The 57,671-nt window shown below is 61.1% G+C and carries 49 protein-coding genes; 24 read left to right on the top strand and 25 right to left on the bottom strand.

Annotation, left to right across the window (positions count from 1 at the left end; all coding sequences use genetic code 11):
• The first annotated feature begins 1 nt into the window (after position 1).
• From rnt to bfr, 3 genes are all read left to right on the top strand, one after another.
• Positions 2-613: a ribonuclease T gene (rnt, locus tag ABQX22_RS22940; RefSeq protein ID WP_349802191.1), complete on the top strand. Its 612-nt coding sequence runs from the start codon at positions 2-4 to the stop codon at positions 611-613.
• Between the two features lie 183 nt (positions 614-796).
• Positions 797-1,015 carry a bacterioferritin-associated ferredoxin gene (locus tag ABQX22_RS22935; RefSeq protein ID WP_349802164.1) on the top strand — a complete coding sequence of 73 codons (219 nt, stop codon included), beginning with the start codon at positions 797-799 and terminating at the stop codon, positions 1,013-1,015.
• Positions 1,016-1,215: 200 nt separating this feature from the next.
• A complete protein-coding gene (bfr, locus tag ABQX22_RS22930) occupies positions 1,216-1,689 on the top strand; it encodes a bacterioferritin (protein ID WP_349802163.1) in 474 nt (157 codons plus the stop codon).
• A 150-nt stretch (positions 1,690-1,839) separates the two neighbouring features.
• On the opposite strand, the gene grxD is transcribed toward bfr, so the two are convergent.
• From grxD to ABQX22_RS22915, 3 genes are all read right to left on the bottom strand, one after another.
• The gene (gene grxD / locus ABQX22_RS22925) at positions 1,840-2,169 is read right to left on the bottom strand and encodes a Grx4 family monothiol glutaredoxin (RefSeq protein WP_349802162.1); all 330 of its coding nucleotides are present in this window, start codon (positions 2,167-2,169) and stop codon (positions 1,840-1,842) included.
• Positions 2,170-2,278: 109 nt separating this feature from the next.
• Positions 2,279-4,387 carry a molybdopterin oxidoreductase family protein gene (locus ABQX22_RS22920; protein WP_349802161.1) on the bottom strand — a complete coding sequence of 703 codons (2,109 nt, stop codon included), beginning with the start codon at positions 4,385-4,387 and terminating at the stop codon, positions 2,279-2,281.
• A 158-nt stretch (positions 4,388-4,545) separates the two neighbouring features.
• Positions 4,546-4,848, bottom strand: coding sequence for a hypothetical protein (locus ABQX22_RS22915; protein WP_349802160.1), 303 nt, complete (start codon positions 4,846-4,848; stop codon positions 4,546-4,548).
• A 451-nt stretch (positions 4,849-5,299) separates the two neighbouring features.
• On the opposite strand from ABQX22_RS22915, the gene argF reads away from it, so the two are divergent.
• Together argF and ABQX22_RS22905 are read left to right on the top strand one after the other, a co-directional pair.
• Positions 5,300-6,220: an ornithine carbamoyltransferase gene (gene argF, locus ABQX22_RS22910; protein WP_349802159.1), complete on the top strand. Its 921-nt coding sequence runs from the start codon at positions 5,300-5,302 to the stop codon at positions 6,218-6,220.
• Positions 6,217-7,296 carry an ABC transporter ATP-binding protein gene (locus tag ABQX22_RS22905; protein ID WP_349802158.1) on the top strand — a complete coding sequence of 360 codons (1,080 nt, stop codon included), beginning with the start codon at positions 6,217-6,219 and terminating at the stop codon, positions 7,294-7,296. The genes argF and ABQX22_RS22905 overlap by 4 nt, the downstream gene beginning before the upstream one ends.
• 95 nt (positions 7,297-7,391) lie before the next feature.
• On the opposite strand, the gene ABQX22_RS22900 is transcribed toward ABQX22_RS22905, so the two are convergent.
• Positions 7,392-8,195 carry a PhzF family phenazine biosynthesis protein gene (locus tag ABQX22_RS22900; protein WP_349802157.1) on the bottom strand — a complete coding sequence of 268 codons (804 nt, stop codon included), beginning with the start codon at positions 8,193-8,195 and terminating at the stop codon, positions 7,392-7,394.
• Between the two features lie 98 nt (positions 8,196-8,293).
• Entirely contained in the window at positions 8,294-8,764 is a 471-nt protein-coding gene (gene ybaK, locus ABQX22_RS22895) for a Cys-tRNA(Pro) deacylase (RefSeq protein WP_349802156.1), read from the bottom strand.
• Positions 8,765-9,000: 236 nt separating this feature from the next.
• Between ybaK and glpK the strand changes: the two genes are divergently transcribed.
• The 9 genes from glpK (at position 9,001) to ABQX22_RS22850 (ending at position 20,272) form a co-directional block, all read left to right on the top strand.
• On the top strand, positions 9,001-10,506 hold the full coding sequence (glpK, locus tag ABQX22_RS22890; protein WP_349802155.1) for a glycerol kinase GlpK: 1,506 nt from the start codon (positions 9,001-9,003) through the stop codon (positions 10,504-10,506).
• 180 nt (positions 10,507-10,686) lie between these two features.
• Positions 10,687-11,442 carry a DeoR/GlpR family transcriptional regulator gene (locus ABQX22_RS22885; protein WP_349802154.1) on the top strand — a complete coding sequence of 252 codons (756 nt, stop codon included), beginning with the start codon at positions 10,687-10,689 and terminating at the stop codon, positions 11,440-11,442.
• A 301-nt stretch (positions 11,443-11,743) separates the two neighbouring features.
• Positions 11,744-13,282, top strand: coding sequence for a glycerol-3-phosphate dehydrogenase (gene glpD / locus ABQX22_RS22880; RefSeq protein WP_349802153.1), 1,539 nt, complete (start codon positions 11,744-11,746; stop codon positions 13,280-13,282).
• A gap of 381 nt (positions 13,283-13,663) precedes the next feature.
• Positions 13,664-14,578, top strand: coding sequence for a glutamate/aspartate ABC transporter substrate-binding protein (locus ABQX22_RS22875; protein ID WP_349802152.1), 915 nt, complete (start codon positions 13,664-13,666; stop codon positions 14,576-14,578).
• Between the two features lie 113 nt (positions 14,579-14,691).
• Positions 14,692-15,438: an amino acid ABC transporter permease gene (locus ABQX22_RS22870; RefSeq protein ID WP_349802151.1), complete on the top strand. Its 747-nt coding sequence runs from the start codon at positions 14,692-14,694 to the stop codon at positions 15,436-15,438.
• The gene (locus tag ABQX22_RS22865; protein WP_349802150.1) at positions 15,438-16,103 is read left to right on the top strand and encodes an amino acid ABC transporter permease; all 666 of its coding nucleotides are present in this window, start codon (positions 15,438-15,440) and stop codon (positions 16,101-16,103) included. Before ABQX22_RS22870 ends, ABQX22_RS22865 begins: the two co-directional genes overlap by 1 nt.
• A complete protein-coding gene (locus ABQX22_RS22860) occupies positions 16,100-16,834 on the top strand; it encodes an amino acid ABC transporter ATP-binding protein (protein WP_349802149.1) in 735 nt (244 codons plus the stop codon). The genes ABQX22_RS22865 and ABQX22_RS22860 overlap by 4 nt, the downstream gene beginning before the upstream one ends.
• Positions 16,835-16,990: 156 nt before the next feature.
• The gene (locus ABQX22_RS22855; RefSeq protein ID WP_349802148.1) at positions 16,991-18,808 is read left to right on the top strand and encodes a sensor histidine kinase; all 1,818 of its coding nucleotides are present in this window, start codon (positions 16,991-16,993) and stop codon (positions 18,806-18,808) included.
• Positions 18,809-18,946: 138 nt separating this feature from the next.
• Positions 18,947-20,272 carry a sigma-54-dependent transcriptional regulator gene (locus ABQX22_RS22850; RefSeq protein ID WP_349802147.1) on the top strand — a complete coding sequence of 442 codons (1,326 nt, stop codon included), beginning with the start codon at positions 18,947-18,949 and terminating at the stop codon, positions 20,270-20,272.
• A 202-nt stretch (positions 20,273-20,474) separates the two neighbouring features.
• Here ABQX22_RS22850 and ABQX22_RS22845 read toward each other — a convergent pair whose 3' ends face one another.
• The 7 genes from ABQX22_RS22845 to metE all read right to left on the bottom strand — a co-directional run bounded on the left by ABQX22_RS22845 (position 20,475) and on the right by metE (position 29,204).
• Positions 20,475-21,407, bottom strand: a complete 933-nt coding sequence (locus ABQX22_RS22845; protein ID WP_349802146.1) for a PfkB family carbohydrate kinase — start codon at positions 21,405-21,407, stop codon at positions 20,475-20,477.
• A complete protein-coding gene (locus ABQX22_RS22840) occupies positions 21,397-22,866 on the bottom strand; it encodes a purine-cytosine permease family protein (RefSeq protein WP_349802145.1) in 1,470 nt (489 codons plus the stop codon). The genes ABQX22_RS22845 and ABQX22_RS22840 overlap by 11 nt, the downstream gene beginning before the upstream one ends.
• Before the next feature lie 165 nt (positions 22,867-23,031).
• Positions 23,032-24,048: an ADP-ribosylglycohydrolase family protein gene (locus tag ABQX22_RS22835; RefSeq protein ID WP_349802144.1), complete on the bottom strand. Its 1,017-nt coding sequence runs from the start codon at positions 24,046-24,048 to the stop codon at positions 23,032-23,034.
• Complete coding sequence (locus ABQX22_RS22830; protein WP_349802143.1) at positions 24,045-24,722, bottom strand: GntR family transcriptional regulator; 678 nt, start codon at positions 24,720-24,722, stop codon at positions 24,045-24,047. The genes ABQX22_RS22835 and ABQX22_RS22830 overlap by 4 nt, the downstream gene beginning before the upstream one ends.
• A 216-nt stretch (positions 24,723-24,938) precedes the next feature.
• Entirely contained in the window at positions 24,939-25,595 is a 657-nt protein-coding gene (locus ABQX22_RS22825) for a DsbA family oxidoreductase (RefSeq protein WP_349802142.1), read from the bottom strand.
• Positions 25,596-25,760: 165 nt separating this feature from the next.
• Positions 25,761-26,735, bottom strand: a complete 975-nt coding sequence (locus tag ABQX22_RS22820) for an alpha/beta fold hydrolase (protein ID WP_349802141.1) — start codon at positions 26,733-26,735, stop codon at positions 25,761-25,763.
• Between the two features lie 147 nt (positions 26,736-26,882).
• Positions 26,883-29,204, bottom strand: coding sequence for a 5-methyltetrahydropteroyltriglutamate--homocysteine S-methyltransferase (gene metE / locus ABQX22_RS22815; protein ID WP_349802140.1), 2,322 nt, complete (start codon positions 29,202-29,204; stop codon positions 26,883-26,885).
• Between the two features lie 107 nt (positions 29,205-29,311).
• Here metE and metR point away from each other — a divergent pair, with 107 nt between their 5' ends.
• A complete protein-coding gene (gene metR / locus ABQX22_RS22810) occupies positions 29,312-30,229 on the top strand; it encodes a transcriptional regulator MetR (RefSeq protein WP_349802139.1) in 918 nt (305 codons plus the stop codon).
• A gap of 128 nt (positions 30,230-30,357) precedes the next feature.
• Here the strand turns inward: metR and ddlA are convergent, their stop codons facing one another.
• Entirely contained in the window at positions 30,358-31,449 is a 1,092-nt protein-coding gene (gene ddlA / locus ABQX22_RS22805; protein WP_349802138.1) for a D-alanine--D-alanine ligase, read from the bottom strand.
• Between the two features lie 167 nt (positions 31,450-31,616).
• Positions 31,617-31,898, bottom strand: coding sequence for a type B 50S ribosomal protein L31 (locus ABQX22_RS22800; RefSeq protein WP_349802137.1), 282 nt, complete (start codon positions 31,896-31,898; stop codon positions 31,617-31,619).
• Between the two features lie 281 nt (positions 31,899-32,179).
• Between ABQX22_RS22800 and ABQX22_RS22795 the strand changes: the two genes are divergently transcribed.
• Complete coding sequence (locus ABQX22_RS22795; RefSeq protein WP_349802136.1) at positions 32,180-33,313, top strand: OpgC domain-containing protein; 1,134 nt, start codon at positions 32,180-32,182, stop codon at positions 33,311-33,313.
• Positions 33,314-33,425: 112 nt separating this feature from the next.
• Entirely contained in the window at positions 33,426-34,124 is a 699-nt protein-coding gene (locus tag ABQX22_RS22790; RefSeq protein ID WP_349802135.1) for a hypothetical protein, read from the top strand.
• 50 nt (positions 34,125-34,174) lie between these two features.
• Here ABQX22_RS22790 and ABQX22_RS22785 read toward each other — a convergent pair whose 3' ends face one another.
• A complete protein-coding gene (locus tag ABQX22_RS22785; protein ID WP_349802134.1) occupies positions 34,175-35,128 on the bottom strand; it encodes a hypothetical protein in 954 nt (317 codons plus the stop codon).
• Between the two features lie 517 nt (positions 35,129-35,645).
• Here ABQX22_RS22785 and ABQX22_RS22780 point away from each other — a divergent pair.
• The 3 genes from ABQX22_RS22780 to ABQX22_RS22770 all read left to right on the top strand — a co-directional run bounded on the left by ABQX22_RS22780 (position 35,646) and on the right by ABQX22_RS22770 (position 40,270).
• Positions 35,646-38,714: a transglycosylase domain-containing protein gene (locus ABQX22_RS22780; protein WP_349802133.1), complete on the top strand. Its 3,069-nt coding sequence runs from the start codon at positions 35,646-35,648 to the stop codon at positions 38,712-38,714.
• Positions 38,715-38,894: 180 nt separating this feature from the next.
• Complete coding sequence (locus tag ABQX22_RS22775) at positions 38,895-39,503, top strand: PadR family transcriptional regulator (RefSeq protein ID WP_349802132.1); 609 nt, start codon at positions 38,895-38,897, stop codon at positions 39,501-39,503.
• Positions 39,500-40,270, top strand: coding sequence for a siderophore-interacting protein (locus ABQX22_RS22770; protein ID WP_349802131.1), 771 nt, complete (start codon positions 39,500-39,502; stop codon positions 40,268-40,270). Before ABQX22_RS22775 ends, ABQX22_RS22770 begins: the two co-directional genes overlap by 4 nt.
• Positions 40,271-40,393: 123 nt before the next feature.
• Here ABQX22_RS22770 and ABQX22_RS22765 read toward each other — a convergent pair whose 3' ends face one another.
• Both ABQX22_RS22765 and ABQX22_RS22760 read right to left on the bottom strand, forming a co-directional pair.
• The gene (locus ABQX22_RS22765; protein ID WP_349802130.1) at positions 40,394-41,059 is read right to left on the bottom strand and encodes a Pr6Pr family membrane protein; all 666 of its coding nucleotides are present in this window, start codon (positions 41,057-41,059) and stop codon (positions 40,394-40,396) included.
• The gene (locus ABQX22_RS22760) at positions 41,059-41,286 is read right to left on the bottom strand and encodes a VF530 family protein (RefSeq protein ID WP_349802129.1); all 228 of its coding nucleotides are present in this window, start codon (positions 41,284-41,286) and stop codon (positions 41,059-41,061) included. Before ABQX22_RS22760 ends, ABQX22_RS22765 begins: the two co-directional genes overlap by 1 nt.
• Positions 41,287-41,523: 237 nt before the next feature.
• On the opposite strand from ABQX22_RS22760, the gene ABQX22_RS22755 reads away from it, so the two are divergent.
• From ABQX22_RS22755 to ABQX22_RS22745, 3 genes are all read left to right on the top strand, one after another.
• Positions 41,524-43,551 (top strand): TonB-dependent receptor, encoded by a 2,028-nt coding sequence (locus ABQX22_RS22755; RefSeq protein WP_349802128.1) that lies wholly within the window; start codon positions 41,524-41,526, stop codon positions 43,549-43,551.
• Between the two features lie 355 nt (positions 43,552-43,906).
• Positions 43,907-45,283 (top strand): carbohydrate porin, encoded by a 1,377-nt coding sequence (locus ABQX22_RS22750; RefSeq protein ID WP_349802127.1) that lies wholly within the window; start codon positions 43,907-43,909, stop codon positions 45,281-45,283.
• A gap of 128 nt (positions 45,284-45,411) precedes the next feature.
• Positions 45,412-47,847: a glucose/quinate/shikimate family membrane-bound PQQ-dependent dehydrogenase gene (locus tag ABQX22_RS22745; RefSeq protein ID WP_349802126.1), complete on the top strand. Its 2,436-nt coding sequence runs from the start codon at positions 45,412-45,414 to the stop codon at positions 47,845-47,847.
• A gap of 258 nt (positions 47,848-48,105) precedes the next feature.
• Here the strand turns inward: ABQX22_RS22745 and ABQX22_RS22740 are convergent, their stop codons facing one another.
• The 8 genes from ABQX22_RS22740 to ABQX22_RS22705 form a co-directional block, all read right to left on the bottom strand.
• Positions 48,106-49,299, bottom strand: a complete 1,194-nt coding sequence (locus tag ABQX22_RS22740) for an ABC transporter substrate-binding protein (protein ID WP_349802125.1) — start codon at positions 49,297-49,299, stop codon at positions 48,106-48,108.
• Positions 49,296-50,297, bottom strand: a complete 1,002-nt coding sequence (locus ABQX22_RS22735) for a CobW family GTP-binding protein (RefSeq protein ID WP_349802124.1) — start codon at positions 50,295-50,297, stop codon at positions 49,296-49,298. Before ABQX22_RS22735 ends, ABQX22_RS22740 begins: the two co-directional genes overlap by 4 nt.
• Positions 50,294-50,593, bottom strand: coding sequence for a hypothetical protein (locus ABQX22_RS22730; RefSeq protein ID WP_349802123.1), 300 nt, complete (start codon positions 50,591-50,593; stop codon positions 50,294-50,296). Before ABQX22_RS22730 ends, ABQX22_RS22735 begins: the two co-directional genes overlap by 4 nt.
• Before the next feature lie 18 nt (positions 50,594-50,611).
• Positions 50,612-51,358, bottom strand: a complete 747-nt coding sequence (locus ABQX22_RS22725) for an SDR family NAD(P)-dependent oxidoreductase (protein WP_349802122.1) — start codon at positions 51,356-51,358, stop codon at positions 50,612-50,614.
• A gap of 217 nt (positions 51,359-51,575) precedes the next feature.
• The gene (locus ABQX22_RS22720) at positions 51,576-52,337 is read right to left on the bottom strand and encodes an SDR family NAD(P)-dependent oxidoreductase (protein WP_349802121.1); all 762 of its coding nucleotides are present in this window, start codon (positions 52,335-52,337) and stop codon (positions 51,576-51,578) included.
• Positions 52,338-52,346: 9 nt separating this feature from the next.
• The gene (locus ABQX22_RS22715; protein ID WP_349802120.1) at positions 52,347-53,687 is read right to left on the bottom strand and encodes an MFS transporter; all 1,341 of its coding nucleotides are present in this window, start codon (positions 53,685-53,687) and stop codon (positions 52,347-52,349) included.
• Positions 53,688-53,713: 26 nt separating this feature from the next.
• Positions 53,714-54,595, bottom strand: coding sequence for a polysaccharide deacetylase family protein (locus tag ABQX22_RS22710; protein WP_349802119.1), 882 nt, complete (start codon positions 54,593-54,595; stop codon positions 53,714-53,716).
• Positions 54,596-54,643: 48 nt separating this feature from the next.
• On the bottom strand, positions 54,644-56,023 hold the full coding sequence (locus ABQX22_RS22705; RefSeq protein WP_349802118.1) for an amidase: 1,380 nt from the start codon (positions 56,021-56,023) through the stop codon (positions 54,644-54,646).
• A 333-nt stretch (positions 56,024-56,356) separates the two neighbouring features.
• Between ABQX22_RS22705 and ABQX22_RS22700 the strand changes: the two genes are divergently transcribed.
• Positions 56,357-57,358, top strand: coding sequence for a GntR family transcriptional regulator (locus tag ABQX22_RS22700; RefSeq protein WP_349802117.1), 1,002 nt, complete (start codon positions 56,357-56,359; stop codon positions 57,356-57,358).
• Positions 57,359-57,671 lie beyond the last annotated feature (313 nt).

The following is a 57,671-nucleotide window of genomic DNA, read 5'->3' as shown; positions in this document are numbered from 1 at the left end:
GATGGCGGCCCGCTTTCGCGGTTACCTGCCGGTCGTGGTCGACGTAGAAACCGGTGGCTTCAATTCAGCCACCGACGCGTTGCTGGAAATTGCCGCCGTTACCATCGGCATGGACGAGAAAGGTTTTGTGTTCCCTGAGCACACGTACTTCTTTCGCGTCGAGCCCTTCGCTGGTGCCAACATCGAAGCCGCTGCCCTGGAGTTCACCGGGATCAAGCTCGACCACCCCCTGCGCATGGCCGTCAGTGAGGAGACTGCGCTGACCGACATTTTTCGCGGTGTGCGCAAGGCGTTGAAAGCCAATGGCTGCAAACGCGCGATTCTGGTGGGTCACAATGCGAGCTTTGACCTGGGCTTTCTCAACGCCGCCGTTGCGCGGCTGGACATGAAGCGTAACCCGTTTCACCCCTTCTCCAGCTTCGACACCGCCACGCTGGCCGGACTGGCGTACGGTCAGACCGTGCTCGCCAAGGCTTGCCAGACCGCTGACATCGATTTCGACGGCCGCGAGGCCCACTCAGCCCGCTACGACACCGAGAAGACGGCAGAGCTGTTCTGCGGCATCGTCAATCGCTGGAAAGAAATGGGCGGCTGGGAAGACTTTCACGACTGAGGTCGCTCACGGTATTTAAGAAGCCGACCCACGTGGTCGGCTTTTTTGTGGGACTGCATTGTAGGAACAGTTAACCATTCATCGGGCTTCTTAATCGCATTCGGGAAGTAGTTTTGACAAGCATTCTCATTAACATTAGTATCCATCGCACTTGAGCCATTCACTCAGCGACGGTCCTAATTTATGTATGTCTGCCTCTGCCAAGGTGTTACTGACGGACAAATCCGTGAAGCAATCATGGAAGGATGCTGCAGTTATCGCGAGGTTCGCGAAACCCTGAATGTAGCCAGCAAATGCGGTAAATGCGCCTGCCTCGCCAAGCAGGTGGTGCGTGAAACCCTCACTGAACTGCAGGTCAGCCACGCCGCCTTGGCTTATCCCGCAGAATATTCAGTCGCCTGAAAACCCCAATTCAATAGAACCGGACTTAGTGTCCGGTTTTTTTATGCCTTTAATTCAAGCGCTTAGCGTTCGGATGCGGAACACAAACATTCTTATTACTATTTAATTTCACTTACGATTCAATAACTTAGGTTTGACAGACGTGAAGACCGCGCTCAGACTTGCGCGCTATAAGTGACTTCATCGACAGGACCCCGATCATGAAAGGCGACATTACAGTCATCCAGCATCTCAACAAGATCCTCGGAAACGAGCTGGTCGCGATCAACCAATACTTTCTGCACGCGCGGATGTATGAAGATTGGGGCCTGAACAAGCTGGGCAAGCACGAGTACCACGAGTCCATCGACGAGATGAAGCACGCGGACAAGCTGATCAAGCGCATCCTGTTTCTGGAAGGCCTGCCCAACCTGCAAGACCTGGGCAAAATCCTGATCGGTGAGCACACCAGGGAAATGCTGGAGTGCGATCTGCGAATCGAACGCACCGGCCATGCGGATCTCAAGGCCGCCATCGCTCACTGTGAAGTGGTCGCGGATTTTGGCAGCCGCGAACTGCTGGAAGACATTCTTGAATCCGAAGAAGAGCACATCGACTGGCTGGAAACCCAGCTGGGCCTGATCGACAAGATCGGCATCGAAAATTATCTGCAGTCGCAGATGGGCGAAGAGTAAGTCGCCAACAAAAAGCCCCGCTTCTCTCACGAGAAGCGGGGCTTTTTTATGCCTGCTGGCACCGGTCTTATGCAGGAGCGAATTCACTGGCGGGCGATGTCACGAATACACCACACAACCGCTCGCCAACACGTTGACTCCTACAGAAGATCAGGCCGTGGCATTTTTTGCTACAGCGTCTTTGACCAGCGTCTGCAACGAGCCGTCGGCCTGCATCTCGGTGATGATGTCGCTACCGCCGACCAATTCACCGCCGACCCAGAGTTGCGGGAAGGTTGGCCAGTTGGCGTATTTCGGCAGGTTGGCGCGGATTTCGGGGTTTTGCAGGATATCGACGTAAGCGAACTTTTCGCCACACGCCATCAATGCCTGAGAAGCCTTGGCCGAAAAACCGCATTGAGGGGCATTCGGAGCGCCTTTCATGTAAAGCAGAATGGTGTTGCTGGCAATCTGCTCTTTAATCGTTTCGATGATATCCATGGAACACCTCGGCTTAACTTTACGACTCAGTGAGTCGACACGGTGGCGCATTGTAACGGAATCCCTAGCGTAACGCTCGGGCAGGGTCCCGGTCGAGTACCTGAACGCCTCAGGGCGCCGTCACCTGCACCGGCACGCCGTTCAACACAGCGTTGCCGGACACTGCATCAAGCTGCCGCTCGTCAGTCAGGTCATTGGCACTCACACCGGGCTGATCACGCGCAATGGCCGCCTTGACGCCGGGACGGCCGTGCCCCCAGCCGTGGGGCAGACTGACCACCCCCGGCATCATGTCGGCGGTTGCCAGCACCTGCACATCGACCGCGCCGACCCGAGAGCTGACGTGCACGGTTTGCCCGTCCACCAGCCCCCGGCTGGCAAGATCATCGGGATGCATCAACAGCTGATGCCGCGGCTTGCCCTTCACCAGTCGGTGGTAATTGTGCATCCATGAGTTATTGCTCCGGACATGGCGGCGACCGATCATCAACAGTTCGTCCGGCGGCGGCGGTGGCAAGGCCTTGAACCGCGCAAGGTCAGCGAGGATCTCTGGCGGCGCCGCGTGCACTCGCTGGTTCGCAGTCTTCAGGCGCGCGGCCAGATTGGGCTTCAATGCGCCGAGGTCCAGGCCATGGGGGTGGTCACGCAGCGCTTCGATCGACAGCTTCCAGGGCGATGCATCGCCATACAACCCACCACGAAGGCCGCGATCAATCATATGGGAAGGCGGCACGGTCGGTTTCAGTTCGCGCCCCGCTGCAGCAGCGAACGCCTGGGCCAGCCCCACGAAGATTTCCCAGTCATGCAACGCGCCCTCCGGCTTGTCGAGGATGGCCCGGTTGAAACGGGTGACATTACGCACGGCCAGCAGATTGAACGTGGTGTCGTAGTGATCGTTTTCCAGTGCAGAAGTGGACGGCAGGATTACGTCCGCATAGCGCGTGGTTTCGTTGATGTAGAGATCAATGCTGAGCATGAAATCCAGACCGTCGAGCGCCTGTTCGAGGCGTCGACCGTTGGGCGTGGACAGCACCGGATTGCCCGCCACCGTGATCAGCGCTTTCACCTGCCCCTCGCCTTCGGTGAGCATTTCTTCTGCCAGCGCCGACACCGGCAGCTCGCCGCCGTATTCCGGCAGCCCGGACACGCGGCTTTGCCAGCGATTGAAACCGCCGCCAGCGGTCGACTGCACCAGATCCACCGCTGGCTCAGTGCACACCGCCCCGCCGACCCGATCGAGATTGCCCGTCACCAGATTGATCAGTTGCACCAGCCAGTGACACAGCGTGCCGAACGACTGGGTGGAGATCCCCATCCGGCCATAACACACCGCCTTGTCGGCCCCGGCGAACTCCCGCGCAAGCTGGCGAATGGTGTCGGCGGGCACGCCACAGCGCAGGCTCATGGCGTCAGCGTTGAGGTCCGCTACGGCGCTGCGCACGTCCTCCAGCCCGTCGACCGGCAAATGGCTGCTCCGGGTGAGGCCTTCGGCGAGCAGCGTATGGAGCAGCCCGAAGAGCAGCGCTGCGTCGCCGCCCGGACGCACGAACACATGCTGACTGGCGATAGCGGCGGTTTCGCTGCGGCGCGGATCCACCACCACGACCTTGCCGCCGCGCGCCTGAATCGCTTTCAGGCGCTTCTCTACGTCCGGCACGGTCATGATGCTGCCGTTGGATGCCAAGGGGTTGCCGCCCAGGATCAGCATGAAATCGGTGTGGTCGATGTCAGCAATCGGCAGCAACAGGCCGTGGCCGTACATCAGGTAACTGGTGAGGTGGTGCGGGAGTTGGTCCACCGAGGTGGCCGAGAATCGATTGCGGGTTTTCAGCTGACCCAGAAAGTAATTGCTGTGGGTCATCAGGCCATAGTTGTGAACGCTGGGATTGCCCTGGTACACCGCCACCGCGTCCTGCCCGTGCCGCGCCTGAACAGCCAGCAAGCGCTGCGCGACCAGGTCAAAGGCTGCCTGCCACTCCATGGGGTGCCAGTCGCTGCCGATTCGGCGCATGGGCTGCCGCAGTCGGTCCGGGTCGTTCTGGATGTCCTGCAACGCAATGGCTTTGGGGCAGATATGGCCGCGGCTGAAGGTGTCCAGCGCATCGCCCTTGATCGAGGTGATCCGGGGTCCGGCAGCGTCGTCATCGGTGGTTTCGAGGGTCAGGCCACAGATGGCCTCGCACAGGTGACAGGCTCGGTGGTGAAGGGTCTTGGTCATCGCCAGCCTCATATTTTTGTAAGCGGTCCGGATGATCGCGCCGACAAAACTATGGAACGTGACGGGTCACTTCGCCAGAAAGGTTCGTGACATGAATCGGGGGGCATCAGGCGAGCGGATAGCATTCGCCTGGGTGCACGGTGTGGCGTGGAATACAGCTAGGAAGCGGAACCGCCAATCGGCGTGACCACCTTGCGCTGAAGCTGAATCTCGTGAACCGTCTCGACCTGTTCCTGAGAGACCTGGATCCCGGTCAATTCACCGATCAATCGCCAGTGATCATCCAGGCCGGAGCTGATGGTCGCCATACGGTCAATCATGCGACGACCCGCTGAACGGGTCACTTCGTCTTCGCTGCGCATCAATTCGAAGGACATCGACGTCATGGACGCGGTGAGGTGCGTGAGGGTGCGGGCAGTCAACCCAAGCAGTTCCGTCAGTTGTTTCTCTTTTGAATCCATTCCCCACCCCCTGAGGTGTACTACATAAGCGCTATTTATAACCCACGCCTGATATTTAGGAAACGTCCGGGTTTCCGAGCCGTGAAGCAGGTCGCATAAGGCGTTTGGGCCCTGCGGGACTGTTGCAGAAACAGCAGTAATTGCCAACGCTGATGATGGCAGTGTACAACTGAGCGCTTCGACACGCGCGAGCATGGCGATGTGCCTCAACGTCCTTTCCACTGTAGCATCTGGAAATACGAAATGCCCCCGCAGCCGCCACTTTCCGGCGACCGGGCGTCCGAGTAAATTTTCCCGACCCTACAGGCGCTTGGCATCAGGCGACATTTTCTTATACCCTCGCGCCTTCCCTATTCGTCGCCCCGTGCGGCTTTCGCCGCAGGTCTCGCCCGTTTTCCCGATAAAACCCGGCTTTGAAGACCTGCGGTCTGTTGCAGAAAGGTAGTTAATGATGAGCGCAAGGCACTTTCTCTCGATGATGGACTACACGCCCGATGAACTCATCGGCGTGCTCCGTCGCGGCATAGAGCTAAAAGACCTGCGTCAACGCGGCGTGCTTTTCGAGCCCCTGCGCGGCCGGGTCCTGGCCATGATCTTCGAGAAATCTTCGACGCGTACCCGTGTTTCGTTTGAAGCGGGCATGATCCAGCTCGGCGGCCAGGCCATTTTCCTGTCCCCCCGCGACACCCAGCTGGGCCGTGGTGAGCCCATCGCCGATGGCGCCCGCGTGATGTCGCGCATGGTCGATGCCGTGATGATCCGCACCTTTGCCCACAGCAATCTGACCGAGTTCGCCGCCCACTCCCAGGTACCCGTCATCAACGGGCTCTCCGACGACCTGCACCCCTGCCAATTGCTGGCCGACATGCAGACGTTCCTGGAGCATCGCGGTTCGATCAAGGGCAAAACCGTGGCCTGGATCGGCGACGGCAACAACATGTGCAACAGCTATATAGAAGCGGCGATCCAGTTTGACTTCAATCTGCGCATCGCCTGCCCTGACGGTTATGAACCCGACCCACGTTTTCTGGCACTCGCGGGCAGCCGTGTAACCCTCACTCGCGATCCCCGTGAAGCCGTGAAGGGTGCGCATCTGGTCAGCACAGACGTCTGGACCTCGATGGGCCAGGAAGAAGAAACCGCCAAGCGCATCGCCTTATTCACCCCGTTTCAGGTGAACAAGGCCTTGCTGGACCTGGCCGCTGAGGACGTCTTGTTCATGCACTGCCTGCCCGCCCATCGGGGCGAAGAAATCAGTCAGGATTTGCTGGACGACCCGCGTTCGGTCGCGTGGGATCAGGCCGAAAACCGCCTGCATGCGCAAAAGGCACTGCTGGAATTCCTCGTCGCGCCGGCGTTACAGCCTGCATGAGTGCGCCGCTGCTGTTGAAGCTGCGACACCTGGCCTGCGGTTACCAGGATCAGCGCGTGGTGCAGGATCTGAACCTGCACCTCAACGCGGGCGACATCGGCTGTCTACTCGGCTCATCGGGTTGCGGCAAGACCACCACCTTGCGCGCCATCGCCGGGTTCGAGCCGGTGCACGACGGCGAAATTATCCTGGGTGGCGAAGTGATCTCGCGGGCGGGCTACACGCTGGCTCCGGAAAAACGCCGCATTGGCATGGTGTTTCAGGACTACGCGCTTTTCCCTCACCTGACGGTCGCCGAGAACATCGCCTTCGGCATTCGCAAGCACCCGCGGCTGGCGCAGCTGACCGGCGAGATGCTCGAACTGGTCAACCTCGGCGCACTGGGCCAGCGCTATCCCCATGAACTGTCCGGCGGCCAGCAGCAACGCGTGGCATTGGCCCGCGCACTGGCGCCCGAGCCGCAATTGCTGTTGCTGGATGAGCCGTTTTCCAACCTGGACGGGGAATTGCGCCGTCGTCTGAGCCTTGAGGTCCGCGACATTCTCAAGGCCCGAGGCACCAGCGCCATCCTGGTCACCCACGACCAGGAAGAAGCATTTGCCGTCAGCGATCACGTCGGTGTGTTCAAGGAGGGTCGGCTGGAACAGTGGGACACGCCCTACAACCTCTATCACGAACCTGCCACACCGTTCGTGGCCAGCTTCATCGGCCAGGGTTATTTCATTCGTGGGCAACTGATCGATGCAGAGTCCGTGCAGACGGAACTGGGCGTGTTGCGTGGCAACCGCGCCTACGCCGGCGTCAGCGGCGCACCGATGGACGTGCTGCTCAGGCCCGACGACATCATCTACACGCCGGACAGCGCGCTGAAGGCTCGGGTCGCGAGCAAGACATTCCAGGGCGCAGCAACGCTGTATCGCCTGCAATTGCCGACCGGCACCCAACTGGAAGGTTTGTTTCCCAGCCACGCCGATCTGAACCCGGGCGACCACGTCGGGATTCAAGTCGCGGCAGAGCATCTGGTGTTGTTTCCGGCATTGGGGAGTGTTGCGGTGAACACGCCACAGCCTGGCTGATGAGTGGGAGGGAGCTTGCTCGCGAATCGGAGCGCAAGGACGCCAAACCTCTGGCGCCCACACTGATTTCGCGAGCAAGCTCCCTCCTACCTTAGCTATTTCGTCGCAGGCGGTATCACCCCCACCCTCAACATTCCACTGGCCACCAGCGTCGCATACCCGCCCACTTTCACCCGATCCCCTTCCAGACGACAAAACAGTTCTCCGCCGCGCGCCGAGCATTGAAACGCGCTCAGGCTGAGTTTGTTCAGGCGCCCGGACCAATACGGGATCAGCGAGCAATGGGTCGAGCCGGTCACTGAGTCCTCGGCGATCCCCAGCGCCGGCGCGAAGTAGCGCGACACGAAATCATGATGTTCACCCTTCGCGGTCACGATGACGCCCGGCCACGGCAGCCGCGCGATGGCGCTCAAATCAGGTTTGCAGTCACGCACCGCCTGCTCGGACTCCAGCACCACCAGCAACTCGGCGGCGCCCAGCACATCGACCACCTCAAGGCCCAGTGCGCGCTCGATGTCGACCGTCACGCCGACTTCGCTGGGTGGCATTGCCGGGAGGTCCAGCAACAGGCGCCCCGCTTCGCGACTGACGCTCATAGGTCCGGATTTGCCGATGAACTCGATGCTCTCGGAGGTTTCGCCGTAGAGTTCAAACAACACATGAGCGCTGGCCAGCGTCGCATGGCCGCATAACGGCACTTCAGTGGTTGGGGTGAACCAGCGGATGTGCCAGCCTTGTGCCGCACGGACAAAAAAAGCGGTCTCGGCCAGATTGTGTTCAGCGGCAATGCGCTGCATCAGGTCGTCGGCAAGCCAGGTGTCCAGCCGGTAGACCATCGCGGGGTTGCCGGCAAAGGGCTGATCGCTGAAGGCGTCGACTTGATGAAATTCGAGTTGCATGGAAGGCATCCCCACGGGTTAATCAGAACAGCGACCCACCGGGCGCCAGACAGTGTTATGAGGTGTCACTGATTCAGAGCGTTTGAGGCGCATCTGGATCAATCACGGCCAATTTGCGCAAATGTCGCATGGGTATGCTCAGCGAGTACAGCAGCAGACAACTCAACTTCAAGTCCACGTCGTCCGGCGCTGACGAAGATGGTTTCGAAAGGCTGGGCCGACACGTCAATGAAGGTGCGCAGCCTTTTCTTCTGACCTAACGGACTGATGCCGCCCAACAGATAGCCGGTGGCCCGTTGCGCGGCGGCCGGGTCGGCCATTTCTGCTTTCTTCGCGCCGGCAGCGTGGGCCAGCGCCTTGAGGTCCAGGGTGCCCACCACGGGCACAACGGCCACCAGCAACTCATTTTTTTCGGTGCTGGCCAGCAGGGTCTTGAACACCTGAGACGGTTGCAGATTCAGTTTCTCGGCCGCTTCCAGACCGTAGGAAGCCGCCTTGGGATCGTGCTCATAGCTGTGAATACGGTGTTCGGCGCGCGCTTTTTTCAACAGGTCCAATGCGGGGGTCATGCGGGCACTCCAGACGTACCGGGCAGTGTGTGGGCGGGTGCGTCTACTTTAGGGCATCTGCTGCGCAAACGCTTTAGTCACGGCGCAAACGCGACTGTTCAGTTTCGACTTTGACACGCTTCGTTTATGTCTATATTTTTTCGAATACGAATATCCGCATCTGCATTGCCGCACACATGGGTCCTACCGGAATTTGCACGTAAACTGACGCCACGCTTTACTACCAGGCAATCGACATGACTGACACAGAAAATAAAAATTACATCATTGCCCTTGATCAAGGGACCACCAGCTCCCGGGCTATCGTCTTCGACCGCGACGCCAACGTGGTCAGCACCGCGCAGAGTGAGTTCGTCCAGCATTACCCGCAGCCTGGCTGGGTCGAGCATGACCCGATGGAAATCTTCGCCAGCCAGACCGCCTGCATGACCAAGGTCCTGGCCCAGGCCAACCTGCACCACAACCAGATCGCCGCCATCGGCATCACCAACCAGCGTGAAACCACGGTGGTCTGGGAAAAGGACACCGGCCGTCCGATCTATAACGCCGTGGTCTGGCAGTGCCGTCGCAGTACCGAGATCTGTCAGCAGCTCAAGCGCGACGGTCTCGAGGATTACATCAAGGACACCACCGGACTGGTGATCGATCCTTACTTTTCCGGCAGCAAACTCAAATGGATTCTCGACCACGTTGAAGGCAGCCGTGAACGCGCCCGCCGCGGTGAGTTGATGTTCGGCACCATCGATAGTTGGCTGATCTGGAAATTCACCGGCGGCACGACCCACGTCACCGATTACACCAACGCCTCGCGCACCATGATGTTCAACATCCATACGCTGGAGTGGGATCAGCGCATGCTCGACGTGCTGGACGTGCCGCGCGAAATGCTGCCGCAGGTCAAGTCATCGTCCGAGGTCTATGGCCACAGCAAGAGCGGCATCCCTATCGCAGGCATTGCCGGCGACCAGCAATCGGCACTGTTCGGGCAGATGTGCGTTGAACCCGGTCAAGCCAAGAACACCTACGGCACCGGCTGCTTCCTGCTGATGAACACCGGCAAGAAGGCGGTCAAATCCAACCACGGCCTGCTGACCACCATCGGTTGCGGTCCACGGGGCGAAGTGGCCTATGCGCTGGAAGGCGCCGTGTTCAACGGCGGGTCGACCGTGCAGTGGCTGCGCGACGAGCTGAAAATCGTCAACGACTCCATGGACACCGAATACTTCGCCACCAAAGTCAAAGACAGCAACGGCGTGTACCTGGTCCCGGCGTTCACCGGCCTCGGCGCGCCGTATTGGGACCCCTACGCCCGCGGCGCCTTGTTCGGCCTGACCCGTGGCGTCAAAGTCGACCACATCATCCGCGCCGCGCTTGAATCCATCGCTTACCAGACCCGTGACGTGCTCGATGCCATGCAGCAGGATGCCGGCGAGCGCTTGAAGTCGTTGCGTGTTGACGGCGGCGCGGTGGCCAACAACTTCCTGATGCAGTTTCAGGCCGACATTCTGGGCACCGAAGTGGAGCGCCCGAAAATGCGCGAGACCACCGCGTTGGGCGCCGCTTACCTGGCGGGCCTGGCCATCGGCTTCTGGAGCAGCCTGGACGAGTTGAAAGACAAGGCGGTTATCGAGCGCCGGTTCGAACCGCAATGCGATGAAGCGCAAAAGGAAAAGCTCTACGCCGGCTGGAAGAAAGCGGTAGACCGTACCCGCGACTGGGAGCCGCACGAAACGGCGGAGTGATTACCGCCCTCTCCCTGTAGGAGCGAACTTGTTCGCGAGGCGTCACGGCTGACAGACCGCGTCAGCCGTTTCGCCAACAAGTTGGCTCCTACAGAAGGTCTCTTCACGCTTCAGATTTTTCCGGCTGACAGGTAATACACGCCTGCGGCATGATGGGCGCCTGTGTCCGAAGGAAAAAAAATGAATCTGCCACCCCGTCAACAGCAGATCCTGGAGCTGGTCCGCGAACGCGGCTACGTCAGCATTGAGGAAATGGCGCAATTATTCGTCGTGACCCCGCAAACCATCCGTCGCGACATCAATCAGTTGGCGGAAATGAACCTGCTGCGTCGTTACCACGGCGGCGCCGCTTACGACTCCAGCATCGAAAACACCGCTTACGCCATGCGTGCCGATCAGATGCGCGATGAAAAGCAGCGCATCGCCGAAGCGATTGCCGCGCAGATCCCCGATCACGCCTCCCTGTTCATCAACATCGGTACCACCACCGAATCCATCGCTCGCGCCCTGCTCAATCACAACCACCTGAAGATCATCACCAACAACCTGCACGTTGCGTCGATCCTCAGTGGCAAGGACGACTTCGAAGTACTGCTGGCCGGCGGCAATGTGCGGCGTGACGGCGGCGTCGTCGGTCAGGCCAGCGTCGATTTCATTACCCAGTTCAAAGTGGATTTCGCGCTGGTGGGCATCAGCGGCATCGACGAAGACGGCAGCCTGCTGGATTTCGATTATCAGGAAGTCCGGGTGTCCCAAGCCATCATCGCCAATGCCCGGCAAGTGATTCTGGCCGCCGACTCCAGCAAGTTCGGGCGTAACGCGATGGTTCGACTGGGCCCGATCACCCTGATCGACTGCCTGGTCACCGATCAGGAGCCAGTGCCCGCCCTGGCGCGGTTGCTGACGCAGAACAAGATTCGGTTGGAAGTGGTTTAACCCTTATTTCGAAGTTTGCCGCTCCGCTCTGTAGGAGCGCGCTTGCCCGCGATCAGAGTGTGTCAGTCAACAAATAGCTCAAAGCAAGGCACCATCGCGGGCAAGCGCGCTCCTACAGCTGCTCGCTAACTATGTTCACTTTTGTTCCTTTCCCCGCCCCTTGATCAGTATTTTCAATCAATCCCGGCTGGCTGGTGCCTTCTGTTTGCGCTATGATTTTCGGAAATGAACATAAATGTTCGAATTCGTTACTTTCGATCATCGTTCGAACTTCTAGACAAACTGCTCACAGGAGGCTCCGATGCCCCATTCCACACTGCCCACCCCGCCGCTTTCCGAGGTCTACGACATCGCTGTCATCGGGGGTGGCATCAACGGTGTCGGAATCGCGGCGGACGCTTCCGGGCGCGGTCTGAGTGTTTTCCTCTGCGAAAAGGACGATCTGGCCAGCCACACTTCCTCCGCCAGCAGTAAGCTCATCCACGGCGGCCTGCGTTACCTTGAGCACTACGAGTTCCGGCTGGTGCGTGAAGCGCTGGCAGAACGCGAAGTGCTGCTGGACAAAGCCCCCCATATCGTCAAACCCATGCGTTTTGTTTTGCCCCATCGCCCGCACCTGCGCCCGGCGTGGATGATTCGTGCCGGTCTGTTCCTTTATGACCACTTGGGCAAACGCGAAAAACTCCCCGGCTCGAAGAACCTCAAGTTCGGCGCCGACAGCCCACTCAAATCCACTATTACCCACGGTTTCGAATATTCGGACTGCTGGGTCGACGACGCCCGCCTGGTGGTCCTTAACGCGATGGCCGCTCGGGAAAAAGGCGCGCATATCCACACACAGACTCGTTGCCTGAACGCGCGCCGCAGCCATGGCCTGTGGCATATGAACATGGAGCGCGCCGACGGCAGCCTGTTTTCGATCCGTGCCAAGGCGCTGGTCAACGCCGCCGGGCCATGGGTGGCGAAATTCATCCGTGAAGACCTGAAGCTGGAATCGCAGTACGGCATCCGCCTGATTCAGGGCAGCCATTTGATCGTGCCGAAACTGTACGAAGGCGAAAACGCGTTCATCCTCCAGAACGAAGATCAGCGCATCGTGTTCGCGATTCCGTACCTGGATCACTTCACCATCATTGGCACGACTGACCGCGAATACACCGGCGACCCGGCCAAAGTCGCCATCACCGAGGGTGAAACGGACTACCTGCTCAAGATCGTCAACGAGCACTTCAAGGCGCAACTGAGCCGGGACGACATCATCCGTACCTACTCCGGCGTGCGTCCGTTGTGCAACGACGAATCCGACAACCCGTCTGCGATCACGCGCGACTACACGCTCTCTTTGTCCGGCAGTGCCGAAGAAGCGCCGATTCTGTCGGTGTTCGGCGGCAAGCTGACCACCTACCGCAAGCTGGCAGAATCCGCTCTGCAACAGCTGGCGCCGTTCTTCCCGCAGATGAAGCCAAGCTGGACGGCGAAAAGCAGCCTGCCCGGTGGCGAAAATATGACGACGCCGGCGGCGCTGGCCACCGAATTGCAACAGCGTTGCCCTTGGTTGCCGGCGCAAATTGCCCGGCGCTGGTCGATCACTTATGGCAGCCGCAGCCTGCGCATCGTCGAAGGCGTGCAGGGTCTGGCTGACATGGGTGAGCACCTGGGCGGCGGTTTGTATTCGCGCGAAGTCGACTACCTGTGCAGTGCCGAATGGGCAACCCAGGCCGACGACATCCTGTGGCGCCGGACCAAGCTGGGCCTGTTCACCACCGCTGAAGAACATCAGAACGTGCGGGTTTATCTGGAAAAGGTGGCCAGCGGCAAGGGCGCTATCGCTGCGGCCTGAAAACGCATACATCCCGTGGGAGGGAGCTTGCTCGTGAGATAAGGGGGCTACGCGAAATAGGTGGTGTCTGATCTGACGCTGTCGCGAGCAAGCTCCCTCCCACACTGCACCGCCATCCGCATTCGGATTTCCGAACGCACACCTCCGCTTTATTCGGCATTCCGTCCTTCGCCTTCCCATCTTTTTCCCCCTCGAAAACTAAAACGCTTGCCCATCAACACGTTAGCCCCGCCGGCGTGCTTGGCATGAGTCATGCTCTACACTTGTGCATGACTGTCTCGACCGTAGCGTGCGCCTGATTGGGCCGCCGTTGAGGCGTTGTAAAACAAGCGGGCTGTCTCGAACCGGTCCCATAAAAAAAACAAAGTTGAGGATTCATTGATGCGCATCGTTCCCCATCTCCTAGGCGCAGCTGTCGCTGCCGCTTTGATCACCACCCCGGTTTTCGCCGCCGAACTCACCGGCACGCTCAAGAAAATCAAAGAGTCCGGCACTATCACGCTCGGTCACCGCGACTCCTCCATTCCGTTTTCCTACATCGCCGACGCCTCGGGCGTGCCGGTTGGCTACTCCCACGATATCCAGCTGAAGATCGTCGAAGCGATCAAGAAAGACCTGGACATGCCGGACCTGAAGGTCAAGTACAACCTGGTCACCTCGCAAACCCGTATCCCGCTGGTGCAGAACGGCACCGTCGACGTTGAGTGTGGCTCCACCACCAACAACGCAGAGCGCGGCCAGCAAGTCGATTTCTCCGTCGGGATCTTCGAGATCGGCACCCGCCTGCTCTCCAAAGCCGATTCGTCCTACAAGGACTTCGACGACCTGAAGGGCAAAAACGTCGTCACCACCGCCGGCACGACGTCCGAGCGCATCATCAAGTCCATGAACGCCGACAAGCAGATGGGCATGAACGTGATTTCCGCCAAGGACCACGGTGAATCGTTCCAGATGCTGGAATCGGGTCGCGCCGTTGCGTTCATGATGGATGACGCGCTGCTCGCCGGTGAAATGGCCAAGGCCAAAAAGCCCACCGATTGGGCCGTGACCGGTACCGCGCAGTCCTATGAAATCTACGGTTGCATGGTGCGCAAGGGCGATGCGGACTTCAAGAAAGCCGTCGATGACGCCATCCTCGCAACGTTCAAGTCAGGCGATATCAACACGATCTACGCCAAGTGGTTTACCCAGCCGATCCCACCGAAAGGCCTGAACCTGAACTTCCAGATGAGCGACGAGCTCAAGGCGCTGATCGCCAATCCGACCGACAAGCCCGCCCCGGACAAGAAGGCCTGAGCATCCGCGCTCAAGCCCCAACCGTGAATGCCTGATCCTGGGGAGCCGTCGGTTCCTCAGGATCGGTTGATAAAAAAAAGCGTGCATAACGATCGATCAGAGGGGAGACCCTGATGAATTACAACTGGGACTGGAGCGTGTTCTTCAAGTCCACGGGCGTTGGCAGCGAGACCTATCTGGACTGGTACATCACCGGGCTGGGCTGGACCATCGCGATTGCCGTCGCCGCCTGGATCATCGCCTTACTCCTGGGCTCAGTGCTCGGAGTCATGCGCACGGTGCCAAACCGTCTGGTATCGACCATCGCCACGGTTTACGTGGAAATCTTCCGTAATGTGCCACTGCTGGTGCAGCTGTTCATCTGGTACTTCCTGGTGCCGGACCTGCTGCCGGAACACCTGCAGGAGTGGTACAAGCAAGACCTGAATCCAACCACCTCGGCGTTTCTGAGCGTTGTCGTGTGCCTGGGCCTGTTCACCGCCGCGCGCGTTTGCGAACAGGTGCGCACCGGCATCCAGGCGTTGCCCCGCGGGCAGGAATCCGCCGCCCGGGCGATGGGTTTCAAACTGCCGCAAATCTACTGGAACGTGCTGTTGCCCCAGGCGTACCGGATCATCATTCCACCGCTCACTTCCGAATTCCTCAACGTGTTCAAGAACTCGTCGGTGGCCTCGCTGATCGGCCTGATGGAGTTGCTGGCACAGACCAAACAGACCGCCGAATTCTCGGCCAACCTGTTCGAAGCCTTCACCCTGGCGACGTTGATCTACTTCACCCTGAACATGAGCCTGATGCTGCTGATGCGCGTGATCGAGAAGAAAGTCGCGGTGCCCGGCCTGATCTCCGTGGGGGGTAAATAATGGACTTCTCCGGAATTGTCCCGGCCATCCCCGGCCTGTGGAACGGCATGGTCATGACCCTGCAACTGATGGTCATGGGCGTCGTGGGCGGCATCATCCTCGGTACGCTGCTGGCATTGATGCGGCTGTCGTCGAGCAAGTTGATGGCCAATGTCGCCGGCGCGTACGTGAACTACTTCCGTTCGATCCCGCTGCTGTTGGTCATCACCTGGTTCTACCTGGCGGTGCCGTTCGTATTGCGCTGGATCACCGGCGAAGACACGCCGATCGGTGCGTTCACCTCCTGCGTCGTCGCCTTCATGATGTTTGAAGCGGCGTACTTCTGCGAAATCGTGCGCGCCGGTGTGCAATCGATCTCCCGCGGCCAGATGGGCGCGGCACAAGCGCTGGGCATGACGTATGGCCAGATGATGCGCCTGATCATCCTGCCCCAGGCGTTCCGCAAGATGACGCCGCTGCTCCTGCAGCAGAGCATCATCCTGTTTCAGGACACCTCGCTGGTCTACACCGTGGGCCTGGTGGACTTCCTCAACGCCTCTCGCTCCAGCGGCGACATCATCGGCCGCTCCAATGAATTCCTGATCTTCGCTGGTCTGGTCTACTTCATCATCAGCTTTGCGGCCTCGCGCCTGGTGAAGCTTCTGCAGAAAAGGTTTGCCGTATGATTTCCATCAAAAACGTCAATAAATGGTACGGGGACTTTCAGGTACTGACCGATTGCAGCACCGAGGTCGCCAAGGGCGAAGTGGTGGTGGTCTGCGGCCCCTCGGGCTCGGGCAAATCGACCCTGATCAAATGCGTCAACGCACTGGAGCCGTTCCAGAAAGGTGACGTAGTGGTCGATGGCACCTCCATCGCCGACCCGAAGACCAACCTGCCGAAACTGCGCTCGCGGGTGGGCATGGTGTTCCAGCATTTCGAGCTGTTCCCGCACTTGACCATCGTCGAAAACCTGACCATCGCGCAGATCAAGGTGCTGGGCCGCAGCAAGGAAGAAGCCACGAAAAAAGGCCTGGCGCTGCTCGAACGTGTCGGCTTGTCGGCCCACGCGCACAAACACCCGGGCCAGCTCTCGGGCGGTCAGCAGCAGCGCGTGGCGATTGCCCGCGCCCTGGCGATGGACCCGGTAGTGATGCTGTTCGACGAACCAACCTCGGCGCTGGACCCGGAAATGGTCAACGAGGTACTGGACGTCATGGTGCAACTGGCCCAGGAAGGCATGACCATGATGTGCGTGACCCACGAAATGGGGTTTGCGCGCAAAGTGGCTAATCGGGTGATCTTCATGGATCAGGGCCAGATCGTCGAAGATTGCGCCAAGGAGGACTTCTTCGGTGATGTCAGCGCTCGCTCCGAACGCGCCCAGCATTTCCTCGCCAAAATCCTGCAGCACTAAAACGCCTCACAAGGGCACACAATCAGTCGGCCGTTCGTTTCCGCTACCCGGGAACGCACGGCTGGCCGGTCCAGGATGACTGTGATGAAATGCGCTCCCCCTCTCTATCGCGATCCGCCGCCCTCACTTGCCGTGAAACCCCGCCTGATACGCCACATGTCGCTGCCGCCGCTGATCGTCCTGCTGATGATCGGCCTGGGTTACGTCAGCTATCTGTTCAGCGAAACCAATGGCATCAAGGCGTTGAGTGAAAACGGCGAGCGTCAGCTCGAGCTACATGCGCGCACCGTCGAAAGCGAGATCAACAAATACAACTATCTGCCCAGCGTGCTGGAGCTTGAATCCAACGTCTCGGACCTGCTCAACGAGCCGTCGCCCGAGCTGCGCGGCAAGGTCAACGATTACCTCGAAGGGCTCAATCGCCGCAGCCGCAGCCGCGCGATCTATGTGCTCGACACCACGGGCCGGGTGCTGGCCACCAGCAACTGGCGCGATGCCGACAGTTATCTGGGCGAAGACCTGTCCTTCCGCGCCTATTATCAAGACGCCATTCGTGGCCTGCCGGGTCGTTTTTACGGGATCGGCAGCACCACCGGCGAGCCGGGCTACTACCTGGCCCACGGGCTGGAGGAGAAAGGCAAGATCATCGGCGTGGCGGTGATCAAAGTCCGCCTTGAGGCGCTGGAAGAACGCTGGCAACGGGCGCGGCTGGAAGCGTACGTCAGCGACGAAAACGGCATCATCATTCTGTCCAGCGACCCGGCCCGACGCCTGAAATCGGTACGCCCCCTCACCCCTGAAATCAAAGAGCGACTGGCCCGCAGCCTGCAGTACTACTGGTGGCCGCTCAACGAGTTGGTGCCGCTGGAACGCCAATCGATTTCCGAGGGAGTGGAGAAGCTGACGTTCCCGGCCAACAGCAGCGTCGATCACGAGCACACCGTGGTCAGTTATCTGGCCCAGACCCGGGACCTGGCCGACACGCCGTGGCACCTGACGTTGTTGACGCCACTGCAAGACCTGCGCCGCGAGGCGGCCAATCAAGGCATGCTGGTGGCGGTGGCCTGCGCGCTGGTGGCGTTTTTGCTGATCGCCTGGAACGAGCGGCGCAAGGTCATTTCCACACGCCTGGCCGCTCGCGAAGCACTGGAACAGGCCAACAACGAGCTGGAGCGTCGGATTACCGAACGCACCGCCGACCTGCGCGCCAGCAACGAGCGGCTCAAGGGTCAGATTCGCGAACGGCGACACGCGGAAGACACGTTGCGTCAGGCCCAGGACGAGCTGGTGCAGGCCGGCAAGCTGGCTGCTATTGGCCAGATGTCGACCAGCATTGCGCATGAACTCAACCAGCCCTTGGCGGCGTTGCGCACCTTGTCCGGCAACACGGTCCGCTTCATCGAACGTGGCGCGCTGGACACCGCCAGCGCCAATCTGCGCACGATCAATGATCTGGTGGACCGCATGGGCCGGATCACCGCCAGCCTGCGCGCCTTTGCCCGGCGCGGCGAAGACAAGGGCCAGTCGTCGCTGGGTAAAGCGGTCGACGCCGCCCTGCAACTGCTCGCCGCTCGCCTGGAGAAAAGCGCGCTGCAGGTGCACCAGAATTTCAACGACGTCGCGCTGATGATCGATCAGACGCGGCTGGAGCAGATATTGGTCAACCTCATCGGTAACGCGCTGGACGCCATGCAGGCCCAGCCGCTGCCCGAGCTGTGGCTGGAAGGTGAGGCAGTGGAAGGACGTTATCGCTTGCGGGTGCGGGACAACGGTCACGGCATCGACGCCGAAGCGCGCAAGCACCTGTTCGAGCCGTTTTACACCACCAAACCGGGGGAGCAAGGCCTCGGCCTGGGCCTGACCTTGTCCGCCAGCCTTGCTGCAGCGGCAGGCGGCAGTCTGAACGCCGAACATCCTTCTGAAGGCGGGACGGTGTTTGTGTTGAGCGTGCCGTTGGTGGGGGTGAGTGCGTGAAAAACCGCCGGATACAAACCCCTTGTAGGAGCGCGCTTGCCCGCGATTGCGGTGTGACAGACGACATCGATATCGCTGACCCACCGCAATCGCGGGCAAGCGCGCTCCTACAACGAGCCTTACCAATTGGAACCTCCAATGACCACTGACCTCACCGTCCTCATCGTCGAAGACGACCCCCACGTACTGCTCGGCTGCCAGCAGGCACTGGCGCTGGAAGATATCCACAGCGAGGGCGTGGGCAGCGCCGAAGAAGCATTGCAACGGGTTGGGGACAACTTCGCAGGCATCGTCGTGAGTGACATTCGTCTGCCGGGCATTGATGGCCTGGAACTGCTGACCCGGCTGAAGGCCCGCGACCGCAGTCTCCCGGTGGTGCTGATCACCGGGCACGGCGACGTGTCGATGGCGGTCAATGCCATGCGCGATGGCGCCTACGATTTCATGGAAAAGCCCTTCTCCCCGGAACGGCTGGTGGACGTGGTACGCCGGGCGCTGGAGCAACGCGGGCTGGCCCGGGAGGTCTGGTCGCTGCGCAAGCAACTGGCCGAACGCGACTCGCTGGAAGGCAGGATCATTGGCCGCTCCCCCGCCATGCAGGCACTGCGGGCGCTGATCGCCAACGTCGCCGACACCTCGGCCAACGTGCTGATCGAAGGCGAAACCGGCACCGGCAAGGAACTGGTCGCCCGTTGCCTGCATGATTTCAGCCGTCGGCACTCAAAACAGTTCGTCGCCCTGAACTGCGGCGGGTTGCCGGAAAACCTGTTTGAAAGCGAGATCTTCGGTCACGAAGCCAATGCGTTCACGGGCGCGGGCAAGCGCCGGATCGGCAAGATCGAACACGCGCACAACGGCACGCTGTTTCTCGATGAAGTAGAAAGCATGCCGATCAATCTGCAGATCAAACTGCTGCGGGTGTTGCAGGAACGCACCCTGGAACGGCTCGGCTCGAACCAGAGCGTGGCGGTGGATTGCCGGGTCATCGCCGCGACCAAATCGGACCTGGCCGAGCTGAGCAAGGTCAGCCAGTTCCGCAGCGACCTGTATTACCGGCTGAACGTGGTAACCCTGGAATTGCCGCCGTTGCGAGAGCGACGCGAAGACATCCTGCAGCTGTTCGAGCATTTCCTGCAGTTGTCGGCGTTGCGTTTTGATCGCGAGACGCCGCCACTGGACCCGCAGACCATGGCCGCATTGATGGGCCATGACTGGCCGGGCAACGTGCGGGAACTGCGCAACGTGGCCGAGCGCTATGCGCTAGGCCTGCCGGCGTTCAAGAAAAGCGGCACCGCCGTAGACAGCCATGACCTTGGGTTTTTCGAAGCCGTGGAGGCGTTCGAGAAAAACCTGCTCAGTGAAGCGTTGCACCGCAGCGGCGGCAACCTGACCCAGGCCAGCCAGGAACTGGGCATGGCCAAGACCACGTTGTTCGACAAGGTTAAAAAGTATGGGTTGGGGTGATGCACTGATCGCCGATTGCTTCTGGCCGGAGGCCGTGGGAGCTGGCTTGCCTGCGATCTGCCGGGAACCGGCAGCAAAACCTGTGAAACCAGTTCATCAGGGGTACCGAGGTGCCTGATGTGGGGCTGGTGCCCAGCCCATCGCTGCCGTCGTAACCTCCGAGAGCTCCTACGCCCTCCGGGCAGAACCAAAAGCCCTGTACCTACAGGTCTGCATTGGCGTTGATCAAGTCATCCACTTCCACTGCCGTCGGCGCGGTCGCCGGGCCCCAGCGGGTCACGGCGATGGCGGCGGCCGCGTTGGCGCGCAAAGCCGCCTGTTCGGCTGAACATCCAGCAGCCAGGTTCGCCAGCAGCACACCGGCATGGGCATCGCCCGCGCCATTGGTGTCAATGGCCGTCACGGGAAAACCACGCACACACTGTGTCTGGCGTCCCTGGCGGATCCAGCAGCCCTGCGGCCCGTCCCGCACCACGATCAACGCGCTGTCGCTGAGCAACTCACTCAGCCGGTCCAGCGCCTCGGCCATCCCTTCACATTGAGTGAAACGCAGCGCCTCTTCGCAGTTGCTGGTCCATAGCGTGATGAGCGGCAACACCGCCGCCATCTCCGGACCGGCTGGCGAATTCACCAGCGGGCCCGGATCAAACACCACGCCGGTCCCCACAGGCAGACCGGACAACCAGGTCAACAGGCTCGGCACTTTCGCCGCGTGCAACAGGCTGTAACCGCTGACGAACACGTAGTCCTCGGGCTGCACTGCCACGCTGTTCAAGTCCTGCAACGACAGCCCGCCTTCGGCCCCGACGTAGGAAATAAACGAGCGCTCTGCGGACGGCTCGATCAGCGCCACCGACAAGCCGGTGTCCTGATCACCGGAGGCGGACGCCGCGATTTCGATGCCTTCAGCCGCCATGGACTGACGCGCCAGGTCGCCGAAACGCCCGGTGCCGTGACGTCCCAGATACACCGTGTGCAGACCATTCCTACAGGCAGCGGCCATCACATTGAAGCCCCCGCCGGTTTCGAACGTCGCGGAACGGGCCAGCACGTCACCGCCCGAACGGGGCAGCGCGTCCAGGGCCATGACCAGGTCAACCACGACCTGGCCGGTATAAAGCAATCTAGCGGGCATGAGCAGACTCGTGTGAGGCAAGGCGGCGGTCGCGAGCCCCGCCCAGCAGTGCGTACAGGCCACCGGCGACTACGAAGGTCACGATCCAGCCCAGGCCGTTGTGGCCGAACCAGGAGTCGGAGAGGAAACCCTTGAACAGAACGTTCTCCGGGGTGGTGGCCACGGTGGTGAAGCTAAAGCCGAGGATGATCGCCAACGCCCAGGCACCGACGGCACGCCATTCCACGCCGCCGCGATACCAGTAGGCACTCGTTGCGGTGGTGTCCATCAGGTCGTTGGCCGAGTAGTAATGACGATGAATCAGGTCAACGATGAAGATCCCGACCCATGCGGTGATCGGCACCGCCAGCATGGAAATGAAGGTGATGAACGGGCCGTAGAAACTGTCCGCGATCAGCATGAAGTAGATGGAGCCAGCGAAGATCGCCACGATATCCACAATCACCGCATGCACGCGCTTGATCTTCAGCCCCAGGGTCAGGGTGGTCAGACCGGCCGAGTACACCGACAGATTGTTCGACAGCAGCAGGCCGCCGAAGGCTGTGATCAGGTACGGCACCGCCATCCAGGTTGGCAGCAGTTCGCGAATCGCGATGATCGGGTCCGTGGCCGAGGCCAGATGGTCGTTGCCCACCGACAGCAGCCCGCCAAGGGTGATCAACAGCACCAGCGGAATGCCCGCGCCAAACGCCGCCGACGCCACCAGCCCGGCCGCTTTTACGCTGCGATGCTGATAGCGCGACATGTCCGCACCGGCGTTGGCCCAGCCGATGCCGGTGCCCGCCGCCATGGTGCCGACGCCGATGATCATGGCGCTGAGCGGGGCTGGCGTGGCGTTGAACACGGCGGTCCAGTCAATGTGGGCAATGAGGAAACCGCCGACCACGATGTTCAACGCACCGAAGATGTAGGTCGCCCATTTCTGGATTACCAGCAGCGTGGCGTGGCCCAGACCCGACACCGACAACGTCATCAGCACGAAGATCGCAATGAACACCAGGGTCAGCCCCGGCGCGCTCTTGGCCTCCACCGGGGTGCCGAACAGGATCGCGCACAGCGACAGCAGCACGAAGGCGGCTGTGGTGGTGTTGACGGTTTCCCAGCCCAGGCGAGACATCAACGAGACGATGGTAGGACCGATGTTGCCGCGCACGCCGAAAATGGCACGGGACAGTGTCAGGCTCGGCGCACGACCGCGTCGGCCAGCAATGGAAATCACCCCCACCACCGCGAACGAACCCGCCGCGCCGAGAATGGCGACGATGATCGCCTGCCAGATGGACAGACCGCGAAACGCGATAAGGGTCGCGCCCAGTGGCAGTCCGAGGATGCTGATGTTGGCCGCGAACCAGACCCAGAACAGTTGCAGCGGATGGCCGTTGCACTCGTTTTCCGGGACCGGCTCGATGCCGCGTGTTTCAAGTTGTCCTGCGCCTTGAGTGGCGTTGGATGACGTCATGGGGATGCTCCTGTTGCCGTTTATTCTGGTTGTGGGCAGTGCGCAATCCAAACGACATCCCTGTCATGCGGGCTTTTCAGCGTGTGAAAAGCCTCGCGTCGCGGCCGATGTACCGGTCGCAACTGTCGATCTTATTAATATGTGCTCTGTTGCTGCGCGGGGCTGTCAGGCCGAGCGCAGGGACAGCAATTGCTCGACCAGCGGCGCCAATTCCAGGTCGTTGACGGTTTTGATCTGCTCGATCATGTCCGCAGGCCAGGCGTTCAGGCCGTGGCAGGCACCGAGCATCGCGCCGAGGATCGCCGCGATGGTGTCGGTGTCGCCGCCCAGACTGGCGGCCATGCATACCGCATCAAATGCCTGCAGCCGACCGGCCGCGACCTGATGCGCCAGGGCGAACGCCGCCACCACCGATTCCTGGGACGCTACCGATGTGCCAATGACGTCGTAGATCAGGGTCGGCAGTTGATGGTTGTCGCAACCGGCGCACAGGGTTTCGGCCCACTGAATGCGCGCGGCGATACGTCCACCGGCAACCCAATGCCCGAATTGCTCGGCCTGCTGCGCAATGCTCACGCCGACCTGCAACGCGTGACTCAGCGTCCGGCCGTTGATCCCGGCTGAAATCACTGCTGCCACCGCCGCCGCGCTGGAGATCCCCAGCGTGGTGTTGTGCGTCACCTGGCACGCCTGCACGACGGCCTGCACGAACTGCGCTTCATCGTTCACGTCAGCAGCAATGCCGACGGGTGTGATGCGCATCGCCGCGCCGTTGGTGGTGCCGAAGCGTCCGGCTTCCTCAGGGCTGTGGCCTGCCAGAATCATTTCGATCGCGCGCTTGGTCGACGGGCCCAGCAAGTCCTGCGAGCCTTTGGCCTGCATGGCGGCTTCCCACTCAATCAGGCTGTGTGCGAGGTCCGACGGCACGATCCGCCCTCCCCCGGTCACCAGCAATTGGCCGACCAGCACCGCTTGTTCGGTGTCGTCAGTGATGGAACCGGCCGGCATGTTCGGCGCAATCGGCTGATCGGCGTCAGCCGCCGTCAGCGTGGTGATGCGATCAAAGCGCTGCTTGATCTGCTCGCGGCTCAACGACTGGGTGGGCATGCCCAGGGCGTCGCCGAGCGCCAGGCCGTAAAAAGCACCGAGGGCGCGGTCGCGGGTATTGATGAGGCCGGTCATAAGGCGCTTCCAAAAGCGAGGTGCAGACGAAAATGCACGGGATCGAGCAGGCTTTCCACGTGTTCCATGAAACGTTCACGCCGGTCGTAAGTGGTGCGCAAGGCTTTGAGGAAGACAGTGCCGGGCTCGCGCATCACCCAGATGGCATCGTCGGACGTCAGCGGCTCGGCACCGATCCATTGATCGCCGCGATTCCCGACAAAGCCATGGGCCGCGAGGGTGATGGTCAGCGAATTGTCGATCAGCCCGGTTTTCGGGAGATTCTCCAGCCCATCGCTGGCCGGGACCAGCGCGCGTTCCAGCGACACGACGCTGCCGTCGGCCGCGCTGCGACGGCGGTCCAGAGCGATGAAGTGACGCGTGCCGAAGCGGCTTTCCAGGTCCGGACGCTCGACTTCCACCAGCCGCAGGATCTCGGTGTCGATCCGCGCACCGGTGTCAGCCAGGGCCTGGGCCCAGCCGCTGCGTTGATCCAGGGAAATGCCGTCGTAGGTGACGATCGAACCGACACCCGATTGGGTGGCGATGTAATTGCGCCGCTTGAGTTCGGACAGCGCTTCACGCAGCGTGCCGCGGCTGACATCGAATTCCTGCGCCAGCAAATGCTCGCCGGGCAGCAGGTCGCCGGACTCCATCTCTCCGGATTCGATGCGTCGGGCGAGCTCGTCGACCACGCGTTTTTTCTTGTCAAATCGAACATGTCTAATCATGTACAAATTGATAGCGGAAACAGGGGTTCCTGAGCAAGCATTTTTTGTTACAGATCAGATTTTAGTGGCGTCAGTCCTGGCGCCTCCGCAGACCGGTTTGCTCCCACATGAGCATCCTTCATCCCGTGGGAACGGACCTGTCCGCGAAGAAGCTGTAGCGGATGGAGCAAGAATCAGCGGTTAAACCAACTTGCTCTGCTCATCGATCACCTGACGAATGGCACCTACAAAAACGTCCACCGGCTGGCCGCCCGACACGGCGTATTGGTCGTTGAAGACGATGGTCGGCACCGAACTGACCCCGCGCGACACCCACAGCTGTTCCAACTCGCGAACGTCTGCGGCGTACTCGTCAGAGCTCAGAATCGCCTCGGCGCGCACTCGATCCAGCCCGACTTTCTGCGCGGTGTCGGCCAGCACGCGAGGGCTGGATGGGTCGGCATGCTGGCTGAAATACGCGGTGAACAGCGCGCTTTTCAATTCGTGCTGTTTGCCCTCCAGCTCAGCCCAGTGCAACAGCCGATGGGCATCGAACGTGTTGTAGATCCGCCGCTCGCCCGGCTTGAACACAAACCCCAGCTCAGCGCCGCGCTCACGGATGTTTTCCTGATTGGCTTTGAGCTGTTGCGGGGTCGAGCCGTACTTCTCAGCGATGTGTTCGTTGAGATCCTGACCTTCGGGGGGCATGTTCGGGTTGAGTTCGAACGGCTGGAAGTGGATCTGCGCAGAAACGTCGTCGCCGATGTACTCCAGCGCCTGATCCAGGGCACGCAAGCCGATGACACACCACGGGCAGGAAACGTCGGAAATGAAATCGATTTTCAGCGGAGTGCTCATGAAAAGTCTCACTCGTTGGGGGAAACTTCGCACGATACGCCGACCGGACTCGCACGCAACCCCCGTGTAGGAGCGCGCTTGCCCGCGATTGCAGTGGGACAGCCAACACCTTCATTTCTGACACACCGAATCGCGGGCAAGCGCGCTCCTACCTCTGGATCGCGCTCAGAGCTGAGCCACGTGAGAGGCTTCCTCACGATGTTCCCGCAAATACGGCAACACCGCCCCCAGCAACGGCGCTTTGAAGGCCTCCTGGAAACGATGGGCCAACCCGGGAATCAACTTCAGCTGGCTGCCCTGGATATGCGCCGCGACGTGAATCCCGTGCATCACCGGCAACAAAGGATCGGCCGTACCGTGCACCACCAGCGTGGGCACGCGCAGGCGATTGAGCAGTTCGACCCGGCTCGGTTCGGCCAGGATGGCCAGAATCTGCCGCTTCACCCCTTCAGGATTGAACGCCCGGTCGTAGGACGCGGCCGCCTGCTGCAGCAGTGCCTGCCGGTCGTCCTTGATGTCCGGGCTGCCCAACGCGGCCAGCAAATCGGCTTGTTGCTCCAGCGCCGTCTGACGATCAGGTGCTCCACGCCGCGCCAGCAATTGCAGTAAGGCCGGGCTCGGCATCGGCAGGCCCGGTGCGCCGGAACTGGTCATGATCAGTGTCAGGGTTTCGATCCGCTGCGGCGCCATGTCCGCCAGGTGCTGGGCGATCATGCCGCCCATGCTCGCGCCCAGCACGTGAAACTGCTCAACGTGCAACGCGTCCATCAGGCCCAGCGCGTCCTGGGCCATGTCGGTCAGCGAATACGGTGCCGAGACCGGCAGGCCGATCTTGTAGCGCAGCACTTCGTAGGTCAGGTTCGGGGAAGGCGGCGCCTGCACCCAGGTCGACAGGCCGACGTCCCGGTTGTCGTAGCGAATGACCCGGAAGCCCTGCTCGCATAGCGCCGCCACGACCTCATCTGGCCAGTGAATCAATTGCCCGCCCAGCCCCATCACCAGCAGCAACGCCGGGTCGGACGCTCGACCGATGCTTTGGTACGCCAGGTGCACGTCGCCCAGTTCGGCCACTTGCGTGGGAACGTTGACGTCGCATCGAGAAGCCGCAAAAGACGGCAGGCCGCACAATAAGGCAGCCAAAAAAAGTAGAACCCGCATGAAAACACCGAAACACAGAACCCCAGTAGGCCGCGAGTCTGATGATGTTTTCAAAAGCGCGCTGCCACAGTTGCGTGACAGTTTGATGAAGGGGGCTCAACGGTATGAGCGACCTTCGTTTTGATGTTGTTACGCCAACGCCCTTCGCAACTGCCGCGCCGCCGCCACCATGTTCACCAGCGCCGCTTCCGTCTCCGGCCAGGCGCGGGTCTTCAGGCCGCAATCGGGATTGACCCACAAGCGCTCGGCAGGGATGTGTTTCACCGCCTGGGTCATCAGCCCGACAATCTGCGCGGTGTCAGGCACCTGGGGCGAATGGATGTCGTAGACGCCGGGGCCGATGTCATTGGGGTACGCAAATGCCTTGAAGGCCTGGAGCAGCTCCATGTTCGAGCGCGACGTCTCGATGGTAATGACGTCGGCGTCCATGGCGGCGATGGACTGGATCACGTCGTTGAATTCGCTGTAGCACATGTGGGTGTGGATCTGGGTTTCATCGCGCACGCCGGACGCGCACAATCGGAACGCTTCGACTGACCACTCCAGATACGCCTGCCATTGCGCCCGACGCAGGGGCAAACCCTCGCGGAAGGCGGCTTCGTCGATCTGTACGATCTTGATCCCCACCTGTTCCAGGTCCACCACCTCGTCGCGGATCGCCAGCGCCAGTTGCTGCGCCTGCACCTGGCGCGACACGTCTTCACGCGGGAAGGACCACATCAGCATGGTCACCGGTCCCGTCAGCATGCCTTTCATGACCTTGTCGGTCAGGCTTTGCGCGTAACGGATCCAGTCCACGGTCATGGCCGCCGGGCGACTCAGGTCCCCGACGATCACCGCCGGTTTCACGCAGCGCGAACCGTAACTCTGGACCCAGCCAAACCGGCTGAACGCGTAACCGTCCAGCTGCTCGGCGAAATACTCGACCATGTCATTGCGCTCGGCCTCGCCGTGCACCAGCACGTCCAGGCCCAGACGCTCCTGCGCTTCGACGGCATGGCGGATTTCCGCGCGCATCGCGTCGTGGTAGTCGTTGGCCGACAGCTTGCCCTGCTTCCAGGCCTGGCGTGCCAGGCGGATCGACGCCGTCTGTGGGAATGAGCCAATGGTGGTGGTCGGAAACGCTGGAAGATTCAGTCGGGCGCTTTGCACCCTGATGCGTTCGACAAACGGCGACTGACGCTGGCTGTCGGCGGCAGTGATGGCGGCCAGACGGGCCTGAACCTCGGGTTTGTGAATCCGGGCAGATTGCAGACGACTGCTCTGCACGGCGCGGCTTTCGGCCAATGCCGCCTTAACTGGCGGCGCCTGGGGCGTGTTCAACGCAGTCTTGAGCACAGCGATTTCGTCGCACTTCTGCACCGCAAAGGCGAGCCAGCTTTTGAGCTCGGCATCGAACTGGTCTTCACGCCGTACATCCACCGGGCTGTGCAGCAGCGAGCAGGAACTGGCCACCCACAGGTTATCGGCGAACCGCAGTTGCGCTTCTTTCAACAACGCCAGCGCGTGGTCGAGATCGCAGCGCCAGACATTGCGACCGTTGATCACGCCCAGTGACAGGACTTTGTAGGTCGGCAGCCGATCCAGCACCAGCGCCAGCTGCTCCGGTGCCCGGACCAGGTCCACGTGCAAGCCATCCACCGGCAGCGAAACCGCCAGCCCGAGGTTGTCTTCCAGCCCGCCGAAGTAGGTCGCAATGAGCTTTTTCAGCGGCGAGTATTGCAGGCTGTGATAGGCGCGTTCGAAAGCGCTCTTCCAGTCCTGCGGCAGGTCCAGGCTCAGGATCGGCTCATCGATCTGCACCCACTCCACGCCCTGCGCCGCCAGACGCCCCAGGATTTCGCCGTAGATCGGCAGCAGGCGGTCCAGCAAATCGAGCTTGTCGAAGCCGTCACCCTGGGCCTTGCCCAGCCACAGATACGTGAGGGGGCCGATCAACACCGGCTTGACGCGGTGGCCCAGGGCGATGGCTTCATCGACTTCTTCGAACAGCTGTTCCCAATTGAGGGTGAAACGTTGGTCGTGGGTGAATTCCGGGACCAGGTAGTGGTAGTTGGTATCGAACCACTTGGTCAGTTCCAGAGCATGTTGCGGGGTGCCTTCGGCGTCGTGGGCACTGGCGCAGCAACCAGCGGTCGCCCCACGGGCCATGGCGAACAGGGTGTCGAGGGTTGGCAGGCGCCGCGGGTTTTTGGTCTGGGCGAAGCGCTCGGGAATCACGCCAAAGGTCAGTGAGTGAGTCAGGACCTGGTCGTACCAGGCGAAATCGCCGACGGGCAGCAAGTCGATCCCGGCGTCTTTTTGCAATTGCCAATGCGCAGCACGCAAATCGCGGCCCACCGCGCGCAGGCCGTCTTCGGTCAGATCGCCCTTCCAGTACGCTTCCAGTGCTTTTTTCAGTTCACGATCCGCGCCGATACGCGGGAATCCAAGGGTGTGGGACAGGGCCATGACAGGTCCTCCATGCAAAAGATGGCACCATTGTCGACACTGGACACAACATGAGACAAACTCATTGTATTCGTGTTGAACACAAATTTTACTCATGGAGCACAGCAGTGCTGGAAATACGCCACCTGAAAACCCTGCATGCCCTACGCGAAGCCGACAGCCTGGTGGACGCGGCTGATCGGTTGCATCTGACACAGTCGGCGTTGTCACACCAGTTCAAGGAACTGGAAGAACGCATGGGCATGCCGCTGTTCGTGCGCAAGACCAAACCTGTGCGCTTCACCAGCGCCGGATTGCGTTTGCTGCAGCTGGCCGACTCGATGCTGCCGCAACTGCGGGCGGCCGAACGCGACATCTCACGGCTGGCGGGCGGTGTGGCCGGGCGCTTGCACATGGCGATCGAGTGCCACAGTTGCTTTCAGTGGCTGATGCCGACCATCGATCAGTTTCGTGACGCGTGGCCTGAAGTCGAGCTGGACCTGGCGTCAGGTTTTGCCTTCGCGCCCCTGCCCGCCCTGGCCCGTGGCGATCTCGATCTGGTGGTGACGTCGGACCCGCTGGAGCTGGTGGGCATTACCTATGTGCCTTTGTTCACCTACGAAGCGATGCTGGCGGTGGCCAATCAGCACGCGCTGGCGCACAAGCCGTACATCGTGCCGGAAGACCTGACCGCCGAAACGCTGATCACTTACCCGGTGGAGCGTGATCGACTGGACATCTTCACCCGTTTTCTGGAGCCCGCCGATGTAGAGCCGGCGCAGGTACGAACCTCCGAACTGACAGTGATGATGATGCAGCTTGTCGCCAGCGGTCGCGGCGTGTGTGGGATGCCGCACTGGGCGCTGCATGAATACAGCTCACGGGGTTACGTAAAAGCCAAGCGGCTGGGTGAGAAAGGTCTGTTTGCCACGCTGTACGCCGGCATCCGGGCCGACATGCTGGACGCGCCGTACATGCGGGATTTTCTGCTGACGGCGAAAGACACGTCGTTCTCGACGCTGGACGGGGTGAGTGCGGTTCGTTAAAAGCGCCGGACGAACGCTTTTGTAGGAGCTGACGAGCCGCCGAAGGCTGCGATTGCGAAGCGTCAGACAAATCGCATCGCAGCCTTCGGCGGCTCGTCAGCTCCTACAGTTCGTGAAACGCAGCGGTATCAGGCAAACGCCTCATGCTTCAACGCGCCCTTCTCAGCGGCACGTTCCAGGGCGAACACGATCAAGCGATCAATCAGCTCGGGGTACGTCAGCCCGCTGGCCTGCCACAGCTTGGGGTACATGCTGATGGAGGTGAAACCGGGCAGCGTATTGACCTCGTTGATGACGATTTCCTGCGCCTGCGTGACGAAGAAATCAACCCGGGCCAGACCCGTGCAACCCAGCACACGGTAGGCCTGCAACGCCACGGCGCGGACCCCGTCGCTGAGGTCCTGGGGCATGTCGGCGGGAATCGCGATGCGAGCCTGACCGTCGTTCAAGTACTTGGTGTCGTAGGCGTAAAACTCGTCGTTGGCGATGACTTCGCCGCACACACTGACCTGCGGCTCACGGTTGCCGAGCACCGCGCATTCCACTTCGCGCCCCACCATGCCCTGCTCGATCAACACCTTGGTGTCGTAGTCGAAGGCCAGTTTCAGCGCGTCGACAAAACCGGCCTCGTCAGTGACCTTGCTGACCCCAACCGAGGAGCCCTGGCACGCCGGCTTGACGAACATCGGCACGCCCAATTGCGCCGAAGCAATGGCGAAATCCAGCGTCTGGCCGCGTTCGAGCACCAGAAACGGCGCCACCGCAATGCCAGCGTCGCGCAGCAGACGCTTGGTCACGTCCTTGTCCATGCACGCTGCCGAGCTGAGCACGTCCGGCCCGACACAGGGGATGTCCATCAGCCGCAACAGCCCTTGCAGCGAGCCGTCCTCGCCCAGGTTGCCGTGGATCAGCGGGAACACCACGTCAATAAGCGGCAGCTCCAGGCCGGTCTCGGTTTCAACGAATTGCGCCTGCGCATTACCCGGCAGGAGCGACAGCACACGGCCGGCTTCGCTGAGTTTGATGGTCGACGGATCGGTGGGGTTCTGCAGGTAGTCGCGCTCATCGAAACGCAGCCAACGGCCTTGTTTGTCGACGCCGATCAGGGTGATGGAATAGCTGTTGCGATCAATCGCGTTGATCACATTGCGTGCCGATTGCAGCGACACTTCGTGTTCGGAGGACTGACCGCCGAAGACGATGGCGACTGATTTTTTCAAAGCACAAACTCCTGGATTTCAGGCCGCAGAGCTAAAAGCAATTTGCGGCGTTCGTCCAGCCCTACGATCAGGTGTTTGACGGAATGTTGCGCTCTTTTTTGCAGGCACAAAAAACCCGCGGCCTGAAAGAGTCCTTGGAATCTTCCAGAGCGCGGGTGGTTGAGCGGTCATTCAGCGGCAGATGAATCTTTCTTGCCACCTGAGCCGAAGGTTGCGAAACGCTTGTTAAAGCCTGCAATGCGGCCTTCGGTCGTGGTCTTGCGCTGCTGACCGGTGTACATCGGGTGCGAGGCGCTGGACACGTCGAGGGCAACGTAAGGGTAGGTGTTGCCATCGGTGTGCTGTTGCGTGCGATCGGTGTCGACGGTGGAGCCGATGAGGAAAAACACATCGGCGGCAGTGTCGTGAAACAGCACCGGGCGGTAGGCGGGATGGATATCGGGTTTCATGTCTGTCTCCAGATTTAAGTGATCATGTAATACGTTATACAGTAACAAACAGGAGAAGTTCAATCCGACGTGTTGATTGGTCATGGGCGACGGCTCCGCGCTGCGACAGCTCGCAGTCAGTGTTTTCGGCGGCGACAGCCCGAGACATTCTGTAATACGCACCCTTTGCGTTCACAGGGCAAACCCGCCACCCTTCGCGCCGCCGCCAGCTCTGGCAGGCGGTGCGCAACGACGGCCGCCCCTGGCTGTCACTATCACATTGACTTCAAGAGCCCACCGTCATGACGAATGGACGCGATCATCGAATCGACTTCTTTCGCGGCCTGGCGCTGATCTTCATTTTTTGGGATCACGTGCCGGACAACCCCTTTGCCCAACTGACCCTGCGCAACTTCGGCTTCAGTGATGCCGCCGAAGTGTTCGTTTTCCTCGCCGGATACGCCGCCGTACTGGCCTACGGACGAATCGCCCACCGCGACGGATTCGTCGTCGCCTGCGTGCGCATCCTGCGTCGGACCTGGGTGCTGTACGTCGTGCATATCTTCCTGCTGACGCTGCTGATGGGCATCGTCTTCGTCGCCAACAATCACGTCGAAACCCGGGACATGGTCCAGGAAATGGGGCTTGAGTATTTCGTCGGCAACCCTCAGCAGGCCTTGGCCGACGAACTGCTGCTGCGCTTCAAGCCCAACCTCACCGATCCGCTGCCGCTCTATATCTTGCTGATGCTGGCGTTGCCATTGATCCTGCCGATCATGCTGCGCAAGGCCGAAGTGGCCGTCGGCTTGTCGGTGGCGCTGTACGCCATGGTGCCGCTGCTGGGCTGGAACCTGTCGGCGTACGAAGGCGGCGGTGTCTGGTATTTCAACCCGGTGGCATGGCAATTGATCTTCATCCTCGGCGGCGCCTGCGCCATGTATTCGCAGCGTCAGCCTGTTGCCCACCCTCTTCGTCCGCTTGGCGTTCAGCCACTCTTTTTGATCGCCGCCGTGTACTTGCTGGTGACCGGAATCATCACCTTTTTGTGGAAGTTTTCCACCGTTCACGACGCCCTGGTGCCCACAGCGTTGAGCGAACTGATCTACCCCATCAGCAAGACCGATCTGTCACTGCCGCGTCTGCTGCACTTCATCTCCCTGATGTACGTCGTCGCCAAAGCGCTGCCGACCTCCCACGCCTGGCTCGACAACTGGCCCGCACAGCAAACCTGCCGCATGGGCCGCTACTCGCTGGAAATCTTCTGCCTGGGCGTGCTGCTTGCGCCACTGGCCGACATGGCCAACGCCCTGGCGGGAGACACCTGGCAAATAAGGGTTATCACCGGCTTGCTGGGGTTGGGGTTGATGCTGCTGATGTCGAACTTCCTGGAGCTGAACAAACGGCTGGGCACGCCCGCGCAGGTGGCGCGGGTTTGAGAACGGGGTCTCACTGAGGCCTTGCTTCGGAATTTTCCTACTGGTTTATCAGGCAAAGGTTTCTCGCTCGCGGCCGTTATGCGAGGAAAGGGATAACCAGTGAGGAAGGAAGATGGAGATCAGCGAAAACGATGTTCGATTGATGGCCTATGGCGCGAAGAAGCAGCCGGCTGGTTCGCGGGAAGATTGGGTCAGCTCGGAAGGTCAGACTGTAGTCAAGCCCGTAACGATGTATTCCGTACAACGGCTGATGCCTCGAACCTGCAACCCGGAAACCATCTCGGAGGAACAGATGTTGGCAGTCTATAGCCGAGAGGAGGATCCTTGGGGGACGGACATGGTGCCACTCAGCGATGCTGAGTGTTGCTGGACATGCCGATCTCTAACGACATGGCACCTAAGCTTAGAAGCAAGGAATGCGTTGGAACCCATGGAAACGGCAGCGGTAGAATTCTTGGCAAACTTGCGTGCTTCTGATCCCGACCTTTCACAAAAAGAATTTGCGCTGGCGCTCAACGATAAAAACGAAATAAATGTCATCGATAAACACGGCACATTGACCGCACATGAGATTTACCAAATTACTCAGTCAGCGGGTCAGTTTATGTCGAATTTTGGCGCTGCTAGGAACCGTTATAAAAACACTCTCCTGCAGCTCGAAAACTATTACAAAAATACAACAATGGTTAACACGATATTCTTTGAAAACAAAGCTAACACCAAAGCAGCGGGACATCTAGCTCAGTATTCCGCAGCGCCTTCTTCTGAAGACAAACAACCAGAGACGAATCTTATTCATATACAGATATAAAGCATCAACTGCAATGGAGCTGGTAGTCGAACCAGCTCCATTGCGTAAAATCACCAACGATCAGCTTGACCTCTTACCAAGGTCCGGCTGCATACATGGGCAATACCGTAGACATGTTGTGCATAAATCCTTGAGCTTTGATCACCCACTATCCCATCGTGAGCATACCAACCTCCCACATTGTACTGCGAGTTCCAAAATAGCGGAGGTGACCCTGCCACGTTACGCTTCGAGTTTTTTTCACCACCATAGCACTTACCTAATTCAAAACTGATTTTTGCCTCACCATTGGCATCGCTAAAAGCTTCTTTTATTAAATTCGGCTGAACAGCTTTTTCTGTCAGAAAAATACTCAACAGCACACGTCCTCCTTCAAGCGGAACGCCTGTAGAGTCCGCAAACTCGGCTCTAAAAAATACACCTGAATAGGTCTGCGCTCCCAATATTCTTGACCCGTCAGCCAATGGCACCATCGAATTATTTCCCGTCCCTCTAAGATCTGTATTTTTAATAATCGGATAGGACCCTAATGCAATCACATATGGCGTATCTAGCTCTACAACATTAGACATGTGAGTTACTCGGACAATAACAAAGTCACCAGGCAACAACTCTGAAAAAATGATCGGTTCAATACTAGTTTTAGCTTCCCAAAGCCCATCCTTTTTAAACTCGACTTTCCACTCCTCTTCGTTAGACAATCTGATCGGTGTAGACAGGATGACCTTCTGCCCACGAACAGCTTTAAACTTATAATAATGCGCGACACCCTTACCTTTCAGAGTCTCTCTGATTATATGCAACTTATCCGATAACCCATTCATATCGGGCGACTCAATTGCTTTAGCGGAAGTCACCGGAGCACTCTGCTCAGCCGCCGATTCGGTTTGAAAAAGTGGAGCAGACGGCTCGCTTTGCGTTTGGCCTGCAAATAAATCATAGGTCACAGCTAGCAGCAAAAACGGCACAATCGATTGACGTGTAAATTTTTTATATTTTCCCACGATGTCATTTCCTTTTATATTTCAGACGGCAATAAGCCTATCACTCGACCAACAAATGGACGTAATCAACGCCTGACAGAAAAGTCAACTATCTCGCATTATAAAATGCACAACCCGTCCATTCGGTAACAACAGCTGATCGTCTTTAGTTAATAGGAATTCCCCTACAAACTTATACGAAAAAAACACGGCGCCGAGAAAACATATGCGCACTCTGCAGGCATTAGCTCACGTCCAAATCCTTACGCAGCCCGTGCGAAAGCTTCACGAATAAATTCGCTCCTACAGATGCCGAACTCGGCTCGAGATAGCGACTGACGGGCAGGCAGGCGCTCTGCTGCATCACATCGGAAATACCTGACCGGCGCGTTACAAAAATCTTGCCTCGCTCAAGCAACGGCTACGCTTGAGACAGGTGCGATTAACAGGTTTAACCGGGCCAATCGATATGGGCGCTTTGTGGCAATCCGATGAGAAGAAGACTGCGGTTCCTGCTGACAGTCAGAGCGATGTTCAGATGCCAAAAGTCCCGCGCCCCCGACATGTGGTGTGGCGCGTGTTCTGGCTGTTGGCGCTGATCGTATTGGTGTCCCTGGGATTTGCGGTGTACTCCGAAACGCGCAGCTCCAAATGGCAGGCGCGGGAGTTCAGCCGCTTTGCCAAGGACCTGAGTTACTCCCTCGACACCGGCCCCAGCCCTGCCATCCTGTATCCCGGCGACGGCCCGTTCGACAAGCGCCTGGGTTACTCGTCGCTGGCTGAGTTCATGCCCCGCCTGCTCAAGCGGGACTACCTGATCACGCAACAAACCCGCTTCTCTCCCGACTTATTGGCCTACACCAAACGCGGCTTTTTCGTGCCGTATCAAGAGAAGATTCAGTCGGGGCTGACCATCACCGACTGTCGCGGTGCGCCGCTGTATCAGTTCACCTATCCACAACAGCTCTACTCAACCTTCGCCGCAATCCCACCAGTGCTGGTGAACAGTCTGCTGTTCATTGAAAACCGCGACTTGCTGGCGGCCAATGAGCCCCTGGCCAACCCTGCCGTGGACTGGCCGCGCTTTATCAAGGCCGCACTCTCCCAAGCGACGAAGATGGTGGGTTTGCCGGGTCAGTCGGCGGGCGGCAGCACCCTGGCGACGCAACTGGAAAAGTATCGGCATTCCCCGGATGGGCTGACCCAGTCGGGCAGCGAAAAGCTGCGGCAGATGATTTCCGCCAGCATGCGGGCCTATCAAACCGGCCCCGACACGCTCCAGGTTCGGCAGCACGTGGTGCGCGACTATCTCAACAGCGTGCCGCTGTCTGCCGTGCCCGGTCATGGCGAAGTGCACGGCATGGCCGAAGGGTTGCGGGTCTGGTATGGCGCGGATTTCGAACGCACCAATCAACTGCTGGCCACCACCGCCACCGATGCGAAAACCCTGGCCGAGCAAGGTCTGGCGCTGCGTGAAGTGTTGTCGCTGGTCATCGCGCAACGGCGGCCTTCGCACTTCCTGGCCAAAGGTCGTCAGGAGCTGGCGGATCTGACTGACAGCCATCTGCGCCTGCTCGCACAGAACAAGGTGATCACGCCCCCATTGGCCGATGCCGCGCTGTCGGCCACCGTGACCTACCGCGATTGGGTGCAGCAGCCGACGGTCCAGCCCATCGAGACCAACAAGGGCATCAGCGTGGCGCGCACCCGGCTGTCCAACCTGCTCAACCGTCCGCTCTACGACCTGGACCGCCTGGATTTGTCCGCCACCAGCACGCTGCAAAACGAGCTGCAGGCCAAGGTCGGCCAGTACCTGCGTGACCTGGCCAAGCCGGCATTCGCTAGCCAGATCGGCCTGCTGGGCGAGCACTTGCTGACGCCGGCCAGCACTCAGCAAGTGCGTTACAGCTTCACGCTGTTCGAGCGCGGCCCGGACGGTTCCAGGGTGCGCGTGCAGACCGACAGCACCGACCAGCCGTTCGACATCAACGAGGGCAGCAAGCTGGAACTGGGCTCGACCGCCAAGATGCGCGTACTCACCACGTACCTGCAGATCATCGCCGAACTGCATGATCGCTACGGCACCCTGAAAAACAGCGAGCTGAAAAAAGTGCCGGTAGAGGATCCTGACCGACTGACCCGCTGGGCCGTCGACTACCTGATCCAGAACAGTGATCGCGACCTGTCGAAAATGCTCTCGGCGGCGCTGGACCGCAAATACTCGGCCAGCCCCGGCGAACGCTTTTTCACCGGCGGCGGCATGCATCACTTCAATAACTTCCGCAACGAGGACAACGGGCGCCTGCCCACCCTGCGCGAGGCGCTGCAGGAATCGATCAACCTGCCGTTCATTCGGCTGATGCGCGACGTGGTGCGCTATAGCATCTATCAAGGGCCCAGTAACAGCGCCGAACTGATGAAGGACGACAGCAACCCGCGACGCCAGGAGTATCTGGCCAACTTTGCCGACCGCGAGGGCACGGTGTTTCTGCTGCGATTCTGGAAACGCTACAAGGGCAAGAGCACCCAGGACCGGCTCGATACCTTCCTGGACGGCGTTCATCCCGCCGCCAGCCGACTCGCCGCCGTCCACCGCTACCTCTTGCCCGAGGCCAGCCCGGCGGCCTTCAATACGTTCGTCCGCGCCCACATGGCCCAGGACAAGGCGCTGCCGCCACTGACTGACAAGCGGCTGGCCGACATGTACCAGAGCTATGGCCCCGGCGCCTACGACTTGCCGGATCAGGGCTATATCGCGCGGGTTCATCCGCTGGATCTGTGGCTGGTGGGCTACCTGATGCAGCACCCGGACGCGCAGTTCAAGGAGGCGGTCGCCGCCAGTCGATTCGAACGCCAGGAAGTCTACAGCTGGCTGTTCAAAAGCCGGCACAAGAGCGCGCGGGACAGCCGGATCCGTACGATGCTGGAGATCGAGGCCTTCCTGGACATTCATCAGCGCTGGCAGCGTCTGGGTTACCCGTTTGACCATCTGGTGCCGTCGCTGGCGACCGCCATCGGCAGTTCGGGGGATCGCCCGGCGGCGCTGGCGGAGCTGATCGGGATCATTCAAAACGATGGCATTCGCCAGCCCACTCTGCGCATTGACAGCCTGCATTTTGCCGCCGACACGCCGTACGAAACGCGGTTGGCCAACAACCCTGACCTGGGCAAACGGGTGCTGCCGTCGGAAGTGGCGACAGCGATGCGCGACGCCCTGTCACGGGTGGTGGACGCCGGTACCGCGCGCCGGGTCTCGGGCAGCTTCAAGCTGGAGGATGGCAGCGTGCTGGCCATGGGCGGCAAGACCGGGACGGGGGATAACCGGATCGAAAGCATCGGCGCCGGCGGACGCATCCTCGCCTCCCGAGCCATCAACCGCACGGCGACCTTCGTGTTTTACATCGGCGACAACCACTTCGGCACCTTGACCGCCTTCGTGCCGGGCCGCGCGGCGGAGGGCTTCCGCTTCACCTCGGCGCTCCCGGTCCAGGTGCTCAAAGGCATGGCGCCGATTCTCAATCCGTATCTGGCGCCCGGGAGCCATACTCAATGTTCGGCGCCGGGGCAGGTGGTGGCGCAGAGCTCGGCGCCGGCACAGACATTGTAGGAGCGCGCTTGCCCGCGATGGCGATGTATCAGCAACCAAGATGTCTGACAGGTTGCTATCGCGGGCAAGCGCGCTCCTACAACAGCATTGACAGATGAGAACCGTTCGTCTTAACGCCTCTTGCAGACACAATAAGATATATCTTAAGGTATATCTAACTTGTGACAGGAGATGTACGAGATGAAAGACCACTCACACGATCACCACCCCCACCACCGCCCTCATTTTGGTGAACATGGCGAAGGCCGTGACGGATTCGAGAAACGCCCAGGCCGGGAACGTGGCGGGCGAGGCCCTCGGGTGTTTGCGCCAGGCGACCTGAAACTGCTGCTGCTGGCGTTGATCGCCGATCAGCCTTGCCACGGCTACGACCTGATTCGCCAGATCGAGGCCATGTTCGACGGCGCCTACAGCCCCAGCCCCGGCGTGATCTACCCCACCCTGACCTTTCTTGAAGAAAGCGAGCTGATTCTGGGCGACGCCGCCGGCGGCAAAAAACGCTACAGCGTGACCGAGGCCGGCCAGCAATCGCTCACCGAGCAAGCGGTGGCGCTGGATGGCGTGAAGATGCGCATCGACGTCAGCAAACGCTCGTTGCGCGGCCATGACCGTCCACCGGAAATTCACGAAGCGGTGCACAACCTGCGTCACGCGCTGCAATTGCACCACGGCCGCTGGAATCCGGAAGAAATTGCCCGGGTCCGCGACCTGCTGAACGACACCGCGCGGGCCATCGTCGACGGCCCCCAAAGCGTAACTCCCGTTAATCCATCGGAGCCGTCCGCATGAATTCACCGCAATCGATTCACCGCGTCAGCCACGAAATAAAGCGCCGCAAGCTGCAAGTACTGCGCGTCACCGACCTCACACCCCGCATGCGCCGCGTCACGCTGCACGGGCCTGAACTGACGGGTTTCATCAGCCTGGGCACCGACGATCACGTCAAACTGCTGTTCGCCACGACGCCGGAAGAACAGGCCGCACTGGAAGACTTCACCCCCGGCGGCAACAGCGAAGGCCCGCGCCCGGCGATGCGCGATTACACCCCCCGCCGTTACGACCCGGTCTCAGGCGAGCTGGATATCGATTTTGTGCTGCACGGCGATGGCCCCGCCGCGACCTGGGCCGAACAGGTTCAGCCCGGCCAATCGCTGTACATCGCCGGGCCGCGCGGTTCGATGATCGTGCCGGACATGTTCGACAGCTACCTGTTGATCGGCGACGAAACCGCGTTGCCGGCGATCAGCCGCCGCCTGGAATCGCTGCCAGCAGGCCGTCGCGCGCTGGTGGTGGTGGAAATCCAGGACGACGCCGAGCGCCAGACGCTGGAAAGCGCGGCGCACATCGAGGTGACGTGGGTGGTGCGAGGTCAGCAGGACCTGGTGCAGGTGGTCGCCGGTTTGCAGTTGCCGGCCGGCGAGCTGTACGCCTGGGTGGCGACTGAATCAGCGTTGTCGCGCAGGATTCGACGGGTGCTGCTGGATGACTTGGGCGTGAATGAAGCGGCGATGAAGGCTGCGGGGTACTGGCGCCTGGATGAGTCGGATGAGAGCTAAACGTGCGTGCAAGTGACACCCGTGTGGGAGGGAGCTTGCTCGCGAGAGGCCAGTAGCAACGCTGCAAATTGTGTGGCCTGAACCATTGATTCGCGAGCAAGCTCCCTCCCACAAGCGTTGCGGTCAACCTGCGCGCAATGAACGCCCTCTAAACCGATCCACCCCCCACAACACCAACCCCATCGCCACAAACCCCGCCAGCACCCCCAGCGCATTGATGAACGCCTGGGCGAAGCCAATCGTGCCGACATCAATGAACGGGTAGACGTAATCGCCGATCTCACTGCCGCGCACAAGCACGTAGGCAAAATAACCGATCGGATAAGCCGTCCACATCAGTACATGGCTCAAGCGCAGCAAGCCTTTGGGCACGTATAACCACCAATACAGCAGGAACGCCAGGGGCATGAGGTCGTGCAGTATTTCGTCGGCCACCCGCTGCCAGCCTTCGGGGTGCCACAAGTGCCGCAGCAACAGGTTATAGGCGATGCCCACCAGCACAATGCTGACGGCGATGCCGCCGCACACCACCGGCGAGCGGAAGAAACGATGCCCCGCTGATTGCCGGTGAGAGGTGGCACAACTTAAGGCCACCGCCACCAGAATGTTGGTCAGGATCGTGAAAAAGCTGAAGAACTTCACCAGCCCGCCCAACACGCTGGCCTGCATCTCCCAGCGGCCGTACAGAATCAGGTACAGCTGAACCGCCAGCCCGAACCAGCCAAGCGCCGCCGCCACGGTGGCGTAGCGTTTGTGCCCGGACGCGTAGTGCAGAGGACCGCTGTGCATTACCAACCTTTACTGCGCGCCAGCTTGACGTACAACGCCTCGACTTTCTCGCGCGCCCACGGGGTTTTGCGCAGAAACGTCAGGCTCGACTTGATGCTCGGGTCGCTCTTGAAGCAGCGAATGTCGATCCGTTCCGCCAGCCCGGACCACTCGTAGTGCTCGACCAGTGCATTAAGGATCTGCTCCAGGGTCACGCCGTGCAGCGGGTTGTTGTGAGGTGTTGTCATGCCGGGCCTTTTACGCTCGATGAAGGGAACAGTGCTCGCGAGGTGCGCACCTTAGCCGAGGTCGTGAGCGCCGTGAAGCGCGATGTGCATCAAGGACCCGATACGGTTTTAGGTGAGCGCAGTCGACTGTCAGCCCTTTTTTGCGGCGCGTTGATTCCAAAGTGATTGCTATTTTAATGTTATGTTATAACACTAATAAGCTCATTTTCGTGTCCCGCTCCCCAAGGAAAACTGTGCATGTCCCGCGCCTCGACCCCCCGGCTCTTCCGTCTGTCCCCGCTGGCCGTCGCTTTGCTGATCGCTTCACCGGCTTACGCCATCGAGCTTGAACAACAGGTGATCACCGCCAACCCGCTGGGCAGCGATCAATTCGCGTCACCCAGCACCGTACTCACCGGCGATGAACTGACGCTGCAGCAAAAAGGCAGCCTGGGTGAAACCCTGAGCAAACAGCCAGGCGTGTCGTCTTCGTACTTCGGACCGGGGGCGAGCCGTCCCATCATTCGCGGTCTGGACGGCGACCGGATTCGCATCCTGCGCAACGGCGTGGGCGCACTGGATGCATCGTCGCTGTCCTACGATCACGCGGTGCCGCTGGACCCGGTGAATGTCGACCGCATCGAAATCGTGCGCGGCCCGGCTGCCCTGCTTTACGGCGGCAGCGCGATTGGCGGCGTGGTCAATACCTTCGACAACCGCATCCCCACCGAAGCCATCGAAGGCATCCACGGCGCCGGCGAATTGCGTTACGGCGGAGCGGACACCACCCGCAGCAGCGCAGGCAAACTGGAAGCCGGCAACGGCAGCTTTGCGTTGCATATCGACGCCAATGCTCGTGAATTCAACGACCTGCGCATCCCCGGTTACGCGCGCACCGCCGACCAACGGGCGCAAGACGCGGGCGACGACAAAAAGCACCGGCTGGGCAACAGCGACGGGCGTCAGGACGGCGGCGCGGTGGGCGGTGCCTACACGTGGGACGATGGATACGCCGGGCTGTCCTACAGCAATTACGATTCGAACTACGGCTCCCCCGCCGAACAAGACGTGCGCATCCGCATGAAGCAGGATCATTACGCCTTCGCGTCGGAACTGCGCAACCTGTCCGGTCCTTTTAGTTCGGTCAAATTCGATGCCGGTTACACCGACTACAAACACATGGAAATCGAGGGCGGCGAAGTCGGGACGACCTTCAAGAACAAGGGCTACGAGGCGCGTGTGGAGGCCCGTCACCAGCCGATCGGCCCGCTGAACGGCGTTGTCGGCGCACAGGTCACGCGCAGCGAGTTTTCTGCATTGGGCGAAGAAGCGTTCGTGCCGCAGACCGATACCGACGCCGGGGCGCTGTTCATTCTGGAAGAAATGCAGGCCACCGACCGCTTGAAGCTGAGCCTGGGCGGTCGCCTGGAGCACACCACGGTCGATCCCGACGCCGACGGCAACGAGCGCTTTGCCAACGCGAACCGGTCCAGCAGCTTCACGGCGGGCAGCCTGTCGTCCGGCGCGGTCTACACGCTGACGCCCATCTGGTCCCTTGCCGCGACCTTGGGTTACACCGAACGCGCGCCGACGTTTTACGAGCTGTACGCCAACGGCGCCCATGTCGCCACCGGCACGTACGAGCTGGGCGACGCTGATCTGTCGAAGGAAAAAGCCGTGTCCAGCGACCTGGCGCTGCGCTTCGACAACGGGACGCACAAAGGCAGCGTGGGCGTGTTCTACAGCCACTTCTCCAATTACATCGGTTTGCTGGGCAGCGGTCGCACCCTCAATGATGAAGGCGAGGATGACGCTGACGGCATTCCCGAATACACCTATTCCGGGGTCCGCGCGCGCTTTGCCGGGCTGGAGGCGCAGGATCACTGGAAGCTGGCGCAAACCCGCTACGGCAATTTTGCGCTGGAGCTGTCCGGGGATTACACCCGCGCCAAAAACCTCGACAACGGCGAAGCCCTGCCGCGTATTGCGCCGCTGCGCTTGAACAGTGGCTTACTGTGGGAGCTGGACAAGTGGCAGGCGCGGGTGGATGTGGAGCACGCCAGTTCGCAGCATCGCGTGCCGGACAACGAAACCGGCACCGACGGCTACACCACGCTGGGCGCCAGTGCCGGTTACAAATTCAAGCTGGGTGAAAGTGAGTGGCTGGCGTTCGTCAACGGCGAAAACCTGACCAATCAGACCGTGCGCTATGCAAGTTCCATCCTGCGCGACATCGCCCCGGCCCAGGGGCGCAGCGTTGAAGTGGGCCTGCGTACGACGTTCTGATGCATGCGCTCACTGTGGGAGCGCGCGCGTCAAACATCGGTTGATCCGTCCACGATAACCGTGGGAGGGAGCTTGCTCGCGATGGGGCCAGGATATTTACTGCATGTCCTGATATCGAATCGCGAGCAAGCTCCCTCCCACGTCTGAATTGCCCTCACCGCCAGCCTTTGTTACACCCCCCGCAACGCTCCATGTCCAAAATCCTGCTTTTTATTCATTCGTTAGCGTCCTATCATTGCCGCTTAAACGCTGAATCGATTAATCCGTCTTATCTGTACTGCTCGCCGCGCCGTGCCCAGCGCGACATGGCCAGCTTTCGTTCGCTTGCCAATAACTCAAAAAGACCCTGCCGACCATGTCCGATGCTCAACTGCCCCGCCCCGCTCAACGCGTTCTGTTCAGCCGCACGCTCAGCCACAAGGGCACCGTCGCCCTTGCACTGCTGGGGCTTGCCACCGGCGCGCACGCCGCCGACGCGTTTGACCACGACTCACAATGGATGCTCGGGGATTGGGGCGGCAAGCGGACCGAGCTGTCGCAGCAGGGTTATGACTTCAAGCTCGATTCGGTCATGGAAATGGGCTCGAACGTGCACGGCGGCTACGATCACGACAAAACTTTCCGCTACAGCGATCAGTATTCCCTCGGCGCGCACCTGGATCTGCAGAAGATCCTCGGCTGGCAGGACGCCGAGTTTCAACTGACGGTGAACAACCGCAACGGCGACAGCCTGAGCAACGACCGTATCGGCGATCCTCGGGTCGGCACGATCTCGTCGTCGCAGGAAGTGTGGGGCCGGGGCAGCATCACCCGGCTGTCGGACCTGTGGTATCAGCAGAAATTTCTGGGCAAGGCGCTGAGCGTCAAGATCGGTCGCTTCAACGAAGGCCAGGATTTCAACACCTTCCCCTGCGACTTCCAGAACCTGGCGCTGTGCGGTTCTCAGGTCGGGAACTGGGACACCATCTGGTACAACTGGCCGGTCAGCCAGTGGGGCATGCGCGTCAAATACGATCTGTCTCCCGAGCTGTTCGTGCAGGTCGGTGCCTTCGAGCAGAACCCGTCGAACCTGGAAAACGACAACGCCTTCAAACTCAGCGGAAGCGGCACCCAGGGTGCCGTCATCCCGGTGGAAGCGGTCTGGTCGCCCAAGGTCAACGGCCTGCTGGGCGAATACCGCCTCGGTTATTACTACAGCACCGCCGACAGCACCGACGTCTACAAGAACAGCAATGGCGGGTACGCCGCCCAATCGGGTGACGATTACCGCGGTTCGTCCAGCAAACATGGCATGTGGCTGACCCTGCGCCAGCAAGTGACCAGCGCTGCCAGCGACAACAGCCGTGGCCTGAGCCTGTTCTTCAACGGCACCCTGCACGACAAGAAAACCAACATGATCGACAACTTCGTTGCCGTCGGCGCCACCTATAAGGGCCCGTTCGATGCGCGCCCTGAAGACGACATCGGCGTCGGCATCAGCCGCATCCATGTCAATCCGGCGTACCGCAAGGACGTCAAGCTGCAGAACCAGGTCGCAGGCGTGACGCAATACTCCGACCCCGCCTACATGCCGTTGCAGGACACCGAATACAACGCCGAGCTGTATTACGGCGTGCACGTGACCAACTGGCTGACCGTGCGTCCCAACCTGCAATTCATCCGTCATCCGGGCGGTGTAAATCAGGTCGATGACGCCCTGGTGGCGGGCCTCAAGATTCAATCTTCGTTCTGATCGGCGTTATTCGCCTTTCTGTATCCCGATTTAGGAACTAGCGTGAAGGACAAGGCTTCAAAGTCTCAGCCTTCACATTACAAAAGCTGGAAAGCGTCAATCAACTTAATGTTACGGAGTACGACACTATGAGCACTGAGGGTGCTTTCGGTAAGAATCGCCTGCTGCCGAGCCTGCTCGGGGTGGTGATTCTGATCATGGGCCTGGCCTTGCTGGCCGGCGGGGTAAAACTGCTGCAACTGGGCGGTTCGCTCTACTACCTGCTGGCCGGTATCGGTATGGCAGTCACCGGTGTGCTGCTGATCATGGGCCGCCGTGCGGCACTGGGTCTGTACGCACTGGTGCTGTTCGCGAGCACGGTCTGGGCCTTGTGGGAAGTGGGTCTGGATTGGTGGCAACTGGTGCCGCGTCTGGCGCTGTTGTTCGCGCTCGGCATCGTCCTGCTGCTGCCCTGGTTCCGCCGTCCGTTGCTGATGGGCGAACCTGGCGGTAAAGGCACCGGCGCACTGGGTGTTGCCGTGGTGCTGGCCGGTGTGGCTGCGCTGGCAAGCCAGTTCACCAACCCGGGCGAAATCAAGGGCCAACTGGACCGCGAAACCGCCGGCACCACCAGCGCTGCACCGGCCATGCCGGACGGTGACTGGCAGTCCTACGGTCGTACTGCGTTCGGCGATCGCTACTCGCCGCTCAAGCAAATCACGCCGGATAACGTCAGCAAGCTGGTCCCTGCCTGGACCTACCGCACCGGCGACATTCCGGGCCCGAACGATCCGGGCGAGACCACGGCGGAGAACACCCCGCTCAAGGTCAACGGCATGCTCTACGTGTGTACGCCGCACAGCCAGGTGATTGCGCTGGACCCGGACACCGGCAAGGAACTGTGGCGCTTTGATCCGAAGATCAGCAGCGGCAAGGCAGCCAACTTCAAAGGTTGGGCACACATGACCTGCCGTGGCGTGTCGTATCACGATGACGCTGCCTACGCTGCCGCCGCGCCAACTGACGCTGCCGCACCTGCGCAAAGCCCGGCCACGCCGACCGTTGCTTCTGCTGCCACCAACGCGTGCCCGCGTCGTCTGTTCCTGCCGACCGCCGACACCCGTCTGATCGCCCTGAACGCCGACACCGGTAAAGTATGTGAGGACTTCGGTGACAAAGGCTCGATCGATCTGAGCGCCAACATCGGCACCTACGCGCCGGGCGGTTACTACTCGACGTCGCCTCCGGCGGTCACCAAGGACCTGGTGGTCATTGGCGGTCACGTCACCGACAACGTTTCCACCGACGAGCCTTCCGGCGTGATCCGTGCGTTCGACGTTCACACAGGCCGCCTGGTCTGGAACTGGGACAGCGGCAATCCGGACGACACCACCCCGCTTGCACCCGGCAAGACCTACACCCGCAACTCGCCCAACATGTGGTCGATGTTCAGCGTCGACGAGAAGCTGGGCATGCTCTACCTGCCAATGGGCAACCAGATGCCTGACCAATGGGGCGGCAACCGCACCCCTGCGTCGGAGAAATTCAGTGCCGGCCTGGTCGCACTGGACATCGCAACCGGTCACGTGAAATGGAACTTCCAGTTCACTCACCACGACCTGTGGGACATGGACGTGGGCGGTCAACCGACCCTCATGGACATGAAAACCGCTGACGGCATCAAGCCCGCCGTCCTGGCTTCCACCAAGCAGGGCAGCATCTACGTCCTTGATCGCAGCACTGGTCAGCCGATCATCCCGATCAACGAAGTGCCTGTTCCACAGGGCGCGGTTGCGGGCGATCACACGTCGCCGACCCAGCCGAAATCTGATCTGAACTTCATGCCGCCGGTCCTGCAAGAGCGCGACATGTGGGGCGTGACCCCGTTCGACCAGATGCTGTGCCGGATCGACTTCAAGTCGCTGCGTTATGACGGTGCGTTCACCCCACCTTCGCTGCAGGGTTCCCTGGTGTACCCGGGTAACTTCGGCGTGTTCGACTGGGGCGGTATCTCGGTCGACCCGGTGCGTCAGATCGCGTTCGTCAACCCAAGCTACATGGCCTTCCGTTCGAAACTGGTCCCTGCGGCCGAAGTCGAAGGCGGCCCGGGTCGCAAGAGCGAAACCGAAGGCGTACAGCCGAACAAAGGCGCGCCGTACGGCGTGATCCTGGAAGCGCTGCTGTCGCCGATGGGCCTGCCGTGCCAGGCACCCGCGTGGGGCTACGTGGCAGCGGTCGATCTGACCACCCACCAGACCATCTGGAAACACAAAAACGGCACCGTGCGTGACAGCTCGCCGGTTCCAATCCCGCTGACCATGGGCGTGCCTAGCCTGGGTGGGACGTTCATTACTGCCAGCGGCGTGTCGTTCCTCAGCGCGACCCTGGACCAGTACCTGCGCGCCTACGACGTTCGTAACGGCAAGCAGTTGTGGGAAGGCCGCCTGCCAGCAGGCGCTCAAACCACACCGATGACCTACACCGGCAAGGACGGCAAGCAGTACGTGCTGGTCGTTGCAGGCGGTCACGGTTCGCTGGGCACCAAGCAAGGCGACTACGTCATGGCGTTTAAACTGCCGGACTAAAGCTGCAAGCTGCAAGCTGCAAGCTGCAAGCTGCAAGCTGCAAGCGGTGAAGCTTGCAGATTGAAGTGATAAAAAAGGCGGTCATCTCAGGATGGCCGCCTTTTTTTGTGCTCGCTATTTCATAGATTGATGATCGTTCCCACGCTCCGCGTGGGAATGCCGTTCGGCCGCTCTGCGGCCAGGGTGACGCGGAGCGTCACGGGATGCGTTACCACGCGGAGCGTGGGAACGATCATCACGGTCCTCGAAAACAGTCGATCAGGGCCTGCGCGAGCCCTTCACACCCGCCCGCAAGATATCGCTCCAGCGCCGCACCAGGTAATTGTGCTCATCCATCACCGCGTTCCACACCGCGATGTGGCCCATGCGTTGTTCGTAGGAGCCGCCGTCGCGGACTTCGCCGATGTCGATCAGCGGCAGGCCGTCGCTGCCGAGCAGTTCCTCGCGAGCGGGAAGCCCGGCGTACCAGTAGTCCCACTCCGCCGCGCTCAGGTGATCGCGGCTGCGGGCCGGGTTGCCGATGTAATACCCCTGACGCGCCATCACCGCGCCGGGCCAGCCGGACAGCCACCAGTTCAGGTACGCATACGCGGCGTCGAGCACCGGCCCCTTCGCATGCCGCGACAGGGACAGGCCGCCGAACCAGCCGCGATAGCCTTCACGGGGCACCGCCACGCGGTACTTCACCCCCGCCCGATGCAGGCGCACCAACGTCGGTGACCACAAACTCTGGATGTCGATGGTCGGGTGCAACATCAATTCAGCGGCCTCTTCGTCGTCCGACCAGAATGCGCCGAACATGCCCTCCTCCTGCTTGCGCACCAGCAGGTCGGCCAGAGTGTCGATCTCCTCGATGCTCATGTTGCCGATGTCCTTGAACGTCGCCAGCCCCGCGCCCTGCACGGCCAATGCGGCGTCCAGCGCACCAATGGCAGCGTCACTCTGCAAGGCGATTCGGCCGCCCCAGGCGGGGTTGAGCAACCAGCCCCAGCTTTCGTTTTCCGAACTCAGGCTGGCGGGCAGACGCTCTGGGCGGTAGGCGAAACTGTCGGCGTTGTGGGTCAGGGGCAGCATGCTGATGCGCTCGCTGACCGCGCTGCCGAGGCTGCCGTCGTGCTGCACGAACAGGCGCTCGCTGGGACGACTGCCGCTGCCGAGCTTGTCGTTTACCGACAGGCGCCCGCGCTTGGGCAGGTCATTGATTTCGTGCCACAGGGCAATGCGCCGGGTGTCGATGGGCTGGATCGCCCGGGCGGGCCAGACGAAGTCGACGTTGTGGAACCACTGGTCATAGAGGTCGTAGCTGTCCGGCTGCATGACCGCGATGCGTTGCGCGGTCTGCACGTCGTGCACCTGATACACCAGCGTGATGCCCAGCTCCTGTTCGGCGCGGACCCGCAGCGATTCAAGCAAGGTCACCGACGTGCCCAGCACCCGCAGGGTAATGCTCATGCCGCCGTCTCGCGCGGCATCGAAAGCGACTGGCTGAAGACGTCGAACGACCGACGCAACTGCGCAGGGTCCAGCCCGCGCAGGATGAACACCAGACGCGAGGTACGATCCTCGCTGGGCCATGCAGGCAAATGCACCGGCGCATGCAGGCAATGCTGCACGCCATGAATGACGACGGGGGCTTGGTGAGTGTTCACGTTGAGCAGACCTTTGACGCGCAGGATGCGTTCGCCATGGCATCTTAACAGCATGGATAACCACACCCCGAAACCGATCCAGTCCAGCGGCTGTTCGAACGTCAGGCAACAGACCTGTGCATCGCCGTGGCGTCCGGGCGTGGACAGCACGCGGTGCAATTGCCAGCGCTCGACTTCCTGGGCCGGTTCGGCGCTGCGCAAGCCTTCGCCCAGTAGCAGTTGATCGCCGCTGTGGATGTCCGCAGCATCCAGAATCGGCGCGCTGTTGATCGCCTGCAATCGCGTGCGCAGCGCCTGTTGCGCGTCGTCGCTGACCACATCGGTCTTGCTGATCAACAGCCGGTCCGCCGCCGCGACCTGGGCCAGCCATTCGGGGTGCAGGCGTTCCTGCAGTGCCGCGTGACTGGCGTCCACCAGGGTGACCACCAGACCAATATGAAACCGCCCGCGCAGATGGGGATCGTTGCCCAGCGTGGCCAGGATCGGTGCCGGGTCGGCCAGGCCGGTGGTTTCCAGGATCACCCGCCCGAACGCCGGAATCTCGCCCCGCGCGCGACGCTCCATCAGCCCGACCAACGCGTCCTTGAGCTCCCCGCGAATCGAACAGCAGACGCAGCCGCTGGGCAGCAACACGGTGTCCGGCGCCACTTCCTGGACCAGCAGGTGGTCGATGCCAACGTCGCCGAATTCGTTGATCAGCAGCGCGGTGTCGCCCATGCTTTCGTCCTGCAGCAGGCGTTTGAGCAAGGTGGTCTTGCCGCTGCCGAGGAAGCCGGTGATAACATTCAGGGCGATGCTCATGCCGGGCGCTCCAGTTGTGTCAAAAGGTGTTCGTCCAGCGGGTCCAGCGCCCGGCCGATCAACACCTCGGCGCGCTGCCAGAGCTGGTCCAGCCCGGTGGCCAGTTCCTGCTTGCCGGTCGCGCCCAGCAGCAGATAGGACACACCCTGGAAGTCCTCGACCTTGAGCCGAAACGGCGCCACCACTTTGTTGATGGCCGCAATGCGACGCAGGCGTTCGCGACGCCGGGGCAGTTCATTGCCCAACGGGTCGCTCCAATGCACGTCTTCGCCCAACAGGCCGCAGAGTCCACACATGCTGTTTGCTCCTTGATGCTAGGGCATCACATCGCCGGAATTGGGGCCCAGCGTCTGCCCGACAAACAGGTTGCCTCCGGGCTCGCTGGCCAGCAGCACGGCCACCGGGGCCACTTCGTCCGCCAGACCGAAACGGCCCAACGGCAACTCGGCGGCCTTGGCGGTTTTCCACGCGCTGCTGATGCCGGCCACCAGCGGCGTTTCAATGGGGCCGGGGGCGATGGCGTTGACCAGCACGTTGTCTTTGGCCACTTCCAGCGCCAGGGATTTGGTGAAGCCAATGACCCCGGCCTTGGCGGCGGCGTAATGGGTCAGCTCGGCGCCGCCCTTGATGCCCAGTTGCGAGGCCACGTTGATGATGCGGCCCCAGCGCTGGGCAAGCATGTGCGGCAGCGCGCGCTGGCTGGCGATGAAGACGCTGGTGAGGTCGACACGCAGCATGTCGTTCCACATCTCCAGGCTCAGGTCGACGCAACGCGCCTGGGTCAGCATGCCGGCGTTGTTGACCAGAATGTCGATGCCGCCGAACTGTTCGATGCACGCGTCGACGCCCGCTTGCGCGCCTTGAACGGTGCCCACGTCACCGACACTTTCCACCACTTCAGCGCCGAGTTGCCGGCAGTCTTCGGCGGTTTTTGCCAGCGTCAGCGGATCGCGATCCCCCAGCACCAGACGCGCACCCTGTTCGGCGTACGCGCGGGCGATGGCCGCCCCGATCCCGCTGCCAGCGCCGGTGATCACGGCGCGTTTGTTGTTCAGTTGCATGGCTTGTTCCTCAAATACGGGGGGTGGCAAATCCGCTTCTGCCGAAGGCGTGGGAGCTTGGCTTGCCAGCGATCTGCCGGGCACCGGCAGCAAACCTGTGTACCCGTTGTAGCTGACACACCGTCGCGTAGGGTTTTGCTGGCGCTGCGCACCAGATCGCAAGCAAGCTGGCTCCTACGCCCTCCGGGCAGAATCAAGAGCGGCAGTAGCCCGCTCCCTACTCCGGCCATCTCACGGTCAAACCGCCATCGATCACGATGCTCTGCCCGGTCAAATAGCTCGACTCGTCGCTGCACAAAAATCGCACCAGCGACGCCACTTCATCGGCACGGCCCACACGCCCCAGCGGGATGGCCTTGGCAGCTTTGGCCAGGCCTTCGGGGCCGAGGGAGTTCTTGCTGTCCAGCGACTGCGGGGTTTCGATCAGGCCCGGAATCACCGCATTGCAGCGAATACCTTTCGGCGCCAGTTCAACCGCCAGCGACCGACACAGCCCCGGCACACCGGCCTTGGCCGCCGCGTAATGGGAATGGTCCTGCCAGCCATACACGCCACCGGCAATCGAGGAAATCGCCACCATCGACCCGCCCTCGCCCACGTGCCGGGCCGCGGCGCGAAAGGTGCGCATCACGCCGGTCAGGTCAACATCGAGCATCTCGTTCCAGCGCTCGTCGGTCATTTCCAGCAGCGGCGCCCGACGCAACAGACCGGCGTTGGCCACCGCGTAGTCGATCCGCCCGTAGGTGCTGATGGCCAGCTCCGCCAGCGCATCCACCGATTCGGTGCTGGTCACGTCCAGCGGGGCCATCACGCAGTCGCCGCCCGCCTCGGCCACCAGGCGCGAGGTGATGTCCGGGTCATGGGGGTCAGCCGGGAAATACCCGCCCACCACCGCGACGCCCTTCTGCGCGAAGGCCACGGCCAACGCCTGGCCGATGCCACTGGCAGCACCGGTGATTAACGCTACTTTGCGAGTCATGTGGGCTCCTTACTTCACAGATTCTGGGCGAACGTGGCGGGCGGCGAACATCAGCACGCCCGAGAGGAAGCACGGCAGCGCGCCGAAATACAACGCCGAGGTCTGCCAGTCGCCGCCTGCGCTCAACACCGAGGTGGCGCCAAAACCTGCCACCACGGCACCTATCGGGCCCATGGCATGGATGATGGCGCCACCGGTGGCCCGAATGCTGGTGGGGAAACTTTCGCTGATGAAGAACAACGCCGCCGAGTAAGGACCGATCAGAAAGAACAGCCCCAGGCTGTACAGCCCTACCACCATCGGCATGTTGCTCGGGCCGTAAAGCATGCCGGCGAACGACAGACCGCCCAGCATCCAGCCCAGGCCGATGACGTTGCGGCGGCCGATCTTGTCGCCCATCCAGCCGTGGCTGAGATAACCGCAGTAACCCACCAGGTTGGACAGCACGAGGATGATGAGCGAGTTCTCGAAGGAGATGTGGTGCACACTGACGATCACCGAAGTGCCCAGCACGCTGAACACCTGGATCGCCGCCCAGTTCAGCAGAATGGCGGCGCCAATCACCAGCGTGGCGCGACGCGAGGTGCCGCGAAACGCTGCGGCGATCCCGGCGGTACGGTGCTCTTCGTAATCCACGCCATAAGTGTGAGCCACGTCCTTCGCCTGGTTCAGCTCACCGGCCTTGCGCAGCTGGGTGATGCGTTGGTGAATCTGGAACTGCGGGCTTTCCTTGAGCTTGCGCGCCATAAACGCAATGACCAGCGCCGGAATCGCCGCGAACACGAAGCAGCCCTGCCAGCCGATGATCGGCAGCAGCACGGCGGTCAAACCGGCGGCGATCAGCGCGCCCACCGGCCAGCCGCCCTGCACCAGGCTGTAGATGAAGCCACGACGCTTGGCCAGTCGCGGATCGTCGGAGGCTGCGTAGATTTCACTCAGGTAGGTCGCGTTGACCGTTTCTTCGGCGTAACCCAGGCCGCTCAACGAACGAATCAGGATCAGCGGCGACTTGCCCCAAGAGCCGCCCAGCGCGGTCAACGCCGAGCAGATCGCGGAGCCTGTGACGGTAAAAATGATGCCCATCCGACGGCCAAGACGATCCACCAGCGGCCCGATGGCCAGGGCGATCACCGCCGTGCCCACGGCAGCCCAGGTCGCGATCTCGGCCTGTTCGGCTTCACCCCAATTGAAGTGACGGCCGATCTCCGGCAGCAAGGTGCCAAACAGGATGAAGTCGTACACCGCAAAGACCCACGCAAAGAACGCGATCCAGGTGGCGTAGCGCACTTGTTCGGAAGTCAGGGGCTGGGGTTTCCAGCCGGTCAGATCAATCTTGCTGTAGATGGACATGGGTCACGCCTCGAAGGTATGGGCAATCAGCTGTTACGCGGGTTACGGCGGACAAAGTCATCGGCGATTTCGTCGAAGGTGACGAACTTCACGCCTTCGTGGCTCTGGATGTGCTCGATCAGACGCTCAAGCATCAGCAACACTTGCGGGCGGCCGGAGACATCGGGGTGGATGGTCATGGTGAAGACCGCGTGCTCGTGTTCGCGATAGACCCAGTCGAACTGGTCGCGCCACATTTCTTCCAGATGGCGCGGGTTGACGAAGCCGTGGCTGTTGGGCGCCTTTTTGATGAACATCATCGGCGGCAGGTCATCGAGGTACCAGTTGGCGGGGATTTCCACCAGGTCGGTTTCCTGACCGCGCACCAAGGGCTTCATCCAGGTGTCGGGGTGCTGGGTGTAATCGATCTTGGTCCAGCTGTCGCCGACCCGCACGTAGTATGGATGGAAGTCGTTGTGCATCAGGCTGTGGTCGTACTTGATGCCTTTTTTCAGCAGCAGCTCGTTGGTGACCTTGCTGAATTCCCACCACGGCGCGACATAGCCGGTCGGGCGCTTGCCGGTCATTTGCGTGATCAGGTCGATGGACTTGTCGAGCACGATTTCTTCCTGCTCGGGGGTCATCGCAATCGGGTTTTCGTGGCTGTAGCCGTGTACGCCGATTTCATGGCCCGCGTCGGACACCGCCTTCATTTGCTCGGGAAACGTTTCCATGGAGTGGCCGGGCACGAACCACGTGGTGCGCAGGCCGTAGCGCTCGAACAGCTTGAGCAGACGCGGGGCGCCGATCTCGCCGGCAAACAGCCCACGGGAAATATCGTCCGGCGAATCTTCGCCGCCGTACGAGCCTAACCAGCCTGCTACGGCGTCTACGTCGACGCCAAATGCGCACAGAATTTCTTTAGCCATCATGGTTCTCCTGCGGGGGTGTTCAGAATGGGTTTTCAGTTCGGTGAATCACTGCTGCCCAAGCGCTGCTTCAACGGCCAGCGCGGCGCGTAACAGCCGCGAGTCTTCACCCGGCGGCGCGCTGATCAGCATGCCCGTGGGCAGACCGAGGGCGTCGCGTCCACTGGGCAGCGACACGCCAGGCAGGTTCAACAGGCTGCCCGGCATGGTCAGGCGCAACGTTGCCAGGTTGGTCTGCGTGAACAGCGCCTCGTCGGCCTCCAGGGCAGCCAAGGGCGGCGCCACGTGGGCCACGCTGGGGGTGATCAAAAAGGCGCCGTCCAGTTCGTCGATCATCTGTTGTTGCAACTGATAGCGGGCGCTGTAGAGGTTGATCACCTGACTGGCAGGGAGGCTGCGCGCCGCTTCCAGGCGTCGGCGAACCCGGGGGTCCAGCTGTTCGGCCGCTTCGCTGTCGAGCAAAGGCTGATGCAGGGCGAAGGCTTCAGCGGCGCCCAGCCAGCCTTGCTGCTGGATCAGGGTCAGCGCGGCTTGAAAGGCAGGCGACGGACGCAGATCGATCAGGGCACCGGCGTCTTTGAGATGGGTCAGGCCGCGCAACAGGTTGTCGCGCACGGCAGGTTCGACTCGCGGGTCATTGAGCACCGCCTCGTCGACCCAGAACCGTTGCCCGGCCAGGGTGCGCGGCATGGAGGACGTGGCGTGGGTGCGGCCGCGCAGGATGTCGTCGATCACCAGGGTGTCGCGCACGCTGCGGGTCAATGGACCGACGCTGTCCAGGGTGTGCGCCAGCGGGAACACGCCGTCACGGCTGTAGCGCTTGCAACTGCTGCGAAACCCCACCAGCCCGTTGAACGCAGCGGGGATGCGGATGGAGCCTGCGGTGTCGGTGCCCATGGCAATCGGCACGATGCCGGCGGCCACCGCCACCGCCGAGCCCGACGACGAACCGCCGGGAATGCGCGGCTGATCCGCGCCATGGGTATTGAGCGGCGTGCCGAAATGCGGGTTGAGGCCCAGGCCGGAATAAGCGAATTCGCTGAGGTTGGTTTTGCCGACGCTGACCATGCCGGCGCGGGCCAGCAGGCCGGTGGTGGCCGCGTCGAGCAAAGCGGCGGAGCTCTCGCGGCGCACGGCAGCGCCTGCAGTGGTGGCGCTGCCCGCGACGTCGAACAGGTCTTTCCAGGCCAGCGGCACCCCGTCGAACGGACTGAGGGGCTGCCCGGCTTTCCAGCGCGCGGCGGAGGCCTTGGCTTCGCGGCGGGCGCGGTCGGTACACAGAGAAATGAACACGTGGTCGGTCTGGCGGGCGCGGGTCAATGCTTCGTCCAGGGCCTGCATCGGGTCATTGAGGCCGGAGGCGAAGGCCTGCGCCATGGCCGTTGCATCGAGAAAACCGTCCAGCGCTACCCCATCGACGTGCGACATGCTCTCTCCCCATAAAATGTACATATTAGTAAAATATACGTTTTACAGGAGCAGAATCCGTGCCAGATTGGCGGGATCGTGAGGACGCTGGGGCGAATGGCGGGGTAAGCCAGCCGCCAATCAAGAGACTAGACGCCTTAGGCGCTTGGCCATTATCGAGTTTACTGTGGTGGGAAACGTGAGGAAGAGCGCGCTCACTGCATAATGTACTTTCTCAGAAAGATACATTTCAGTGCAAAAAAGTAACATCAGCCCCATGAACGTGCACCGCAACGTAGACCACAGTGACAAATCCAGGTGTGCGAGAATCGCCGTCCGTTTCCCGAGAAGCCTATGAAATCGATGTCAGCAGAGGACTCACGCACCGCGTCACGCTACGCCATGATTCGTCAGGTGCTGCGCGATGCCATCGTCAACGGCGCGGCCGCGCAAGGGCTGGTGTTGCTCGAAGCACCGCTGGCGCAACTGTTCGGCACCAGCCGCGTGCCGGTGCGCAAGGCGCTTGATCTGCTGCACGATGAAGGGCTGATCAGCCGGTTCGACGGGCGTGGTTATCTGGTCAACCCTGAAGGCGCGGACGTTGAGCCGCTGCGCCTGACCCTGACCCACAAGCAGTTCGGCCTGGACAGCAGCGAAGAGTTGGTGGACACACGGCCGCTGGGCGAGCGGATGTTTGATGAGATCGGTACCGCATTGTCGACCTGCATCGCCTTCGGCCATTACCGCCTCGATGAGCAGCGGGCGGCTGAGCATTACGGGGTGAGCCGTGCCGTGGTGCGCGAGGCGCTGATGCGCTTGCGTGACCGCGGGCTGGTGGAAAAGGAGCCTTATTCCCAATGGCTGGCCGGCCCGCTGACCGCCCGGGAAGTCACCGAAGACTACGAACTGCGGGCGTGCCTTGAGCCCGAAGCCTTGCGCCAGACCGCGCCGCAGCTTGAGCGGGAGACGCTGGAAGCAATGCTCGCCCGGGTGACCGCCGCGCAGAACAATCCCCCGTGCAGCCTGGCCGAGATCGAAGCCATCGAGGAAGACCTGCACCACCACTGCCTGGCCGGGCTGACCAATCGCAAGATCGCCACGCTGATACGTCAGGGCCAGAGCCCGATGATCATCAGTCGGATCTTCTACAGCCAGCTGGGCATCGGCCCCGACGACGCCATGCTGGCCGAACACCGCCTGATCCTGGAACTGCTGCTGCACGGCGCCTTTGACGCCGCCGCGCTCAACCTCAAAGAACACCTGCAACGCGCCCGCCAACGCATGCTCCAACGCCTGAAAGTACTGTCCGTGCTGCCCGAACACACCGTGCCGGGCTACCTGACCAGGTTGAGCTGAATCCAAAATGTGGGAGGGAGCTTGCTCGCGATGAGCCTGATCATTCCCCCGCTCCGCGTGGGAATGCCGTTCGGCCGCTCTGCGGCCAGATGACGCGGAGCGTCAGGGGATGCGTTACCACGCGGAGCGCGGGAACGATCGTCGGACTTAACGTGGGAGCGGACCTGTCCGCGAAGGCAGTGTGTCAGCCACAGAGATGGTTTGGATGTACCACCCCCTTCGCGAACAAGTTCGCTCTCATCAAACAAGGGATTTGTTGTTGATTTTGAAGGCTCAACAACCTTGCTTCTGCCCGGAGGGCGTGGGAGTCCGG

The sequence above is a fragment of the Xanthomonas sp. WHRI 1810A genome (assembly GCF_040202885.1).
GTDB lineage: Bacteria > Pseudomonadota > Gammaproteobacteria > Pseudomonadales > Pseudomonadaceae > Aquipseudomonas.
The sequence above is the reverse complement of the archived record's forward strand: the minus strand, read 5'-3'. Positions and strand labels throughout refer to the sequence as shown.

Bases quoted from the DNA above. Each gene is read 5' to 3' on its own strand.
- rnt (WP_349802191.1), top strand. From the start codon at position 2: ATGGCGGCCCGCTTTCGCGGTTACCTGCCGGTCGTGGTCGACGTAGAA.
- ABQX22_RS22935 (WP_349802164.1), top strand. From the start codon at position 797: ATGTATGTCTGCCTCTGCCAAGGTGTTACTGACGGACAAATCCGTGAA.
- bfr (WP_349802163.1), top strand. From the start codon at position 1,216: ATGAAAGGCGACATTACAGTCATCCAGCATCTCAACAAGATCCTCGGA.
- grxD (WP_349802162.1), bottom strand. From the start codon at position 2,169: ATGGATATCATCGAAACGATTAAAGAGCAGATTGCCAGCAACACCATT.
- ABQX22_RS22920 (WP_349802161.1), bottom strand. From the start codon at position 4,387: ATGACCAAGACCCTTCACCACCGAGCCTGTCACCTGTGCGAGGCCATC.
- ABQX22_RS22915 (WP_349802160.1), bottom strand. From the start codon at position 4,848: ATGGATTCAAAAGAGAAACAACTGACGGAACTGCTTGGGTTGACTGCC.
- argF (WP_349802159.1), top strand. From the start codon at position 5,300: ATGAGCGCAAGGCACTTTCTCTCGATGATGGACTACACGCCCGATGAA.
- ABQX22_RS22905 (WP_349802158.1), top strand. From the start codon at position 6,217: ATGAGTGCGCCGCTGCTGTTGAAGCTGCGACACCTGGCCTGCGGTTAC.
- ABQX22_RS22900 (WP_349802157.1), bottom strand. From the start codon at position 8,195: ATGCAACTCGAATTTCATCAAGTCGACGCCTTCAGCGATCAGCCCTTT.
- ybaK (WP_349802156.1), bottom strand. From the start codon at position 8,764: ATGACCCCCGCATTGGACCTGTTGAAAAAAGCGCGCGCCGAACACCGT.
- glpK (WP_349802155.1), top strand. From the start codon at position 9,001: ATGACTGACACAGAAAATAAAAATTACATCATTGCCCTTGATCAAGGG.
- ABQX22_RS22885 (WP_349802154.1), top strand. From the start codon at position 10,687: ATGAATCTGCCACCCCGTCAACAGCAGATCCTGGAGCTGGTCCGCGAA.
- glpD (WP_349802153.1), top strand. From the start codon at position 11,744: ATGCCCCATTCCACACTGCCCACCCCGCCGCTTTCCGAGGTCTACGAC.
- ABQX22_RS22875 (WP_349802152.1), top strand. From the start codon at position 13,664: ATGCGCATCGTTCCCCATCTCCTAGGCGCAGCTGTCGCTGCCGCTTTG.
- ABQX22_RS22870 (WP_349802151.1), top strand. From the start codon at position 14,692: ATGAATTACAACTGGGACTGGAGCGTGTTCTTCAAGTCCACGGGCGTT.
- ABQX22_RS22865 (WP_349802150.1), top strand. From the start codon at position 15,438: ATGGACTTCTCCGGAATTGTCCCGGCCATCCCCGGCCTGTGGAACGGC.
- ABQX22_RS22860 (WP_349802149.1), top strand. From the start codon at position 16,100: ATGATTTCCATCAAAAACGTCAATAAATGGTACGGGGACTTTCAGGTA.
- ABQX22_RS22855 (WP_349802148.1), top strand. From the start codon at position 16,991: ATGTCGCTGCCGCCGCTGATCGTCCTGCTGATGATCGGCCTGGGTTAC.
- ABQX22_RS22850 (WP_349802147.1), top strand. From the start codon at position 18,947: ATGACCACTGACCTCACCGTCCTCATCGTCGAAGACGACCCCCACGTA.
- ABQX22_RS22845 (WP_349802146.1), bottom strand. From the start codon at position 21,407: ATGCCCGCTAGATTGCTTTATACCGGCCAGGTCGTGGTTGACCTGGTC.
- ABQX22_RS22840 (WP_349802145.1), bottom strand. From the start codon at position 22,866: ATGACGTCATCCAACGCCACTCAAGGCGCAGGACAACTTGAAACACGC.
- ABQX22_RS22835 (WP_349802144.1), bottom strand. From the start codon at position 24,048: ATGACCGGCCTCATCAATACCCGCGACCGCGCCCTCGGTGCTTTTTAC.
- ABQX22_RS22825 (WP_349802142.1), bottom strand. From the start codon at position 25,595: ATGAGCACTCCGCTGAAAATCGATTTCATTTCCGACGTTTCCTGCCCG.
- metE (WP_349802140.1), bottom strand. From the start codon at position 29,204: ATGGCCCTGTCCCACACCCTTGGATTCCCGCGTATCGGCGCGGATCGT.
- ABQX22_RS22800 (WP_349802137.1), bottom strand. From the start codon at position 31,898: ATGAAACCCGATATCCATCCCGCCTACCGCCCGGTGCTGTTTCACGAC.
- ABQX22_RS22795 (WP_349802136.1), top strand. From the start codon at position 32,180: ATGACGAATGGACGCGATCATCGAATCGACTTCTTTCGCGGCCTGGCG.
- ABQX22_RS22790 (WP_349802135.1), top strand. From the start codon at position 33,426: ATGGAGATCAGCGAAAACGATGTTCGATTGATGGCCTATGGCGCGAAG.
- ABQX22_RS22780 (WP_349802133.1), top strand. From the start codon at position 35,646: ATGCCAAAAGTCCCGCGCCCCCGACATGTGGTGTGGCGCGTGTTCTGG.
- ABQX22_RS22775 (WP_349802132.1), top strand. From the start codon at position 38,895: ATGAAAGACCACTCACACGATCACCACCCCCACCACCGCCCTCATTTT.
- ABQX22_RS22770 (WP_349802131.1), top strand. From the start codon at position 39,500: ATGAATTCACCGCAATCGATTCACCGCGTCAGCCACGAAATAAAGCGC.
- ABQX22_RS22765 (WP_349802130.1), bottom strand. From the start codon at position 41,059: ATGCACAGCGGTCCTCTGCACTACGCGTCCGGGCACAAACGCTACGCC.
- ABQX22_RS22760 (WP_349802129.1), bottom strand. From the start codon at position 41,286: ATGACAACACCTCACAACAACCCGCTGCACGGCGTGACCCTGGAGCAG.
- ABQX22_RS22755 (WP_349802128.1), top strand. From the start codon at position 41,524: ATGTCCCGCGCCTCGACCCCCCGGCTCTTCCGTCTGTCCCCGCTGGCC.
- ABQX22_RS22750 (WP_349802127.1), top strand. From the start codon at position 43,907: ATGTCCGATGCTCAACTGCCCCGCCCCGCTCAACGCGTTCTGTTCAGC.
- ABQX22_RS22745 (WP_349802126.1), top strand. From the start codon at position 45,412: ATGAGCACTGAGGGTGCTTTCGGTAAGAATCGCCTGCTGCCGAGCCTG.
- ABQX22_RS22740 (WP_349802125.1), bottom strand. From the start codon at position 49,299: ATGAGCATTACCCTGCGGGTGCTGGGCACGTCGGTGACCTTGCTTGAA.
- ABQX22_RS22735 (WP_349802124.1), bottom strand. From the start codon at position 50,297: ATGAGCATCGCCCTGAATGTTATCACCGGCTTCCTCGGCAGCGGCAAG.
- ABQX22_RS22730 (WP_349802123.1), bottom strand. From the start codon at position 50,593: ATGTGTGGACTCTGCGGCCTGTTGGGCGAAGACGTGCATTGGAGCGAC.
- ABQX22_RS22725 (WP_349802122.1), bottom strand. From the start codon at position 51,358: ATGCAACTGAACAACAAACGCGCCGTGATCACCGGCGCTGGCAGCGGG.
- ABQX22_RS22720 (WP_349802121.1), bottom strand. From the start codon at position 52,337: ATGACTCGCAAAGTAGCGTTAATCACCGGTGCTGCCAGTGGCATCGGC.
- ABQX22_RS22715 (WP_349802120.1), bottom strand. From the start codon at position 53,687: ATGTCCATCTACAGCAAGATTGATCTGACCGGCTGGAAACCCCAGCCC.
- ABQX22_RS22710 (WP_349802119.1), bottom strand. From the start codon at position 54,595: ATGGCTAAAGAAATTCTGTGCGCATTTGGCGTCGACGTAGACGCCGTA.
- ABQX22_RS22705 (WP_349802118.1), bottom strand. From the start codon at position 56,023: ATGTCGCACGTCGATGGGGTAGCGCTGGACGGTTTTCTCGATGCAACG.
- ABQX22_RS22700 (WP_349802117.1), top strand. From the start codon at position 56,357: ATGAAATCGATGTCAGCAGAGGACTCACGCACCGCGTCACGCTACGCC.